Raw genomic sequence first — 55409 nt, 5'->3', positions numbered from 1 at the left:
GAGGCCTGATAGGCCAGGTCGACCGTGGTCTCGCCTTCGGCGGCCACGTGGCGCTGGCGGATGCCGGTACGGGTCCGGATCCATTCGTCGCTGGTCTCGACCCGCTGGGCGAGATCCTCGTTGGTCAGCACCTGAGCCGGCAGGTAGCTGCCGGTGCCCGCGATCCGGGCGTAAATCCGATCTGTCATCACCGCTCCGCGGAGTTGCCGGGGCGACCTGCGCGGGGACGAAGGCGCGAACGCGCGCGCACCCGCAGGCCACCGGAAAACAGGACCGCCAGCACAAAGCTGGCGGAAGACGAAACCGCGGAAGCCGCAGGTCTGTGGTCGCGCGGGACCGCCGCGGGGGCGGCCCGACCGGTGCCGACGCGATGCCCTCGGGCATCCTCCGCCGGCCCAGATCGCGGCGACGCGCGCCAACTCCAGCGCGCGCCGCGGCGGACCGGGAGGATTACTCCTCGTCGGCGACGCGCGACTTGGTGTCGATCACCTTCTTGCCGCGGTAGTAGCCGTCGGCGGTGACGTGGTGGCGGATGTGGGTCTCGCCGGTGGTCGGGTCGGTGGCCAGCTGCTTGCTGGACAGCGCATCGTGCGCACGGCGCTGGCCGCGACGGGACGGGGTGACGCGGGACTTCTGAACGGCCATGGTCTTGCTCCGGAAAAGCGGTGGAAACCTGAGGTGGATAGCGTAAGCCCGATTAGCAGGACTCGCTGGATGCCTGCAGGTCGGAGTGGAACTGGATATTTTGCAACAACCCAACGGGTTTGGGTCAGTTGTTCTTCTTCAGCGAGGACAGCGCGGCGAACGGGTTGGCGGCGTCCAGCTCGACCTGGGTGGCCGAGAAGTCGCGCTCGACCGCCTCGCTGCCCGGCGCCACCGGGACCACCGGGACGGCCAGGATCAACTCGTCCTCGACCAGCTCCGTGGGCCGCAGCATGCCGTCTTCGGGCATCAGCAGCGGCTCGTAGCCGGCCGGCAACGCCGCTTCGTCGGCCTCGTCGCGGATCAGGCCGAGGCGCTGCTCGATCCGGACCGGCATCACGAACCGCTCCAGCGAGCGCTGGCACAGCAGCGGCAGTCCGGCGTCGATCTTCAGCTCGGCGTAGGGCACCTGCAGCTCGTCGGTGTCGAAGTCCAGCGAGAACCGGACTTCGCCTTCGGCGTCGAGCAGCAGGCCTTGCAGACGCGTCAACGCCGACAACGGCAGACGGCCTTCCACACCGCGCCGTGCCGCCACCAGGCGCCAGGCATCCAGAACTTCGGGCACCCGCCCAGATGGCACTTCGGCTGACATAAGCCGCGAAATGGTAGAGACGGCGCGGGTCGGTGTCAAACCCGCGCTACGGCGCAAGTCCCGGGCCGGCCAGGAATTTGCCCGTGGCCGGCCCGCGCGTGCAGACTGCCGGGCCTCGAACCATGCCACGGGCCCGACCTTGGCCATCGCCCTGTTAATCTTCCTGACCGCGACCGTCCTGGCCGCCTTGGCCGCCGCCCTGCTGTACCGCCCGTTGCGCCGGCAGCGCGCGGTGCGCGAGGTGCTCGACGCCGCCGACGCCCTGGAAGAGCGCCTGCGCATCGCCCGCGCCGAGATCGCGGCGGTGGCCGGCGACGAGGGCCGCGACCCGGTCGGCGAGGCCATGCGCGAGATGCTGCGCCAGCGCCTGTGGCTGCGCGACCACGGCCGCCAGGCCAGCCTGAACCAGCTCGGCGAGGTCCGCGCCTCGATCGACGCCGCGCGCGGCCGGATCGAACAACAACTGGTGCAGATCGAACAAGCCCGGCTGAACTGAACCCATGACCCCGCTGATCCTCGCCTCCACCTCCGTCTACCGCCGCGAACTGCTCGGCCGCCTGCGCCTGGCGTTCGACGTCGCCCGCCCCGAGACCGACGAGACCCCGCAACCCGGCGAAGCGCCGGCGGCGCTGGCCTGGCGCCTGGCCGAAGCCAAGGCCGCCGCGGTCGCCGCGCAGCGTCCCGACGCGTGGGTGATCGGCTCCGACCAGGTCTGCGAATTCGACGGCCGGCCGATCGGCAAGCCCGGCGGACGCGCCGCGGCGATCGCGCAACTCAGCGCGATGTCCGGGCGCGAAGTGCGCTTCTGCACCGGCGTGTGCGTGCTGCGCGACGGCCAGGCGGCGTCGAGCGAACTCGACGTCACCGTGGTGCGCTTTCGCGAATTGGCGATGGCCGAGATCGAGCGCTACGTCGATGCCGAGCAACCCTTCGACTGCGCCGGCAGCTTCAAGTCCGAAGGCCTGGGCATCGCCTTGTTCGAGGCGATCGAATCGCGCGACCCGACCGCGCTGGTCGGCCTGCCGCTGATCGCCACGGCGCGGCTGCTGCGGCGCGCGGGCTACGCCCTGCCCTGAGCGGCGATCCGCCGCGTCGAGCGCGCGGCGGCGAGCATCGAGCCACACCATCGCGCCGAGCACGGCGCGCCAGCGCCCTGCCCCGCGTCCACTCAGGGCCGGCGCAGGTCGATCGGCTGTTCGGCCCAGTCTTCGACGCTGCCGTCGCGACCATGCAGGCGCAGGCCCAGCCAGTGGCGGCCGGGCGGCTCGGCGTCGAGTTGCACGGTGGCCTCGAAACCCACCTGCGGATGCTGCGGGTCGGTGGAGCGGCGGCCGTCGCGCAAGGTCCAGAACTCGCGCACGCCGCTGCGCTCGCGGCCGTAGTGCGCCTGCGCCACCACCCGCCCGTCGAGCATGACCTCGACCTTTTCCAGCCCGACCCCGTCCTTGAACGCCCAGCCGGTGACCGCGAACGCGCCCGGGCCGACCCGCACGCCGGCCGCGGGCTCATCGATCCAGGCCATCGCCGGGGTCGTGCATTCGCCGCTGCGCGGCGCGCCGTCGAAGGCGAACAACGCGAAGCGCTGGCGGCCGTGATCGACGTTGAGCACCCGCGGCGGCGGCAACGGGCCGACCATCGCGCACAGGTCGTGATAGCGCTGCAGCAGGTTCTTGTAGGCGACCTCGGTGACGCCGACCACCAGCAGCGCCGGACCCTCGCCCCAGTCGGCGCGGCCGTCGCGGTGCAGGCCCCACAGGCGCAGCTGCGGCGCGCGGCCGTGCTTGTGGTTGATCGGATGATCGAGCACCGCGATGCGCGGATCGTCGAGGGCGAAACCGAGCTCGGCGCCGACCTTGAAATTGTCGGCGACCAGGCGCGTGCCCGGCGGCATCGTCGCCAGTTTCGCCCGCACCGCGCGCGCCAGTTCGTCCCAGCCGGCGAAGTTGGCCGGGTACCACTTCTCGCCGGCGCTGCGCGCGCGCAACTCCGGCCGCGACACCGCGACGTAGTAGCCCAGCATCGCCAGCAGCGCCGCGCCGGCCAGGCCCGCGCACAGCCCGCGCGCCCATTCCGGCCAGCGCGCCAGCACCAGCGGCAGCAACGGCAGCAGCGCCATGAAGCCCGGCAGCGGCCAGTGAAAGCTGACCCGCTCGGTGTCGGCGAAGAAGCCGAGCACGAAGAAGCCGAGCACGATCAGGCTGCCGAGCAGGGCGAAGTAACGCGTCGCCGGCGAAGGATCGCGCGCGCCGCGCCAGCCGGCGGCGAGCAAGGCGACGAACAGGAACGGCGTCGCCAGCAGCGCCTGGATCGCGACGAACCACAGGCCGTCGACGTGGAACGCCCACGGATGCCGTTCGACCAGCTGGAAGCGCAGGCCGGCGTCGGCGTTGTCCAGGTTCCAGGCCACCAGCGGCGCCCACGCCGAGGCGCCGATCGCCACCGCGGTCAGCACGCGCACGTCGCGCAGCGCGCGGCGGCCTTCGGGCAACAGCATCAGCACGACGAAGCCCACGCCGATCACGGCGATGAAGCGGTAGTGGCTCAGCGCGCCCAGGGCCAGGCCCGCGGCGAGTTCGACCGCGCTGCGCGCATCGACCTGGCGCAGCAGGCGCGCGCCCGCGTCCAGGCACAGCAGCGTCGCCAGCGCCATCATCGCATCGGGCAAGGCGAGCAGGCCGAGCGTGCCCGACAGCGGCAGCAGCAAGGCGTAGCAGCCGGCGATCCAGCCGCTGCGCGCGCCGAACTCGCGCGCGGTCACCCGCGCCAGCAGCCACGGCACCAGCGCGGCGATGGCCAGGAACGGCGCGCGCAACGCCAGCGGGTGGTTGCCGCCCAGTTCCACGCCCAGCCGCGCCAGCCACGCGGTCAATCCGGGCAGGTCGGAATAGGCCGCGGCGGGATGGCGGCCTTCCTGCCAATAGAAGGCTTCGTCGACGAACAACGGCAGCTTGGCGGCGACGGCGAGCTTGAGCAGCAACACCAGCGTCCACAGCGCCCAGAACACATTGCGCATCGCGCTGGCTTCGTCCCTGTCCCGCATCGGCACCCGACCTCGCTACACTCTCGAATGTTTGGGGAACGTCTCGGCCGGCGACACCGCGATCGCGTCGCGATTTGTTGACGCGCATCGCATAAGCGCTTGCGCGCCGCGTCGCCGATCCTCACGAACCTGACAAAAACGACATCTCCGACTTCACGCTTCCCTACGACGGCAGGCCCGATGAGCGCAGGCAACACCACCGCAAGCAGCGCGACGCACGACTCGGCCATCCTAACCGATGGCCTGCGCAACGCCCTCGAACAAGCCCAGGCGCAGGTCAACGCGCTGGTGCTGGGCAAGGCGCAGGCGGTGCGCCTGGCCTTCGTCGCGCTGCTGTCCGACGGGCACCTGCTGATCGAGGACCTGCCCGGCCTGGGCAAGACCACGCTCGCGCATGCGCTGGCGGCGACGCTGGGCCTGGAGTTCCAGCGCGTGCAGTTCACCTCCGACCTGCTGCCGGCCGACGTGGTCGGCGTGTCGGTGTTCGATCCGACCTCGCGCCAGTTCCAGTTCCATCCCGGCCCGGTGTTCGCCCAGGTGCTGCTCGCCGACGAGATCAACCGCGCGCCGCCGCGCACCCAGAGCGCGTTGCTGGAAGCGATGGCCGAACACCAGGTGACCGTGGACGGGCGCAGCCACCGGCTGCCGGATCCGTTCTTCGTCATCGCCACCCAGAATCCGGTCGACCTGTCGGGCACCTATCCGCTGCCCGATTCGCAGCTCGACCGCTTCCTGTTGCGCCTGCAGCTGGGCTATCCCGACGAGGCCGCCGAGCGCGACCTGCTCGCCGGCGCCGACCGCCGCCACCTGATCGCGCAGGCGCGCGCGCTGCTGAGCGCGCCGGACGTGCAGGCGATCCGCCGCGCGGTCGATGCGGTCCACGCCAGCGAGGCCCTGATCGCCTACGTGCAGGCGCTGCTGGCGCGCAGCCGCAAGCATCCGGGCGTGCGCGTGGGCCTGTCGCCGCGCGCCGGCCTGGCGCTGCTGCGCGCCGCGCGCGCCTATGCGCTGCTGCTCGGCCGCGGCCACGTGGTGCCCGAGGACGTGCAGGCGCTGTTCGCCGCGGTCGCCACCCATCGCCTGGTCGCCGAAGCCGATGCGGCCGCCGACCTGGCCAAATCGATCCTCTACGCGGTGGCCGTGGATTGAGCGCGGCCCCGGCCCGCGCCGACGCCGCGCCCGCCCCCGCCGCGCGCAGCCTGTGGCGGCGCGGACGCGCGCGCATGCACGCCTGGACCCGGCCGCGCCAGCCCGAAGCGCTGCCGGCGCAGTTCGACCGCCGCCGCATCTACGTGCTGCCGACCGGCTTCGGCGCGTTCTACGGCGCGCTGCTGGCGGCGATGATCCTCGGCGCGCTGAACTACAACAACAACCCGGCGTTCCTGCTGGCGCTGCTGCTCGGCGGCGCCGGGCTGGCCAGCCTGATCGCGGCGCAGCTGCAGCTGGCCGGGCTGCGCATCGTCGCGGTCGATGCCGAACCGGTGCCGGCCGGCAGCGCGATACGCGTGCGGGTGCACGCGCGCGCCGCGCCGGACCGGCCGCGCCAGGGGCTGCAGGTCGACGACGGGCTCGACGGCGAGCTCGAGCCGGCGCGGCTGGACCTGGAGCAAGGCGCCGGCGAAGCCGAACTGCGCATCGCCACCCACCGCCGCGGCTGGCTCGACCTGCCCAAACTGCGGGTGTCCACCACCCGTCCGCTCGGGCTGGCCCGGGCCTGGTCGCACGTGTGGCCGGAAGCGCCGCTGCTGGTGTACCCGGCGCCGGAAGCGCACGGGCCGCCGCTGCCGGTCGGCGGCGGCGACCCGACCATGACCCGGCTGCATCCCAGCGGCGACGACGTCCACCATCTGCGCACCTATCGCCCCGGCGACGCGCGCCGCGCGATCGCCTGGAAGCACTCGGCGCGGCGCGACACGCTGCTGGTGCGCGAGTACGAACAGCCGCTCGGCGCCGACGTCGAACTGGACTGGCACCGCCTGCACGGCCTGCCGCAGGAGGTCCGGATCTCGCGCCTGGCGCGCTGGGTCGACGAGGCCGAGCGCGACGGCTGCCGCTACCGCCTGACCCTGCCCGGCCACAACGCGCTCGGCCCCGGCAACGGCGCCGCCCACCGCCACGCCTGCCTGCGCGCGCTGGCGCTGATGCCGCATGGCTGAGGCCCTGCCCGCCGCGGCGCTGGAACCCGGCGCGCGCCGCTGGGCGCTGCTGGCCGGCGCCAGCTGCCTGCTGCCGCTGCTGCTGCAGTTGCCGGCGAAGATCGCCGCGGTCGTCGCCGCGACCGGCCTGGTCGTCGGCGCGCTGTCGTGGCGGCGGCCGCTGCCGGCGCTGGTGCGGCTGATATTGGTGATCGCCTTGGTCGGCACGGTGCTGGTGCTGGCGCGCTTCGCCGTCGGCCGCGACACCGGCTGCGCGCTGCTGGCGGCGATGTTCGCGCTGAAGCCCTCGGAGACCCACACCCTGCGCGATGCGCGCAGCCTGATCGGCTTCGCCCTGTTCGGCCCGTTCGCGACCTTCCTGCTCGACCAGGGGCCGCTGTCGCTGACCCTGGGCCTGGCCGCCTCGGTGTTCGCCCTGGTCACCTTGCAGCGGCTGGCCCAGCTGGATGCGCGGGCGCTGCCCGGCCAGCCGCCCGAGCCCGCCGCGCCGGTGCGCCAGCAGCTGTGGTCGATCGCGCGCCTGGTCGGCATCGGCCTGCCGCTGGCGCTGGCGGTGTTCTGGCTGTTCCCGCGCCTGGCCGCGCCGCTGTGGGGCGTGCCCGACCGCGCCCTGGCCCGGCCCGGCCTGTCCGACCGGATGGCGCCGGGCGAGCTGGTCGAGCTGATGAACGACGAAACGGTGACCCTGCGCGCGCGCTTCCACGGCGCCGCGCCGCCGACCTCGCAGATGTACTGGCGCGGGCCGGTGCTGTGGGAGTTCGACGGCCGCACCTGGACCCAGCCGCGCTGGTTCCGCGGGTTGCCGCCGGCGTCGTTCCAGGCCTCGGCCACGGTCTGGGACTACGACCTGGAAGTCGAGCCGACCGACAACCGCCAGTTCGTCGCCCTCGACCTGCCGCTGGCCGCGCCGGCGCGCTCGCAGCTGAGCTACGACTACGGCCTGTACGCGGAGCGCTCGCTGACCTCGCTCAGCCGCTGGCGCCTGCGCTCCTCGCCGCCGCGCGCGTTCGAACCGCAGCTGCGGCCGCTGCTGCGCCGCGCCGCGCTGGAGCTGCCGTCGGGCTACAACCCGCGCACCCTGGCGCTGGCCGCGCAGTGGCGGCGCGAGGCCGGCGCCGACGATGCCGCCATCGCCGAGCGGGCGATGCGGCTGTTCCACCGCGAGTTCGCCTACACCCTGGAAACCCCGCTGCTGGGCCGGCACTCGGTGGACGAGTTCCTGTTCGAGCAGAAGGCCGGTTTCTGCGAACACTTCAGCTCCTCGTTCGTGGTGCTGATGCGCGCGGCCGGGGTCCCGGCGCGGGTGGTCACCGGTTATGCCGGCGGCTACTACAACCCGGTCGGCGGCTACTGGCTGGTGCGCCGCTCCGACGCCCACGCCTGGGCCGAGGTGTGGCTGCACGGGCGCGGCTGGGTGCGCATGGACCCGACCGCCGCGGTCGCGCCCGAACGCATCTACGACACCCTCGCCGACCGCACCCCGGGCGCCGGCGGCCTGTTCGGCGGCATCGGCGCGGCCACGCCCTTGTTCAACGTCGGCGACTGGCTGCGCCGCGGCTGGAACGACTTCGTGCTCGGCTTCGACGCCAGCCGCCAGGAGCGGCTGCTGCAGCCGTTCGGGGTGGACCGGCTCGACGGTCCGCGCCTGCTCGCGCTATTCGTGCTGATCGCCAGCCTCGCCGGCGCCTGGATGATCTGGCTCAGCAGCCGCGGCGAGCGCGAGCGCGACCCGGTGCTGCGCGCCTGGCACGCGCTGGGCCGCCGCTACCGCCGGCTGGGGCTGGAGCGCGAACCGCACGAGCCGGCCCTGGCCTGGGCTGAACGCGTCGCCAAGACCCGGCCGGACCTGGCCGCGCCGCTGCGCCGGCTCAGCCAAAGTTTCAACGATTGGCGGTACGCTGACAGCCAACCCGGGCGGCGCGAGGCCCGAGAACTGCGCAACGCACTGGTCCGGACGCTACGCGCGCACCGCCCGGCCCGCACTGGAGAACCTCGATGAAGCTCCTCCGTCTTGCCTTGTTAGCCGCAAGCGCCGCGCTGCTCGGCGCCTGCGCCACCGCGCCCCAACCGCTGCAGGGGGCGTTCACCCCGATCACCCCGTCCGACGCGGCCGCCCGCGACGCCACCGGTTCGGTGGTGCGCTGGGGCGGACGCATCGTCGGCGTCGAGCCGCAGGCCAACCGCACCTGTTTCGAGATGATCTCGACCCGGCTGAGCGACACCGGCCGCCCGTACTGGGCGACCGACGACACCGGCGGCCGCTTCCTGGCCTGCCGCACCGGGTTCTACGATCCGGCGCTGTTCGAGAAGAACCGCGAGGTGACCTTCACCGGCCGCATCGACGGCTTCGAATCGCGCCGCATCGGCGAGTACGACTACCGTTTGCCCAAGCTCGACGCCGAAGTGGTGTACCTGTGGCCGGTGCGCCAGCAGGTCGACGTGATCGAGCGTCCGTCGCCGTGGCCGTGGTGGGGCTGGTGGTGAATCCCGCGCGCGGCTGAGGCCGCGCCGGCCGGATGCGACGAAGGCGCCCGCGGGCGCCTTCGTTCGTTTTGCGGCGGCGGTTGCGCGCGCAGGCGACGCAGCCCGCGTCGCCGACGCTCCGCCGCGGCTCAGCGCGGCGTGCCGAAGCGGCCGAGATGGTCGCCGGCGAGCAGGTGCAGGTGCAGCTGGAACACGGTCTGGCCGCCGTGCTCGTTGCAGTTCATGACCACGCGGTAGCCGTCTTCGGCGAAGCCTTCGCGCTTGGCGTACTGGGCCGCGGCGTAGGCGAGCTTGCCGACCACCGCGGCCTGTTCGGGCTTGAGTTCGTTGAGCGTGGCGATCGGCGTCTTCGGCACGAACAGCACGTGCACCGGCGCTTGCGGAGCGATGTCGCGGAACGCGATCAGGTCGTCGTCTTCGTAGACGATGTCGGCCGGCAGTTCGCGGCGGATGATCTTGCCGAAGATGGTGGGGTCGGTCATGGCGGGCTCGTTGGGACTCGGGACCGGCGAAGCGTAACAGCCGCGCCGTTACCCCAACCGCGCCGGCCGCGGGCGGCGCCGCAACCGAGACCGAACCCCGAACATCGTCACACCTCGGTCCGGCTGCCGAACGCATGCGACAGCGTGCCGCGGTCCACGTATTCCAGCTCGCCGCCCAGCGGCACGCCGTGCGCCAGCCGGCTCGGCTTGACCGCGTGCTGGCGCGCCAGTTGCGCCAGGTAATGCGCAGTGGCCTCGCCTTCCACGGTGGGATTGGTGGCGATGATCAGCTCCTGCACCTCGCCCTCGGCCAGGCGCGCGGCCAGCGAGTCCAGGCCGAGTTCGCGCGGGCCGATGCCGTCGAGCGGGCTGAGCCGGCCCTGCAGCACGAAGTACAGGCCGCGGTAGCCGGTGGCCTGCTCGATCGCCAGCCGGTCGGCCGGCGATTCCACCGCGCACAGCAAGTGCGCGTCGCGCGCGGCGCTGGCGCAGGTCGGGCAGACCTCGGTTTCGCTGAAGTCGCGGCAGCGCACGCAGTGGCCGATCTTCTCGATCGCCTCGCTGAGCGCTTGCGACAGCCGCTGGCCGCCGGCGCGCTCGCGCTCGAGCAGGTGGTAGGCCATGCGCTGGGCCGATTTCTGGCCCACGCCGGGCAGCACCCGCAGCGCGTCGATCAGTTGTTCGAGCAGGGCGCTGCTCATGCGCGCGCGCCCGTCGCGGCGGCAGCGGCGTTCACTCGGAGGGAGTGAAGGTGCTGCGCGCGGTCGGCTCGCGGTTCATCGAGCGCACCACGTTGAGCACGACGATCGCGCCCAGCAGCGGCAGCAGCCAGACCATCGCCGACTGCAGGCCTTTCTGCGCGCCGGTGAGGTCCGGCTCGCGCCAGACCGCCCAGGTGGCGTACAGGTCCAGGCCGAGCAAGCCGGCGGCGACCAGCGCGGCGGTGATACCGATATGGAAACCCATGGGTGTCAGCTCCGCCCGCTCAGAACGGCAGCTTCATGCCGGGCGGCATCGGCATGCCGGCGGTGGCCGCCGACATCTTCGCCTGCGACTCGGCGTTGATCTTGTTGACCGCGTCGTTGAAGGCCGCGGCGATCAGGTCCTCGACCATTTCCTGGTCGCTCAGCACGCTCGGGTCGATGCGCACCTTGCGGCACTCCATGCGGCCGGTGACGGTGATGCTGACCATGCCGCCGCCGGCGCTGCCGGTGACTTCGATCTTGGCCAGTTCTTCCTGGGCGCGCTGCACGTTTTCCTGCATCTTCTGCGCCTGTTGCATGAGTTGGGCGATGTTGCCGCGCATGGTGGTGGTCCTGCTGTTTTCGTGAAGGGTTCGGTGATCGGGTCGGTGCGGCGCGGACGGCGAACCGGCCGCTCGGGCCGGCCGCATGCGGCGCCGGCCCGTCGGGCGGTCCGGGCGGCCGCCGCGGCGGATCGCGCGCGGCGAGTGTGGCACGCCGCGCCGACGCTACAGGTGTTGGGCCGGCGGCGGCCGCGCGCAAGGGCGGCCGCGCCGGTCCGTCAGGCTTCGTCGAACGGGCGGATCGAGTCGGGCACGAGCCGGGCGCCGTACTGCTCGATCAGCCGGCGCACGTCCGGATCGTTCATGAACACGTCCTCGGCGCGCGCCTGGCGCTCGTCGCGCGCGCGCAGGTTGCGCGCGTGCACCGACTCGCCGTTGCCGGGGCCGCCGGCCGCGGACTCGAAGCGGATCTGCGGCGGCGCGCCCAGTCGCGCGGCCAGCGCGTCGGCGACCAGCTTGATCAGCGCCGGCGCCTTGAGGTGTTCGTCGTTCGGGCCCAGCGCCAGGGTCAGCACGCCGTCGGCGTAGCCGAGGAAGGCGGCGTGCTCGGCCAGGATCCGGGCCGGCCCGCGCAGGCCGCTGCCGTCGATCAGCGCGTGCCAGGCGCCGTCGTCGGCGATGCCGGCGCCGCCGGCCGGCGCGGCGGCGCGCGCGGGCATGGTGATCGGCTCGGCCGCGGCGAGGAGGTCCTCGCGCGCGGCGGGCGCCGGGCGCACGGGTGCGCCCGCGCGCGGCGGCGGCGCGTCGCGCGGGTCGTCCTCGAACATCGGGCCGGGCGCGGACGAGGCGGCGGCGAGCTGGTCGGCATCGCGCGGATCGTCCTCGAACGGATTGGCGCGGGCCGCCGGCGCGGGCTTCGCTGCGGCGACCGGTGCGGCTTCGCGCGCAGCGTCCTCGAACGGGTTGGTGCGGGCCAGCGGCGCGGGCTTCGGCGCGGCGGCCGGGGCCGCATCGCGCGGATCGTCCTCGAACGGATTGACGCGGGCCGGCGGCGCGGGCTTCGCTGCGGCGACCGGTGCGGCTTCGCGCGCAGCGCCCTCGAACGGGTTGGTACGGGCCGGCGGCGCGGGCGTCGGCGCAGCGGCCGGGGCCGCGTCGCGCGGATCGTCCTCGAACGGGTTGGCGCGGGCCGGCGGCGCAGGCGTCGGCGCAGCGACCGGCGCCGCGTCGCGCGGATCGTCCTCGAACGGGTTGGCGCGGGCCGGCGACGCGGGCGTCGGCGCAGCGACCGGCGCCGCGTCGCGCGAATCGTCCTCGAACGGATTGGCGCGCGCCGGCGGCGCAGGTTTCGGCGCGGCGGCAGGCGTCGGATCGCGCGCAGCGTCCTCGAACGGATTCGACATCGCCGGCAACGCGCGTCCAGGCGCGGCGTCGCGCAGCGGATTCGGCGGCGGCGCGGCCGCAGGCTTCAGCGCGGCCTCGGTCTTGGCCGGCGTCGCCACCGGCGCCCACGGCGGCGCATCGTCGCCGTCGCCCTCGCCGGCCACATAGGCCGGGCGCGCTTCGCGCACCGCCAGCGCGGGCGGTGCCGCCTCGACAGCGGCAGCGGCAGCGGCGCGCGGCCCGCCGCCCATCTCGCGCATCGCCGCGGCCGCCTGCGCCGCGGCATTGGCCGCGCGCGCCGGTTCGCCGCGACCGCCCGCTCCCGACGGCGGCGCGGCATCGCCGCCCGCGCCGGGCCGGAACGCGAGCATGCGCAGCACGCTCATCTCGAAACCCGCGCGCGGGCTCGGCGCCAGCGGCAGGTCACGGCGGCCGCCCAGGCTCATCTGGTACCACAGCTGCACCAACTCGGGCCGCAGCTGCGCGGCCAGCGCGTCGACGTCGACGCCGTCGGCCTCGACCGCCGCCTCCGGCACCAGCTGCCGCACCTGGATCCGGTGCAGCGCGTCGCCGAGCGATTCCAGCACGTTGCCCCAGTCGGGCGAGAACTCGGCCAGCGTCGCGACCTCGTCGAGCAGGCGGCGGCCGTCGCCCTGCGCCAGCGCCGACAGCACCGCGCCGACGCGGGTGCGGTCGACCGAGCCGAGCATCGCCGCCACCGCCGCGCCCTGCAGCGCCTGCTCGGCGCCGGCGCCGCCGTAGGCGATGGCCTGGTCGAGCAGCGACAGACCGTCGCGCAGGCTGCCGTCGGCGGCCTTGGCCAGCTGGCGGATTGCCGCGTCCTCGGCCGGAATCTCCTCCGCCGCCAGGATCCGGGTCATCTGCCCGGCGATCTGCTGCTCGTCCAGGCGCTTGAGGTTGAACTGCAGGCAGCGCGAGAGCACCGTCACCGGCAGCTTCTGCGGGTCGGTGGTGGCGAGCAGGAACTTCACGTGCCCCGGCGGCTCCTCCAGCGTCTTGAGCAACGCGTTGAAGGCCGACTTGGACAGCATGTGGACTTCGTCGATCAGGTAGACCTTGACCCGTCCGCGGCTGGGCATGTACTGCGCGTTGTCGATCACCTCGCGCACGTCGTCCACGCCGGTGTTGCTGGCGGCGTCGATTTCCAGCAGGTCGATGAAGCGGCCGGCGTCGATGTCGCGGCAGGCGTTGCACTCGCCGCACGGATCGGCCGAGGTGCCCTGCTCGCAGTTCAGCGACTTGGCGAAGATGCGCGCGATCGTGGTTTTGCCCACGCCGCGGGTGCCGGTGAACAGGAAGGCGTGGTGCACGCGTCCGGTGCTCAGCGCGTTGGTCAGCGCGCGCACCACGTGCTCCTGCCCGACCAGTTCGGCGAAACGCTTGGGGCGCCATTTGCGGGCGAGGACGAGATAGGACATCGGATCCTTGGACACGGTGGTGGCGGGAGACGGTCCGCGGGCGCCTGGCGACCGCGACGGGAGGCCGGCGACGCCGCCGCGGCGGGGTCGGGCCGGCCGGCGGCGCAGCGCGCGCGGACCGGTCCGGCATTGTGCCATGCCCCACCCTCGCTCCCCAGGCGCGATCGGTCCCGGAGCGGGCCGCATCGGCACAACTTGTCCCCCGGCGCGGCGCCGGCTAGAATTCCCGGCCCTGCACGGCCCGCCTCGGCGGCCCGTCAGGCTCCGGAGAGGTGTCCGAGTGGTTGAAGGAGCACGCCTGGAAAGTGTGTAAGCGTCTAAACCGCGCTTCGGGGGTTCGAATCCCCCTCTCTCCGCCAGATCCGCGCAAAAGCCCCCGAGCGATCGGGGGCTTTTCGTTTTCCGGCGCGCGCATTCGCGGACGGCCGCCTGCGCGATCGCGCAGCCACCGGCACGCACGCGGGCTGCGATTCTCGACGTTGTCCGCAGACCGCGGCGATGCGCTCGCGCGGTCTTGAGCGTCGGCGGCCGCGCGCTGCGCGCATCGGGACGGCCCGCGCCGCAAAGCGAGGCATCGGTCCGCAAGCCCCCGCCGCTGCGCTCGCCGCGCGCGTTTGCGCCGCACTGCCGCTTGGTGCAGAATGCCGCCCCTCCGGTAGCGTTCCGGCCCGCCCCGCGCGAGCCCCGCCGCCGACGCAAGATCCTATGGTGGCCCCGTTGGCGCCTCCGCGACGATAGATCGAAAATCCCGCCAGGGCCGGAAGGCAGCAACGGTATCGGTTGATTCGGGCGCCGGAGTCACGCTTGCGGGGCCGCCGCCTTTTTGCAGGGCCGGATTCGCCGGTTCGAGCGCAGGCGGGCCCTCGCCCCAGCCCTCTCCCGCCAGCGGGAGAGGCAGCGGATCGCGAAGCGCGCACGGCTTGCGAACCGGAACGCGCCGGGCCCGGCGGGCGGACGCATCGGGCCGCGCCCGCCGCGCCGCACTCAATCCGCGACCACCGCCACCGCATCGGGCTCGCGCCCGGTCTTCCAGTACGCCACCGGCTTCCAAGTCTTGCGGTCGATCACCGCGACCTCGTCGCCGCCGCTGATCGCCACGTACACCCGCGACCCGGCCGGGTCGGCGACCACGCCGATCGGCAGCGCGGCGCGCCCGAGCATGGTGTCGCGGTACTGCGCGCCGTCGCGGCTCAGCGCCACCGTCGCCAGCGGCCGTTTGCGCTGCGCGTCGAACACCGACAGCGTCGCCGCGCGCGCGTTGCTGACCAGGGCGTGGCGGCCGTCGGCGGTGAACGCGACCCGGATCGGGAAGCCGGGGCTGGGCAAGGTGCGCAGGACCGCCAGCGTCTGCGGCTGGTGCACGCTGACCGTGCCGGCCTCGCGGTTGCTGACCCAGACCTCGCCGCTGCCCGGCCGCACTGCGACGCCCTCGGCGCCCGCGCCGGCGTCGACTTCCGCGACTTTGCGGTTGTCGGCGAGATCGATGCGGCTGAGCGTGCCGCGATCGACCTTGGTGACATACGCGCTCTTGCCGTCGGCGGCGACCGCGACCATGTGGCCCTTGCCTTCGCCGAGCGCGATCTCGGCGACGATCCGGCCGCTCGCCACGTCGATGCGCAACAGATGCTGCGAGGCCTCGGCGGTCGCCAGCGCCTCGCGCCCGCCGGGCAGGAAGCGCAGGCCGTGCGGGCGGCCGTGGCGGCCGAGTTCGACGATCCGCGGCGGCGCCTTGCCGCGCAGGTCGAGCACGCTGAGGGTGTTTCCGGCGGCGTCGCTGGCGCCGTAGTTGGCGACCAGCGCGGTCTTGCCGTCGGGCGCGACGACGATCTCGTGCGGCGCCTTGCGCGTCGGGAATTCGCCGAGCTTGCGGCCGTCTTCGAGCGACAGCCGCCAGACGGTGTCGGCGGATTTGTTGCCGACCAACAACTCGCCGGACATCGCGGGACACGCGGCGAGCAACAGCCAGGACAGGCACAGTGAGCGCAGGGGCATGGCGGCTCCTCGATGCGGATGCGGGGCTTTCGACGCTAACCCATCGCGCCGGCGCGGGCATGTGCCGGCGCAAGCGCGGTGCGCACGGCCTCGCCTGGGACAAAAGCGTCGGGGCTGAAGCCCCTCCCACAAGTACGCAGCGCCGCGGCGGCTGGTGTGGGAGGGGCTTCAGCCCCGATGCCTTGCGACCCGATCCTTACGAACCCGCCCCGGGCGGCGGCGGATGCAACCAATCCGCCTCGCCGTCGGCATAGCGCTCGCGCTTCCAGATCGGCACCCGCGCCTTGGTCTCGTCGATGATGTAGCGGCACGCCGCGAACGCCGCGTCGCGATGCGCCGCGCTGACGCCGACCCACACCGCCAGCTCTCCGATGCCCAGCTCGCCGACCCGGTGCACGCAGCGCGCCTCGACGATGGCGAAGCGCTCCAGCGCCTCGACGATGATCTTCGCGCCTTCGCTCGACGCCAGCTCGGCGTAGCTTTCATAACGCAGGCCCAGCACCGCGCGGCTGCCGTGGTGGTCGCGCACCCAGCCTTCGAAGCTGGCGTAGGCGCCGGCCTGGGCGCTGAGCAGGGCCTCGCGCAGCGGCGCGATCTCGAACGCGGTTTCGGACAAGGCGAACCGCGCCGGGGAGCAGGCCGCGGGCGTCGCGGACGAATCGGGTCGCGCCATCGCTCAGCCTCCCGACACCGGCGGGATGAAGGCGACCTCGCTGCCCGCGCGCGGCGCCTCGTCCCAGCGCGCGAACGCGCCGTCCACCGCCACCCGCAGGCGTTCGACCGGCAGCACGAAGCCGTGGCGCGCGCGCAGCGCCTCGTACAGGCCGCGCAGGTCGCGCGCCGCGGCCGCCTCGACGGTTTCGCTGGCGGCGCCGGCGGCGTCGCGCAGGCTGGCGAAATACAGCACGGTCAGCGTGCTCATGCGCCCTTCCCCGCGATCGCGCCGAAATCGCGCTTGCCGCCGCGCTTGCCGGCCAGTTTCGCCGGGCCGATGACGATGGCGTGGGACAGGGCCTTGCACATGTCGTAGACGGTCAGCGCGGCGACGGTGGCGCCGGTCAGCGCTTCCATCTCCACGCCGGTGCGGTGGGTGGTGCGCACCTCGCATTCGATCGACAGCGCGTTTTCGCTTTCCCAATCCACGGCGAAACGGCAGCCGTCAATCGGCAGCGGGTGGCAGAACGGAATCAGCTCGTGGGTGCGCTTGACCGCCATCGTGCCGGCGACGATGGCGGTGTCGATCACCGCGCCCTTCTTGCTGCTCATGCCGCTGGCGCGCAATTGCGCGGCCACCGCGGCGGGAAAGCGCACCCGGCAGCGCGCCACCGCGGCGCGCGCGGTGACCGGCTTGGCGCCGACGTCGACCATCGCCGGGCGGCCGGCGCGATCGAGATGGGTCAGGGTCGGTTTGGCGTTCAAATCGCGGTGCTCCAGTGCAGCGAGTAGCCGATCTCGCGCGGGCCGAACAGGAAATGCAGGACGCGCCGCCGCCCCTCGGGCCGGGTCGCCTTGGACGAGGCGTGCAGCAGCAACGGCCGCATGATAAGCAGATCGCCGCGCGCTGCGGTGCACGCCGTCTCGCCGTGGGCCGCGCGCAGCGCCTGCGCCGCGGCCGCATCGAGCCGGCCGTGGCGGTGCGAGCCGGCCACCACCCGCAGCGGGCCGTCGCCGGCGCCGCAGTCGTCCAGGTGCAGGCGCACCGCCAGCAGGCGCTGCAGCAACTCCGCCGGCGGCTGGACGAAATGCCGGCCGCGCTTGCGCGACCAGGCCTGCAGCCGCGGATCGTCCGCCGGCGCCGCCACCGGGATCGACAGATCCTGGTGCAGCGTCACTTTCCAGTTGCGCGACGCGCTCTTGCGGAACAAGGTGCACTGCGCCGCCACCGCGTCCGCCGCCAGCAGGCCCGCCGCCGCCAGCCGCGCGCGCAGCAGCGCGGCCAGTTCGCCGCACCAGCGCTCGCGCAGCAGTTCGCGGTCGCCGGCGTCCGCGTCCGCCGCCGCGGCCACCGCCGGCTGCGCGCACAGCGCGTCGAGTTGCGCCGGCCCGATCGCGCCGGGCCATTGCGCGAAGCCGCGCCGGTCCAATGAGTCGCCCAGTTCCGCCGTCGCCACGCCGCTCAACCGCCGATCAGGAACATTTCCACATGCCGCTTCGGCCGCGGCGCATCGGCCGCGCGCAGTTCGCTGTAGCGGTCGTTGCGGCCGCGCCACAGCGCCGCCACGCGCTCGGCCAGCGCGGTCTCGCCGCCGGCCAGCGCCTCGCGCAGGTCGCTGCCTTCGGCGGCGAACAGGCAGGTGTACAGGCGGCCGTCGGCGGACACCCGCGCGCGGTGGCAGTCGCCGCAGAACGGCGCGCTGATCGAGGACACGAAGCCGATCTCGCCGGCGCCGTCGCGATAGGCGTAGCGCGAAGCGACCTCGCCGCGGTACTGCGCATCCAGCGCGCGCAGCGGCCAGCGCGCGTCGATGGCGTCGCGCAGCTGCTGCGAACTCACCACCCCGCGCACGTCCCAGCCGTTGCAGTTGCCCACGTCCATGTACTCGATGAAGCGCAGCACGTCGCCGCTGCCGCGGAAATGCGCGGCCAGCGGCAGCACTTGATCCTCATTGACGCCGCGCTGGACCACGCAATTGATCTTCAGCGGCCCGAACCCTGCCGCGCGCGCGGCCTCGATCCCGGCCAGCACCTGCGCGACCTCGCCGCGGCCGCCGGACAGGCGCCGGAACGCGTCGGCGTCGAGCGCGTCCAGGCTCACCGTCAACCGGCGCAGCCCGGCCTCGCGCAATGCGCGCGCCTGTCGCGCCAGCAGCGAGCCGTTGGTGGTCAGGGCCAGGTCGTCGAGGCCGTCGATCCGGGCCAGGCGCGCGATCAGTTCCGGCAGGCCCTTGCGCAGCAGCGGCTCGCCGCCGGTCAGGCGCAGCTTGCGCACGCCGACGCGGACGAAGCCGCGCACCAGGGTCTCGATCTGGTCGAAGCTCAGCCGCGAGGCCGCGTCCAGGCCGTAGTCGTCGGCCACGCGCTCGGCCGGCATGCAGTAGGGGCAACGGAAATTGCAGGCCTCGATCAGCGACAGCCTCAGGTCCCGCAACGGCCGGCCGCGGCGATCGCGCGGATCGGGCGCGGCGAGCGGGACGAGGCGGTCGGCAGCGGCATTCACGAAGGCGGCACCTGTGCGGCAGTGGGGTCGGCCAGGTCGATGGCCTCGCCGGGCCTGCCGACACGATACCCCCGCGCGGCCAGCGCGTCGCCTTCCCCGGCGCTGGCGTAGTGATAGAGCACACAGCGGTTCAGCAGCGCCGGCGGGTATTCGCGTTCCAGGTCCTCGATGCCGCTGTGGGACGGATTGCCGTGCAGGGCGCAATCGTGCGCGATCAGTTCGCCTTCGTCGGCGAACCGGGCCAGCATCTCCGGGATCGGCCGGGTGTCGCCGGTCCACACCGCGCTGCCGCGCAGGCGCAGGCCGAACGCGCTGTCGGGCCAGTGGTGGCGCACCGGGAACACCTCCATGCGCAGGCCCCGGTGCCAGAAGTGGCCGCTGACCGGCACCAACTGGAACGCATCCCAGAAGTTCACCCCGCCCTCGGCGAGCACGTTGGGGTAGTCGGCCACGCGCTGCTGCAGCAGCGGCACCAGCGGCGCGGGAAGGTACAGCCGGACCTTGCCGCGCCGGTCCGGATCGAAGTAATGGGCCACGAACAGGCGCTCGAAGCCGGCGATGTGGTCCATGTGCGCATGGGTGAGGAACACCGCCTCGGGCATGCGCCCGTAGTGGCGCAGGAACGCGGTCAGGCCTTCGCCGCCGCAGTCGATGGTCAGCCACGGCTCGCCGTCGCGTTCCAGCGTCGCCATCGCCGATCCCAGTTCCACCGCCGACGCATTGCCGACACCGTGCAGACGCAGCCGCCAAGTCATTGAGCCCCCCTTCCAGCATCCGATCGCCCGGCGCGCGCCGGTTCGTGTTGATTGTGCCGCTGCGCAGCAGCGGCGACGCCTACTCAGTAACCACGTTCCCAGGCGCGGTCATAGGCCGCGCGCAATCGGGCGAAATCGCGTTCGACCTCGGCCGGCGGCCGCTGCCCGCGCAATTTCAGCAGCGAACGCTTGAGCCGGGCGAGGTTGCGCTCGCGCCAGCCGGTCGCGGGAATGCGGAACTGGCCGCGGTCCAGGTCGATCACCCAGCCGCGGCCGGCGGCGTCGAACAGCAGGTTGGTGGCGTTGAGGTCGGCGTGGTCGAGCCCGGCGCGGTGGCAGCGGGCGACCAGCCGGCCGGTTTCCTCCCACGGCGCGCCGTCGCCGGCGACCGCGGCGCGGTCGGCCAGCGAGCGCACGTCGTCGAGCCGCGCGACCAGGATCGCGGCGCGGTAGTGCAGGCCTTCGCGCCGGTACAGCGCGGCGATCGGCGCCGGCACCGGCAGGCCGCGGCGGGCGGCCTCGCGGGTCAGGCGGAATTCGGCGAAGCTGCGGGTGCGGTCGCCGCCGCGCCACCAGTAGCGGTCGCGGTTGAAGCGCGCGACCAGGCCGCCGCGCAGGTAGCGGCGCAGCACCGCGCGGCCGAACGGCGCGTCCACGAACCAGGCCCCGCCGCGGCCGCCGCTGTCCACCGGCCGCGCCTGCGCGCCCCAGTGTCCGGGCGCGAACCATTCCGGCGCGGCTTGCTGCACCCGTGCGCGGTCGAACAGAATCGCTCCGTAGCCGCTGTCGTCGCGGTACGGCGTCAGTCCCTCGGCGGCGTCATAACCCGTCATCCGTCCGAGTCTAACAAGTCACGTGAACCAATCGACCCTGCCCGCTTCGACTTTGCGACCCGCCCCCACGCTGTGCCTGCTGCGCCTGTCGGCGCTGGGCGACGTCACCCACGTGGTCCCGCTGGTGCGCACCCTGCGCAAGGCCCGGCCGCAGGCGTCGATCGCCTGGATCATCGGCAAGGGCGAACGCCGCCTGCTCGAAGGCCTGGACGGCGTGGACTTCATCGAATACGACAAGAAAAGCGGCTGGGCCGGCATGCGCGCGCTGCGCCGCGGCCTGCGCGAGCGCGGCCTGCCGGACGGGCGCTTCGACGCGCTGCTGCAGATGCAGGTCGCCGCGCGCGCCAACCTGCTGTCGGCGTTCGTCCCGGCGACCCGGCGGATCGGCTACGACCGCTCGCGCTCCAAGGACCTGCACGGCCTGTTCGTCAACGAGCGCATCCCCGACCGGCCCGGCATCCACGTGCTCGACGCGATCGGCAGCTTCTGCGAACCGCTGGGCCTGCGCCAGACCGAGGTGGTGTGGGACCTGCCGGTGCCCGACGAGGCCCGCGAGTGGGCGCGCGCGCAGTGGCCGCAGGACGGCGCCCCGACCCTGCTGGTCTCGCCGTGCTCCAGCCACACCCTGCGCAACTGGCGCCCCGAGCGCTACGCCGCGGTCGCCGACCACGCCGCCGGGCTCGGCTGGCGGGTGGTGATGTGCGGCGGCCGCAGCCAGCTCGAACGCGACACCACCGACGCCATCCTCGCGGCGATGCGCCACGGCGCGCTCGACCTGGTCGGCAAGGACACGCTCAAGCAACTGCCGGCGCTGCTCGAACGCGGCCAGTTGCTGATGACCCCGGATTCCGGCCCGATGCACATCGCCAACGCCATGGGCACCAAGGTGCTGGGCCTGCACGCGGCCAGCAACCCGGCGCGCAGCGGCCCCTACAGCGACCTGCGCTACTGCGCCGACCGCTACGACGACGCCGCGCGCAAGTACCTGGGCAAACCGGCCGCGCAGGTCGCCTGGGGCACCAAGATCGAGCACGACGGGGTCATGGACCTGATCGCGGTCGAGGACGGCATCGCCGCGTTCGAGCGCTACCGCGCCGACCATCCCGGACGCTGAGCCGCCGCCCCCGCGCCCTGGCCAGGGCGATCGACAGGAATCCCGCCCCATGCTCCCGCTTTCGCTCGACCCGCTCGTCGCCGCCGCAAGCGCCGGCGCCCGCTTCGACTACCTGTGCTTCTGGGGCCACCGCGCCCGGCCCGGCGAGGTCGGCAAAAGCTGCTTCAGCCAGTGGTACCCGGCCGCATTCGAGATCGACGGCGAGCGCTACGCCAGCGCCGAGCACTGGATGATGGCGGGCAAGGCGCGCTTGTTCGGCGACCAGGCCATCGCCGCGCGCATCCGCGCCAGCGACGACCCGGCCGCGGCCAAGGCGCTGGGACGCAAGATCGCCGGCTTCGACGAGAACCGCTGGCGGGAGCATCGCTACGGCCTGGTGGTCGCCGGCAATCTCGCCAAGTTCGGCCAGCACCCGCCGCTGGGCGAGTTCCTGCAGGCCACCGCCGGCAAGGTGCTGGTCGAGGCCAGCCCGGTCGATGCGGTCTGGGGCATCGGCCTGGCCGCCGACCACGCCGACGCGACCCGGCCGGAACGCTGGCGCGGGCTCAACCTGCTCGGCTTCGCGCTGATGGACGTGCGCGCGCGCCTGTCGGCGCGCGGCTGAGGCTCAGGCCGGCGGCGCGGGCCCGCGGCCGTCGCCGTCGGCCACGGCCTCAGACCGGGCCGGTGCCGTAGTCCTGGTAGGACTTCTCTTCCACGTAGGTCGAGCCCAGGGCCAGGTTGATCTCCTTCTTGACCCGCGCGCGCACGTCGTTCTCGACATAGACCGAGCGCGCCAGGCGGATGAATTCGTCGTCGAACTCCTGGCGCTTTTCCTTGACCCGGATGTCGTCCTCGATCACCCACAGCCGCTCGTTGACCGCCTTGAGCTCGGCGCGCAGGCGCACGATGTCGCCGCCGGCGGCCGGGTGCGCCATCCAGGTGCGCTCCAGCGCGGTCAGTTCGGCGCGCACGTTGGCCAGCTTGGCCTCGTCGCTCATGCGCTCGGACTTGATCTGCAGGATGGCGATCTTGTCCAGCAGTTCGCCGAAGGACACCGGGACCAGGATTTCGGACATGGGCGCGACCGTCTCGATAACGTGAGGGGACGCTAGTGTAGCCCTGCGCCGCAGCGGCGGCTTTGCCCTCGCAGCCGGGGCGCCGCGGCCGGGGGCGGCGCGCAGGGAGCGCGAACGCGAACGCGCTGCTTGCTCCCGCACGCGGCAACCCGTAACATACGCGGCTCGACTGCACCCGGAGAGGTGGCAGAGCGGTTGATTGTACCTGACTCGAAATCAGGCGTACGTTTATAGCGTACCGGGGGTTCGAATCCCCCCCTCTCCGCCAGATACAGACGCAACGGGCCCCTCGCGGGCCCGTTTCGTTTTCCGGCGTCCTGCGCGCCGCCCGCCCGATCCATCGCCTTCGGTGTTCGTCCATGCGTCCATGCCACCGCCGCGCCCGACATCGCCGCAGCGGGACCTGGACACAGGCCGCGCGGGCGCATCGCTTCATCGCCGGTTTTGCCGCAACAGGCGAATCTCGCTGCGGCGAGTGCGACACCGGGCGCGCGAGAACCGGCTGCAGCGCACACGCGGCCTTCATCGCCGCTCATGCATGAAGCGCAGCAGGGATCACGCTTTCCTTGCCACTAGGCCGCTCGCTCGCGATGATTCCGTATACCCCTTCAGTGGCGATCCCGACGACGCGAATGGCATGACCGGCAGATGATCGAATTCGGACACCTCACGCACGTCGGCCTGCGCCGCGAACTCAACGAAGACACCTATTACGGCGACAGCGAGCTGGGCTTGTGGCTGGTCGCCGACGGCATGGGCGGCCACGAGTACGGCGAGGTCGCCAGCGCGCTGGCGCGCGAGGTGATCGTGCGCGAAGTGCGCGGCGGCGCGGCGCTGGCCCAGGCGATCCGCATCGCCGACGAGGAGATCATCCGCACCTCGCGCCGGCGCAACGACACCTTGCCGATGGGCACCACCGTGGTCGCCGCGCGCATCAACGGCAACCGCTTCGAGGTGGCCTGGGTCGGCGACAGCCGGGTCTACCTGTGGCGCGACGGCCACCTGGCCCAGCTCTCGCAGGACCACAGCTACGTGCAGGAACTCATCGCCAACGGCGTGATCACCCACGAGCAGGCGCGCAGCCACCCGCACCGCAGCGTGGTGACCCAGGCCCTGGGCGTGACCGACCCGCGCAACCTCAACGTCGAGACCATGACCGGCGAACTGCGCCCGGGCATACAGCTGCTGCTGTGCAGCGACGGCCTGACCGAGGAAGTCGACGACCGCGCGATCGCGCGGGTGCTGGCGCACAACGACTGCAGCGCGCAGGAGTGCGTGGATTCGCTGGTGGCCGCGGCGCTGGACGGCGGCGGCTCGGACAACATCACCGTGGTGCTGGTGCGCAGCCACTGACGCCGCGCAGCCGCATGGACTACCTGTAGGAGCGGCGCAAGCCGCGACCGCGCCGCTGCGAACGCCGTCGCAAGCTTGATTGCGCGGCGATCGGACCGAAAAGCATCGGGCCTGAAGGCCCTCCCACAACAGCCGCCCTCGACGGGGCTGCGGCCTTTGTGGGAGGGCCTTCATGCCCGACGCTTTTGTTTCAGGCGCAGCGAACGCCCTCTAAACCAAGATCGAAGCGGCCCGCAGCTTACACCGCAACCACGACACCGAAGGCGGCAAAACCCGCCCTCGCCCGCCTCAAGCCTCCGCAGCCACCGCGACCGGCGGATCGACCAGGTCCCATACGCACTTGCCGGCCTTCTTGCGCAGCTTCTCCAGCCGCGCCTGGTGCGCGGCCAGTTCCGCCGCCGGCACCACCACCCGCGGACGCGGCGCGCTCAGGTCGACCTGCACGCTGACCCGCCCGTCCTGCGCCGCCAGCGCGGCCGGATCGCCGAAGCCGATCTCCTCCTGGCCCGAGGTCAGCGCGATGTAGACCTCGCCCAGGATCTGGGCGTCGAGCAGCGCGCCGTGCAGCTGGCGGTGCGAGTTGTCCACGCCCAGGCGCTTGCACAGCGCGTCGAGCGAGTTGCGCTGGCCGGGGAAGCGCTGGCGCGCCATCAGCAGCGAGTCTTCGATGCCGGTGACGTGGTCGGCGAGCTTGCCGTACTGCGCGCCGCAGATCGACAGCTCGTTGTTGAGGAAGCCGACGTCGAAGGCCGCGTTGTGGATGATCAGCTCGGCGCCGCGGATGAACTCCAGGAACGCCTCGACCACCCGCTCCATCGGCGGCTCGCCGGCGAGCCGCTCCAGCGACAGGCCGGTGACTTCCTGCGCGCCGGCCTCGAAGTCGCAATCGGGCTTGATGTACTGGTGGTAGGTGCGGCCGGTGGGGCGGCGCTCGACGAACTCGACGCAGCCGATTTCGACCACGCGGTTGCCGCGCTCCCAGCTCAGGCCGGTGGTTTCGGTATCCAGGATGATCTGACGCATGGGGCGATTCTAGCCGGAGGCGGTGGGGCGGTCGTCGCCGCGCGGGCGAACGCGCCGGTCGCGCACAGCCGCGCGACGCGACGCGCAGGCCGGGCGCGGCGCAGGACTCAGGGGCGGTACGGACGCAGGCGTTCGGCCTGCAGGCGCGCCAGCGTATCCACGCGCTCGTTCTCCGGATGCCCGGAATGCCCCTTCACCCACTTCCAGTCGATCGAATGGCGCTGGCTGGCCGAATGCAGGCGCTCCCACAGGTCGCGGTTCTTGACCGGGTCGCCGCCGGCGGTCTTCCAGCCGCGCCGCGCCCAGTTGCCGATCCACTCGGTGATGCCCTTGCGCACGTACTGCGAGTCGGTGGTCAGCACCACCTGGCACGGTTCGGTCAGCGCTTCCAGGGCCATGATCGCGCCCATCAGCTCCATCCGGTTGTTGGTGGTGTCCGGCTCGCCGCCGGACAGCTCGCGCTCGTGGCCCTTGTAGCGCATCAGCGCGGCCCAGCCGCCGGGGCCGGGGTTGCCGAGGCAGGCACCGTCGGTATGGATGGACACGATCTTGTCGGCGCCCGGGTCGGTTTGGCTCACGCAGCGTCACTCATGAAAAACGGCGACGCATTATCGCTGTTTCGGCGCCGGACGTTGCGGCGGCGGTTTCCGGGCGGGCGGGACTGCCGGCGGCGGTGGCCGGCCGGACCGACCGCGCGCCCTAGCCCGCGCCGTCCTCGCGCTTGCGCGCAGCCGCGCCGCGCTGGGCGGCGGCGTCGCGCGGGACCAGCCCGGTCTGCCAGCGCAGCTGCTGCAGCCGCGTCGGCGGGATCGCCGCGTGCACGCGCTTGGTCAGGCTCAGCGCCAGCCCTGCGCGCAGCACGTCGGCGGCGCCGATGCCGCCGGCCTCGCCGTGGGCGGCGCGCCAGCGCGGGCCCAGCCATTGCAGGCTGACCGGGTCGGCGGCGAAGCCCGAACTGCGCAGCGCCGCCTGCCAATGGCCGGCATCGCGCGCGTGCAGGCCGCTGCGCGCCCAGCGCAGGCGGTACGGGCTCCAGGGATTGAGCGTGGCCAGCCACAGCCGCCCGCCCGGGGCGAGGATGCGCGCGCATTCGCCCAGCAACGGCAGAGGATCGGCGCCGTCGTCGAACACGTGCTGCAGCAGCACCGCGCCGAAGGCCTCGCTGGCCAGCGGCAGCGGCAGGCGGCAGCGCACTGCGCCGTCGAAGCCCTCGACGCTGCGGCGCAGGGCCACGCCGCGCCCGTGCGGCGGCTGCGCGGCGGCCACTCCGAACCAGGCCCAGGGCAGCGGCGGGCTGGCGCCGAGCACCCGCGCCATCGCCCCGGCTTCGACCTCCAGCAGGCCGTGCCCGGAGACCTCGCCGAACCAGCGCAAGGCCGCGCCCTGGCCCGGCGCGGGGCCGGGTCCGGGACCGGGGTCGGGTTGACGTCCGTGGGACAGGGCGGGCATGGTCGCGTCTCGGTAGGGGGCCGGGACCGTGGTGGCGGGTCCGGAGCCGAGCGATGGATATAGCAAAAACACCGCGGCGCCGGCGCGACAGCCCCGGCGCTGCCCAGCCTACTGCGACGGCGTCCCCGCCGCGCGTGCGCCAGGAGATCCGGTTCGATGCGGCTGACCGCCCTGCCCGCCCTCAACGACAACTACATCTGGGTCCTGGCCGGCGACGACGGCCGCGCCCTGGTCGTGGATCCCGGCGAACCCGGCCCGGTGCTGGCCGCAGCGGCGCAGGGCCTGGTCCCGGCGGCGATCCTGCTGACCCACCACCATAACGACCACATCGGCGGAACTGCGGCGTTGCTGCAACGTTGGCCGCAGATCCCGGTGTATTCGCCGCGCGACGAACGCATCGCCGAGGCCACCGAGCGGCTCGGCGAGGGCGCCCGGTTCGACGCGGCCGGGCACGCAGTGCGCGTCCTGGAAGTGCCTGGCCACACCCTCAGCCATATCGCCTACGTGCTCGACGACGGCCCGGACGGCGCCCCGCTGGCGTTCACCGGCGACACCTTGTTCAGCCTGGGCTGTGGCCGCCTGTTCGAAGGTACGCCCGCCCAGATGCTGGCCTCGCTGGATCGGCTGGCCGCCCTGCCCGGCCCGACCCAGGTCTGCTGCGGCCACGAATACACCCTGTCCAACGCCGCCTTCGCGCGCGTGGTCGACCCCGACAACCCGGCGCTGCAGCGCCGCATCGAACAGGCCCAGGCCATGCGCAACGCCGGACTAGCGACCCTGCCCGTCACCCTCGCCGAGGAACGCGCGACCAACCCGTTCCTGCGCAGCCGCGCGCCGGCGGTGATCGCCGCGCTGGCCGCGCGGCTGGGCCGCGCGCCGGCCGATGAGGTCGAAGCCTTCGCCGAGTTGCGGCGCTGGAAGGATGGGTTCCGCGCGTGAGCGGGCCGCACGATCGGCGGACCCCGGCCCGCCCGGGGCGGGACCATCGGCCCCCGGCCGCCGCCGCGCGAACCGCGCCCCGGCGCCGCGCGCTGCTCGCCGCGCTCGCCGCCGGCCTGTGCTGGCTGGCGGCGCTGCCCGCCGCGGCCGCCGAAGCCGCGACCGCGGCGCCCGACGACGCCGGCCCGACCCGCAACGGCCGCGAGATCTACCGCAGCTTCCGCGACGGCCTCGCCGACCAGACCTGCGAGCCCGGGGTCAGCACCCGCTGGCGCCAGCATTTCGCCAACGCGCCGCGACGCCTGGCGGCCAGCGACGACGACCTGCTGCCGCTGTTCGGTTACGTGGTCGACGCCCTGCGCGCGAACCACCTGCCGACCGAATACGCGCTGATCCCCTTCGTCGAGAGCGGCTACCGCCCCGGCGCGCGCAGCGCCGCCGGCCCGGCCGGGCTGTGGCAGATGATCGCGATCACCGCGCGCAACCACCGCGTGCCGATGCGCGAGGGCTACGACGGCCGCCTGTCGCCGGTCGAATCGACCCAGGCCGCGGTGCGTTACCTCAAGACCCTGCACGGCATGTTCGGCGGCGACTGGCGCCTGGCGGTGATGGCCTACAACGCCGGCGAGTACCGCGTGTTCAACGCGATCAAGCGCGCCGGGGTCAACATCGCCGACGCCCGCCACGACCAGCTGACCGGCCTGTCCGACATCACCACCGCCTACGTGCGCAAGCTGCACGCGCTGTCGTGCCTGATGGAGCAGGCCGACGACCGCGAGGAATGGCTGTCCGCGCTCGACCGGCCGGTGCCGCGGCTGGCCGCGGTGACCGTGCCCGACGGCGTCGACAGCATCGGCGAATGGGCCGCGCGCACCGATCAGGACGTGGCCTGGCTGCAGCGGCTGAACCCGGTGTTCGGCGACGGCCGCATCGGCCGCCCCGGCGGACGCCGCGCACCGCTGCTGGCGGTGGCCGCGACCGCGGTCGGCGCACCGGCCGCGGCCACGCCGCAACTGGCCACCGCCTCGGGCGAGCTGCCGGCCAGCGAAGGCCGCGGGAAAACCGCCGCGCCGGCCAAGCCGGGCGAGAGCGCCGGCAACGAATCGCGGCCGCTCGCCGCGCTCAAGCCGGGCGAGGCGACCGCGAACGCAGCCACCGCGCTGGTCGCGCCCAAGTCGGCCGAGTCGGCCCGGGGCGACGCCAAACTCGTCGCCGCCGCCGCGCGCGACGCCGAACCCAGGACCCTGGGCTCGGCCGAAGACGCCCCCGCCGAACCGCTCGCGCGCCCGGCCAAGCCGCAGCGCGCCCAGGCGGCCGCGCCGCGCAAGCACACCGTCGGCCGCGGCGAGAATCCCTGGACCATCGCCAAGCGCTACGGCGTGCGCGCCGCGGATCTGCTCAAGCTCAACGGATTGGATGCCAAAGCCGTGCTCAAACCGGGCCAAGCGCTGCTGATCGACGCACCGGCGCCGCGCCGCAAGTAACGGCCGAGCGCGATCGGCGACGCGGGCGCGCGAACCGCCGCGCCCGGCAAACCCGACGCGGCCGGCCGGCGGCCGCCTGCTCTACACTCCCCGCCGGCTTCAGGCAAAGGACGTCGGCAACGTGGGATTCGCAAACGCATCCGCCGCGCCGCTCGCGGCGCCCGCCGCCAAGCCGGTGTTTTCCTCGATCCAGACGCTGCGCGGCATCGCCGCGCTGCTGATCGTGCTGATGCATCTGGCGAGCATGGAACGCGCGGCCGGCGCGGGCCACGTCCTGCTGCCGGACTTCTTCCGCCACGCTTACGGCGGCGTGGATCTGTTCTTCGTCATTTCCGGCTTCGTCATGGTCACCGTGGCGCGCGGGCGCTATCGCTCGCCGACCGAAGCGCGGCGCTTCCTGGCGCGCCGCGCCTGGCGCATCTATCCGACTTACTGGGTCTACACCAGCGTGCTGGTCGCGGCGATCGCGCTGAGCCGCGGCGTGTCGGGCTTCCCGTACGACGCCGCGCAGATCGCGAAGTCGTACCTGCTGCTGCCGCAGGAGAAGGGGCCGATGCTCGCGGTCGGCTGGACGCTCGTGCACGAGTTGTATTTCTATCTGGTCGGCGCGCTCGCCATCGCGTTCGTGCCCGAGCGCCGGGTGGCGTGGTTCCTGCTGGGCTGGGGCGCGCTGACCAGCGTGGCGTACGCGCTCGCGCCGGTGGACTTCTCGCCGTGGCTGACCGTGATCGCCAGCCCGCTGACCTGGGAGTTCATCGCCGGCGCGATGATCGCGCTGTACGCGCAGCGCCTGCCGCGCGCGCTGGCGCCGTGGTGCGCAGCGCTGGGCGCGGCGGGATTGTTCGCCAGCTTCCTGGTCGCGCGCGAGCTGACGTCGGTGCATGCGGCCGGCGCGCTGCGCGCGGCCTTGTATGGTCCGGTCAGCGCCTTGCTCGTGCTCGGCATGGCGGCGTGGGAGGGGCGTCCCGGCGGATTGCGGCTGCCGGCGCTGCCGGTGGCCTTGGGCGACGCGTCCTACTCGCTGTATCTGTCGCACCCACTGATCATCTTCGCCCTGGTCCGGGTCTGGCGGCACGGGCTGACGCCGTGGATGCACGACGCCTCGGTGATCGCCTGCATCGTCGCCTGCATCGTCTTCAGCCTCGCCTCGTACCGCTGGCTGGAAAAACCGCTGCTGGCCTTCGGCCAGCGGCGCTTGTTTCCGCGCCTGCCACCGGCCCCGGCATTGCAACCGGCCTGAGCGGCCGCCGCGCCCGCGACGCAAAGCCGCGGGCGACCCGCGATCAGGTCGCGGCGGCTTCGGCGACCTTGGCTTTGCGCGACGGCCACAGCATCGCCACGATCGTCACCGCGCCGAGCAACCAGCTGTAATGCACGTTGCCGACCAGCTGCAGCGGCGAGACCTTGCTCAGCGACGCCGCCAGCAGGATCTGCGCGCCGTACGGCAGCACGCCCTGGGTCACGCAGGCGAAGATGTCGAGCACGCTGGCCGCGCGCGCCGGCGGCACGCCGTGCTGCTGGGCCACGTCGCGCGCCAGCCCGCCGCTGATCAGGATCGCCACCGTGTTGTTGGCGGTGAACACGTCGGTGGTCGCCGACAGCGCGGCGATGCTGACCTCGCCGGCGCGGCGGCTGCGATGGCCGCGGGCGAACTTGCCGATCGTCTGCGCCAGCCAGGCCAGGCCGCCGGCCGCCTTCATCAGCGCGCCCAGGCCGCCGACCAGCAGCGACAGCAGGGTGATCTCGATCATGCTCTCGAAGCCGTCCCAGATATGCGTGGTGTAGGCGGCGAAGCCGAAGTCCTCGGCGAAGAACACCCCGAACAGCCCCGCGATCACCAGCCCCAGGCTCAGCACGATGATCACGTCGACGCCGGCGATGGCCAGGCCGAGCACGATCAGGTACGGCAGGATCAGCCACGGCGAGACCGGGTCGGGCGTCTGCACCGGCGCGGTTTCGCCGAGGAAACCCAGCAGCACCAGGGTCGCCAGCGCCGCCGGCAGGGCCAGCTTGAGGTTCTCGCGGAACTTCTCGCGCATCGTGCAGCCCTGGGTGCGGCTGGCGACGATGGCGGTGTCGGAGATCACCGACAGGTTGTCGCCGAAGGTCGCCCCGCCGATGACCGCGCCGAGCACCAGCGCGCGATCCAGGCCGGAGGCGTCGGACACGCCCAAGGCGATCGGCGCGACCGCGGCGATGGTGCCCATCGAGGTGCCCAGCGACAGCGAGATGAAGCCGGCGACCACGAACAGCGCCGGCAGCAGCAGCGCCGGATGCACGTTGCCGACGCCGAGCGCGACGATGGCGTCGACCGCGCCGATCGCCTTGGACACTTCGACGAAACCGCCGGCGAGCAGGAAGATCAAGCACATCAGCACCACGTTGTGGTCGCCCATGCCCTCCAGCAGCGTCTCCAGCGGCTTGATTCCGCGCCGCCAGGCGATGAACGCCGCCAGCGCCAGCGCCGGCAGGATCGCCACCGGCGCGTGCAGTTGGTAGAAGCCCATCGCATCGCCGTGCGCGGTGAAGTACAGCCCGGCGCCGAAGAACAGCGCCAGGAACAGCAGCAGCGGGGTCAGGGCCAGGGCGCTGGGGACGATCGGCGCGCCCGGACGCAGCGGTTCATTCATCGCTTCATCCAGATGGATTTGAAAACCGTGCGATTTTGCAGTGCAGCACACACTCCTGTCGAGTGCCCGGGGTGGAATGCTGTGGCGGGATAAATGCTGACTGGGGCGATCCCGGGCCTGCCGCCCCCTGTAGGAGCGGCGCGAGCCGCGACCGCGCCAATACAGCTGCGAGGAAACCGCAACGAGCCGGCGCTCAGCGGTCTGGCGGCTTGGAAAGACGGGGCCTGCCGGGCTTGCGCCGTGAACGCGATGACGCGGTCGCGGCTCGCGCCGCTGCTAGAGGGGGCGGCCGGGGCAGCCTGGGCATCGGGCGCGAACGAAACGGGGCGCCCGAAGGCGCCCCGTCGAACGGCCGCGGCCCGCGCCGGCGCCGAGGCCGCTCGGATCGCCGCGGCCCAGATCACCACGGCTCAGGTCACCACGGCCCAGATCAGCGCGGCTCAGATGATCACGATGCAGCGGCCGTACTTGTCGCAGATCGCATAGGTCTGCCAGACGCCTTCGTCGCACATGTAGATGCGCGAGCTGTTGTCGGAGTTGTACTCGCGCACGCGCTGGCCCTGGTTGGCCGCGGTGCAGGTGCCCGGCGCCGGATAGGCCACCACGGTGCCGGCGGCACCCAGCAGCGCCAGCGCCAGCAGACCCAGCGCCTTGCTCTTCATCTTCCTGATCTTCATGACATTCCTCGATGCGAACGTAACCGTCGGGTGCGGGGTCGCCGCCGCTCTCCCCGGCGGTGGCGGACATCGATGCGCGCGGCCCCTTCGGACAGTCGACGGCGACCTGCCCGATCTCGCCGCGCGAGCCTAGCGCTCCGCGATCCGCACGGGCGTGCGGTACAGCGCAAAACGCGGCGCCGCAAACACGAAAGGGCGCCCAAAGGCGCCCTTTCGCGGGTCGATCGTCGCGGCGGCGGTCCGGCTTACGCGGTGGCGCGGCTGGCGATGGCCTTGGCGAACGCCATCGTGTTGGCTTCGCCGCCCAGGTCCGGGGTCAGCGAGTCCTTGGCTTCGAGCGTGGCGATGATGGCTTCGCGCAGCTTGGTCGCCTTGTCCGGCTGGCCGAGGTGGTCGAGCATCTGCGCCGCGCCCAGCAGCAGCGCGCAGGGGTTGGCGATGCCCTTGCCGGCGATGTCCGGGGCCGAGCCGTGCACGGCTTCGAAGATCGCCGCGTCGGTGCCGATGTTGGCGCCCGGCGCCAGGCCCAGGCCACCGACGAGGCCGGCGCACAGGTCGGAGATGATGTCGCCGAACAGGTTGGTGGTGACGATGATGTCGAACTGCTCCGGACGCATCACCAGCTGCATGCAGGTGTTGTCCACGATCATCTCGTTGCACTGGATGTCGGGGTACTGCTGCGCCACTTCGCGCGCGGTCTTCAGGAACAGGCCCGAGGTCGACTTCAGGATGTTGGCCTTGTGCACCACGGTGACCTTCTTGCGGCCGGTCTTGCGGGCCAGGTCGAAGGCGTAGCGCACGATGCGCTCGGAGCCGCGGCGGGTGATCTTCTGGGTCAGCATCGCGGTCTCGCCGTCTTCCGACAGCGTCTGGCCTTCGCCGATGTACGCGCCTTCGGTGTTCTCGCGCACCGTGATCAGGTCCACGCCCGAGGGGAAGCGCGACTTGGTGTTCGGGAACGACTTGGCCGGACGCACGTTGGCGTACAGGTCGAAGCGCTTGCGCAGCTCGACGTTGATCGAGCTGAAGCCCTCGCCGACCGGGGTGGTCAGCGGGCTCTTCAGGGCGATGCGGTTCTTGCGGATCGAATCCATGGTCGCCGCGGGCAGCAGCTCGCCGTGCTTTTCCAGGGCGACGAGGCCGGCGTCGGCGAACTCGTAGCTCAGGCCGACGTTCATCGCGTCGAGCACGTGCAGGGTGGCGTCCATGATCTCCGGGCCGATGCCGTCGCCACGGATGACCGTAATCGTTTGCGTCATGAGGGAATTCTTCCAGCAGTAGGGCGGGCGCCGGCTGAGGCGCGGCGCACGAATCGAACGGTGTTAACCGCACAATTATGCCGGAAGCGGCCCCGGCCTGCATTCGCGGGCGTACTGGACCTAAGTCGGATGGCGGTGAACGGGGCCAACCCGCCCGATTGGGTGAAGCCCGGCCGCCCCCTGTAGGAGCGGCGCAAGCCGCGACCGCGCCACCGCGGCCACGACGCGGGCCGCGGGGCCCTGCGTCTTTCCGAACCGCGAGACCGGCAGTGCGCCGGCTCGCTGGAGTGTCATCGTAGGTGTCCTGGCGCGGTCGCGGCTCGCGCCGCTCCTACAGGGGCTACGGGTCGATCAGCCGTGGTCGTGGGCCGCGGGCGCCGCCGATTCGCCGGCTTCGAGCTGGTCGAGGAAATCGACCGCGCGGCGCAGGTGCGGGATCACGATCGAGCCGCCGACCACCAGGCCGACCGAGAAGGTCTCGAACATCTCGTCGCGGTTCACGCCGGCTTCCTTGCACTGGGCGACGTGGTAGCTGATGCAGTCGTCGCAGCGCAGCACCAGCGACGCGACCAGGCCCAGCAACTCCTTGGTCTTAACGTCCAGCGCGCCGGCCTGGTAGGTCTGGGTGTCCAGGGCGAAGAAGCGGCGCACGACCTGGTTGGGCTCGGCCAGGATGCGTTCGTTCATGCGCTTGCGGAACGCGGTGAACTCGGCGACACGGTCCTTTTGCGCCTGCTCGTCGGCGCCGCTCATGCCGCGCCGTCCAGCAACGGCTGCAGGCCGCCGGCGCGGTGCAGCGCCATCATGTCGTCGTAGCCGCCGACGTGGGTGTCGCCGATGAAGATCTGCGGCACGCTGGTGCGCTTGGTGCGCGCGACCATCTTCTCGCGCTCGGCCGGGTCCAGGTCGATGCGCACCTCGCTCCAGGTCTGGCCCTTGCTCTTGAGGAAGTTCTTGGCGGCGACGCAATACGGGCAGATCGCGGTGGTGTAGATCACGATGGCCGGCGCCGGGGTCTGGGAGGCGGTGTCGCTCAAAACGGTTCTCCGGAAACTTCGGGATGGGCTTGCGGTCGATATATGGACGCGCACCGGCGCAGTTTAAAGCGTGCCGGTGGAACGCAGTCCGTCGCGGCGCAGTACGCTTGCGTCGGGTCGTGCCGGCGCGGCAGGGTGGCGTGGCCGGGCGGTCGTCCGGGCCGCGGCTGGATTAACGGCAGGTTCACGCCCCCGTCGCAGCGCGGCGGCATCCTGCCGGCAACCCCGTCCGCCCGCGTCGCCCGTATTTGCTGATCTCGCGTCTCCCGATCCGCCCGCACCGCCACCGAGGAATCCCGCTTGCGCCGCATCGCCCTGCTCACCGCCGCCGTCACCCTCGCCCTGGGCAGCGTCTGCGCCGGGGCGCAGGAGAACAAGCTGCCCGACATCGGCTCCTCGGCCGCGGAGCTGCTGACCCCGGCCAAGCAGCGCGAGTACGGCTCGATGATGCTGGCGCAGCTGCGCCACTACGACTACCTGCTCGAAGACCCGCTGATCGACAGCTGGCTCGACACCCTCGGCACGCGCCTGGCCGCCAACAGCGACAAGCCGCGCCAGCCGTTCAATTTCTTCATGCTGCGCGAGCGCCAGATCAACGCCTTCGCCACCCTGGGCGGCTACATCGGGGTCAACTCCGGGCTGGTGCTGACCGCCGAGCGCGAGGACGAAGTCGCCGCGGTGCTCTCGCACGAAATCGCCCACGTCACCCAGCAGCACGTGCTGCGCGGGGTCGAGCGCGCCCAGCGCGACCAGTTGCCGATCCTGCTGGCGATGCTCGGCGCGGTGATCGCCGCGCAAAGCGCCGGCACCAACTCCCAGGACGACGCGACCATGGCCGCGATCACCTCGGGCCTGGGCCTGATGCAGCAGCGCCAGATCAACTACACCCGCTCCAACGAGTCCGAGGCCGACCGCATCGGCATCCAGACCCTGTACCGCAGCAACTACGACACCGAGGCCATGGCCGGCTTCTTCCAGCGCATGCAGCTGGCCTCGCGCAGCAACAAGGCCAACTGGTACGGCGAGGCGCCGGACTACCTGATGACCCACCCGGTCACCACCACCCGCATCAGCGAGGCCAAGGAGCGCGCCGAGCAGATCGCGGCCAGGAACAGCCTCACCGCGGTCACCGCCACGCCCAACGCGACCCGGGTCGAACGCATCCCGAAGGCGCCGATCAGCCTGCCGCCGAACGCGGCCGGCACCGACAATCCGCTGCTGCCCAGCGGGATCAAGCTCAGCGACGTGGGGCTCAGCTCCGGCGGCACCGGCGTGTTCGACTACGCCCGCGAGCGGGTGCGGGTGCTCAGCGCCGACTCGGCGCGCGATGCGGTGCGCGAGTACGAGAAGCTCGGCAAGGACAGCGACGCCAAGCGCTACGGGCTGGCCCTGGCGCAACTGCGCGCCAACCAGACCGCCGCCGCGGCCGAGGCGCTGACCGCGCTGCTGGACAAGCACCCCGGCCAGCTGTGGCTGAGCCTGGCGATGGGCGAGGCCGAGGCCCAGGCCGGCAAGTACGCCGCCGCCGACGCCCGCTTCGAGACCCTGCTGCGGCACAGCCCGAACAACCGCGCGGTCGCCCTGACCTACGCCAAGGTCCTCAACGACCGCGCCACCGCCGCGGCCGGCCAGCGCGCCCAGGCGGTGCTGCGGCCGCTGCTGGGCGCCTACGCCGACGATCCGCTGCTGCAGCAGAGCTTCGCCCGCGCCTGCGAGATCGCCGGCGACTCGATCCGCGCCGGCGAGGCCTACGCCGAGGCCGCCTACCTGCGCGGCCGGCCGGAGCAGGCCCTGGTCCAGCTCAACAACCTCAAGCGCAAGCCGGACCTGGACTACTACGCCCGCGCCCGGATCGAGGCGCGCATCGCCGCGATCACGCCGACGGTGCTGGAGCTCAAGCGCCAGGGCGTGCGCGACGAGGACCTGCGGCGGCAGTAGGCGCCGCTGCGGCGCCCCGCGGCCGCGACCGGCCGGCGGGCGCCCTCCACGGCCGGACGACCGCCCCGCTTCGCGCCGGGGCCGGGGCCGGGCCGACCACGCGCCCGTCCCACTCGCTGCCGCATGCCCGGGACGGGACCACGCCCCATCCCGCCCGCCAGCTACCTGAACGAATTCACTTCCCGGATCACCCAATCGAGGGGATCGGCGTCGCCGTTGCGTCTATACCCAGGACGCCCCTGTTCCGCTCGCCGCGCCGGCGGCGAAACCGGCGCGTCGCCATCGCCCGACCGATCGCCCAGCCCGCAGGACCGGCCCCGCCGGACGGCGCCGAACCGTCGTCCGGACGCCGCCGCATTGCCATCGCGATGTAACCTGCCCGCCAAACTAGGCGATCGCGCCGACGGCGCCGATCGCGCGCGCAACGCCGCCGAAATCGCAGCGCGCGTCGCAAGTTACCGTCCCGATTGGAGCATTCCGGCCGACCGTGCACATCCGGCCGACAACGCCGGGTCCACAATGCCGCCCGTCCCGTGTCATGGACGCGTCATAAAACGGTAGTGTACTGGCGCGGTTTCAGGGAAGAACCCCTACCCCGCCTCCCCTCGGTGACCGTGTGCAGAAGCGCATCCTGATAGTCGAAGACGAACCCGCCATCCGCGACATGGTGTCCTTTGCCCTGCGCAAGGGCGAATACGATCCCGTCCACGCCGGCGACGCCCGCGAAGCCCAGGCCGCGATCGCCGATCGCGTGCCGGACCTGATCCTGCTGGACTGGATGCTCCCGGGCACCAGCGGTCTGGAGCTGGCCCGGCGCTGGCGCAAGGAATCGCTGACGCGTGAGATTCCGATCATCATGCTGACCGCGCGCGGCGAAGAGAACGACCGCGTCGGCGGCCTGGAAGCCGGCGTCGACGACTACGTCGTCAAGCCGTTCTCGGCGCGCGAGCTGCTGGCCCGCATCCGCGCCGTGCTGCGCCGTTCGCGCGAGGACGACGAAGACGGCAGCGTCGGCGTCGGCCCGCTGCGCATCGACGGCGCCGCCCACCGGGTGTTCGCCCAGGTCGACGGCGGCGACCAGCCGGTCCAGATCGGCCCGACCGAATACCGCCTGCTGCACTTCTTCATGACCCACCCCGAACGCGTGTATTCGCGCACCCAGCTGCTCGACCATGTCTGGGGCGGCAGCGTGTACGTGGAGGAGCGCACCGTCGACGTGCACATCCGCCGCCTGCGCAAGACGCTGGAGCCGCACCGGCTCGACGGCATGGTCCAGACCGTGCGCGGAGCGGGCTACCGCTTCTCCGCCTCGCTCGCCGCGTAAGCTGGAGGTATGCCGCCCCGCGCGCGCTCCGCCTGGTTCCGCACCCTCGGTCAGCTCGCGCTGATCCTGGTCGGCGCCGCCGTACTCGGCATCCTGGTCGGCTATCCCTGGCCGATCGTCACCGCCGCCGCGATCGGCGTGGTCGCCTGGCACTACTGGCGGCTGCGCCGGGTGCTGATCCGGCTGACCGCGCGCCAACGCCTGACCCCGCCGCTGGGCGAAGGCATCTGGAACGAACTCGACCGGCTGCTGCACCGCAGCCAGGCCGAGATGCGCGGGCGCAAGCGCCGGCTGATCGAAATGCTGCGCGCCTACCGCGCCGCCGCGGCGGCGATGCCCGACGCGATCGTGGTGGTGGAGCGCAACAGCCAGCGCATCCAGTGGTTCAACGAAGCCGCCACCGGCCTGTTCGGGCTGCGTTACCCGCGCGACATCGGCGCGCCGGTGGTCGACCGCCTGCAACCGCTGCAGCTCTCGCACTGGCTCGCCTCCGGCCGCAACGCCGAGCCGCTGGAAGCGGCCTCGCCGTGGAATCCGGCGGTGACCCTGAGCCTGCGCCTGATCCCGTACTCGGAAAACCTGTGGCTGCTGGTCGCCCGCGACGTCAGCCGCGTGCTCCAGCTCGAACAGATGCGCCGCGACTTCGTCGCCAACGTCTCGCACGAGCTGCGCACGCCGCTGACCGTGGTCCACGGCTACCTGGACATGCTCGACCCGGAGGAACACCCGGACTGGGCGCCGATGCTGGCCGAGATGCAGCGCCAGTCGCAGCGCATGACCCAACTGGTCGAGGACCTGCTGACGCTGTCGCGGCTGGAATCGCAGGACAGCCTGCCGGCCGAGGAGACCGTGTCGATGTCCTCGATGATGGCCACGCTCAAGCGCGAGGCCAATGCGCTGAGCCAGGGGCGGCACGAGATCGCGATGGACGACCTCGCCGGGGTCGACCTGTTCGGCTCGAATAAGGAACTGCACAGCGCGTTCTCGAACCTGGTCAGCAACGCGATCCGCTACACCCCGGCCGGCGGCACCATCCGCATCCGCTTCCGCCCCGAAAGCGCCGGCATCGCCCGCGGCTGCGTGCTGGAAGTCGTCGACAGCGGCTACGGCATCCCGGCCGCCCACCTGCCGCGCATCACCGAACGCTTCTACCGCGTCTCCACCAGCCGTTCGCGCGAGAGCGGCGGCACGGGCCTCGGGCTGTCGATCGTCAAGCACGTGCTGCACCTGCACCAGGCGCGGCTGGAGATCGCCAGCGAAGTCGGCCGCGGCAGCACCTTCGCCTGCCACTTCATCCCCGAACGCATGCGCCGCCGCGACCAGTACGGCGCCGATACCCTTCTTCCCGACGCATTGCCCTGACCGGGCGAAGCGCAACCCAGGATGCAACGCAGCGCCATGAACGCGATGACCGAACCCTCGCTCGACACCGATCCGCTGCGCGACGCCTCGCTGTACTTCAACCGCGAACTGTCGCAGCTGGACTTCAACTTCCGGGTCCTGGCCCAGGCCCAGGACCCGCAGGTGCCGCTGCTGGAACGGCTGAAGTACCTGTGCATCTCCTGCACCAACCTCGACGAGTTCTTCGAGATCCGCGCCGGCACCCTGCGCCACGCCCAGGACCTGGGCTTGGCCCCCGGCCCGGACGGGCTGGCGCCGCAGACCGTGCTGTCGCGCATCCACGACCGCGCCGCCGAGCTGGTCAAGGCCCAGTACGAGTGCTGGAACGACGTCCTGCGCCCGGCGCTGCAGGAAAACGGCGTGCGCGTGCTCGGCCGCAATTCCTGGAACGCGCGCCAGACCCGCTGGCTGCGCGCCTACTTCCGCGACGAGATCATGCCGGTGCTGTCGCCGTTGGGCCTGGACCCGGCGCACCCGTTCCCGAAGATCCTCAACAAGTCGCTCAACATCGTGGTCGTGCTCAAGGGCAAGGACGCGTTCGGCCGCGCCGGCAACCTCGCCATCGTGCGCGCGCCGCGCTCGCTGCCGCGCATCATCCAGATGCCGGAGAACGTCTCCGGCGGCCAGCACGACTTCGTGTTCCTGTCCTCGGTGCTGTCGGCCTTCGTCGACGAGCTGTTCCCGGGCATGGAGGTCAAGGGCGCGTACCAGTTCCGCGTCACCCGCAACTCCGAGCTGTTGGTCGACGAGGAAGAGGTCGACAACATCGCCCTGGCCCTGCGCGACGAGCTGGTCGGCCGCGGCTACCTGCGCGCGGTGCGGCTGGAGATCGCCGAACAGTGCCCCAAGCCGATCGTGCGCACCTTGCTGGAGAACTTCGACCTGCCGGAGAACGCGGTCTACCGCATCAACGGCCCGGTCAACCTCAACCGCGTCATCCAGGTGTACGACCTGGTCCAGCGCCCGGAACTGAAGTTCCCGCCGTATCAGCAGCGCGTGGCGCCGGGCGTGGAGACCATCTTCGACACCGTCGCCGACGGCGACATGCTGCTGCACCACCCCTTCGACTCGTTCGCGCCGGTGCTGGAGCTGATCCGCCAGGCCGCCGAAGACCCGAACGTGCTGGCGATCAAGCAGACCCTGTACCGCGCCGGCAAGGACTCGCCGATCGTCGAGCAGCTGATCCAGGCCGCGCGCAACGGCAAGGACGTGACCGTGGTGGTCGAGCTGCGCGCGCGTTTCGACGAGGAGGCCAACCTGGGCCTGGCCGACCGCCTGCAGGAGGCCGGCGTGCAGGTGGTGTACGGCGTGGTCGGCTACAAGACCCACGCCAAGATGCTGCTGATCGTCCGCCGCGAGGGCCGCAAGCTCAAGCGCTACGTGCACCTGGGCACCGGCAACTACCACAGCGGCACCGCCCGCGCCTACACCGACTTCGGCCTGATCACCGCCGACCCGGACATCGGCAACGACGTCCACCTGATCTTCCAGCAGCTCTCGGGCCTGGCGCCGTCGCTGAAGCTCAAGTGCCTGCTGCAGTCGCCGTTCACCCTGCACGCCGGCGTGCTCAAGCGCATCGACCGCGAGACCAAGCACGCGAAGGCCGGCAAGCCCGCGCGCATCGTCGCCAAGATGAACGCCTTGAACGAGCCGCAGGTGATCCGCGCGCTGTACCAGGCCTCGCAGGCCGGGGTGCAGATCGACCTGATCGTGCGCGGCGCCTGCACCCTGCGCCCGGGCGTGGACGGCGTGTCCGACAACATCCGGGTGCGCTCGATCGTCGGCCGCTTCCTGGAGCACCACCGCGTCTACTGGTTCGCCAACGACGGCGCCCCGGACCTGTTCTGCTCCAGCGCCGACTGGCTGGAACGCAACCTGCTGCGCCGGGTCGAGACCGGCTTCCCGATCCTGGATTCGGACCTGCGCGGCCGGGTCTACGAGGAGGCGCTGGCCAACTACCTGGCCGACAACCTCAACGCCTGGGCCCTGCAGGCCGACGGCAGCTACCAGCGCGTGCTGCCGGCCGACGGCGCCATGCCGCACTCGGCCCAGGCGACTTTGTTGGCTAAGTTGTGCGGATGACCCAAACTCCCGCGCATGGATAACGTATTCCCGACCAGCCGCCTGCCGCTGGAAGACGGCGACCTGCTCGCCGCGGTCGACATGGGCTCCAACAGCTTCCACATGGTGGTGGCGCGCTACGTGCTCGGGCAGCTGCGCACCGTCGACCGGCTGCGCGAGACCGTGCGCATGGCCGAGGGCCTGGACCGCAAGGGCGGGCTCGCCCCCGAGGTGCGCCAGCGCGCGCTGGAGTGCCTGTCGCGTTTCGGCCAGCGCATCCGCGACGTGCCGCCGCAGAGGGTGCGCGCGATCGCCACCAACACCGTGCGCCGGCTGGCCGCGCCGCAGGCGTTCCTGATGCCGGCCGAATCGGCCCTGGGCCACGCCATCGAAGTGGTCTCCGGCCGCGAAGAGGCGCGCCTGATCTACCTCGGCGTCGCCCACGCCCAGCCGTCCAAGCCCGACGAACGCCGGCTGGTGATCGACATCGGCGGCGGCTCGACCGAGTGCATCGTCGGTTCCGGCTTCGAGGCGATCGAGCGCGAGAGCCTGCAGGTCGGCTGCATCGCCACCACCCGCCGCTTCTTCGACAACGGCAAGCTGTCGAAGAAGAAATGGCGCGACGCGCTCAACGAGGTCTCGGCCGAGTTCCAGCAGTTCGCCGGCACCTACCGCAGCCTGGGCTGGCACGAGGCGCTGGGGTCGTCGGGCACCAACAAGGCCATCGGCGAGATCTGCGCGGCGATGAAGCTGACCAAGGGCGCGGTCACCGCCGAGGCCCTGCCGGCGCTGCGCGACAAGCTGCTGCAGGCCGACCGGATCGAGGCCATCGACCTGCCCGGCCTGTCCTCCGACCGCCGCCCGGTGATCGCCGGCGGCATCTTGATCCTGGAAGCCGCCTTCAACGTGCTCGGCCTGCAGCGCATGGCCATCAGCAAGGCGGCGATGCGCGAAGGCGTGCTCTACGACATGCTCGGCCGCGGCGGCGCCGACGACCCGCGCGATGCCGCCGTCGCCTCGCTGGTCAAGCGCTACGGCATCGACGAGCCGCAGTCGCGGCGGGTCGAGGCGACCTTGCTGCGCCTGTTCGACCAGGTCGCCAAGGCCTGGAACCTCGACGCCGACGACCGCCTGATGCTGCTGCGCGCCGCGCGCCTGCACGAGCTGGGCCTGGCGATCGCGCACAGCCAGTACCACGTGCACAGCTCCTACGTGATCGAGAACTCGGACATCTCCGGCTTCTCGCGCCAGCAGCAGCAGTTCCTCGCCGCGCTGGTGCGCACCCACCGCCGCAGCATCCCCAAGACCGCCTTCGACGCCCTGCCCGACCGCCTGCTGTCGGCGGTGCGGCGCAGCTCGGCGCTGCTGCGCCTGGCGGTGCTGCTGCACCGCGCGCACGAATCCGACCCGATCCCGCAGCTCGACGCCCACGCCGACGGCAACACCCTCACCCTGACCGTATCGCGGCGCTGGCTGGACTCGCGCCCGCTGGTGCGCGCGGACCTGGAGGGCGAGCCGCAGGACATGGCGGGGCTGGGGATTTCGCTGAAACTGCTGGCGGCCTGATCGCGGCCCGCTGCGCCGGCGCGGCGCTCAGCCGTCGCCGCGCGCCGCCAGCAGTTCGACCATCTTCTCGCGCATCAGGTACTTCTGCGGCTTGCCGCTGATGGTCATCGGCAGCGCGTCGACGAACTCGATGTAGCGCGGGATCTTGTAGTGGGCGATGCGGCCCTGGCAGAACCCGCGCACCGCGTCGGCATCGAGCGCGGCGCCGTCGGCCAGGCGGATCCAGGCGCAGACTTCCTCGCCGAATTTCTCGTCCGGCACGCCGAACACCTGCACGTCGGCGATGGCCGGGTGGACGTAGAGGAATTCCTCGATCTCGCGCGGGTACACGTTCTCGCCGCCGCGGATCAGCATGTCCTTCAGCCGGCCGACGATGCGGCAATAGCCCTCGGCGTCGATCGTGGCCTGGTCGCCGGTGTGCATCCAGCCGTCGGCGTCGACGGCTTCGGCGCTGCGCCCGGGATCGCCCCAGTAGCCCTGCATCACCGAATAGCCGCGGGTCAGCAGTTCGCCGATGCCGCCGCGCGGCACGGTGTCGCCGTCCTCGTCGACGATGCGCACTTCCACGTGCGGGTGGACCCGGCCGACCGAATCCACGCGCCGCTCCAGCGGGTCGTCCGGCACCGTCTGGAAGCTGACCGGGCTGGTCTCGGTCATGCCGTAGGCGATGGTCACCTGCTGCATGTGCATGCGCCCGACCACCTGTTTCATCACCTCGACCGGGCAGTTGGCGCCGGCCATGATGCCGGTGCGCAGGCTGGACAGGTCGAACTCGCCGAACTGCGGGTGCTGCAGTTGCGCGATGAACATGGTCGGCACGCCGTGCAGGCCGGTGCAGCGCTCGGCGGCGACCGTGCGCAGGGTCGCCAGCGGGTCGAAGCCTTCGCCGGGAATCACCATGCACGCGCCGTGGGTGACGCAGGCCAGGTTGCCCAGGACCATGCCGAAGCAGTGGTAGAACGGCACCGGGATGCACAGCCGGTCGTGCTCGCTCAGGCGCATCGCCTCGCCGACGAAGAAGCCGTTGTTGACGATGTTGCGGTGGGTCAGGGTCGCGCCCTTGGGCGCGCCGGTGGTGCCGGAGGTGAACTGGATGTTGATCGCGTCGTCCGGCGACAGCTGCGCGCTCACCTCGGCCAGGCGCGCGTGCGCGGCCGGGTCGGCGCAGGCGGCGACCGCATCGAAGGCGTGCGCGCCGGCGGGCGGCGCGTCCGCGCCCATGACCAGCACGTGGCGCAGGTCCGGCAGGCGCCGCGCGCGCAGCAGGCCGGGCGCGTGGCGGCCCAGTTCCGGCGCCAGTTCACGCAGCATCGCCAGGTAGTGCGAGGTCTTGAACGCGGGCACGATCGCCAGCGCGCGGCAGCCGACCAGGTTGAGCGCGAATTCCAGTTCGTGGGTGCGGTAGGCCGGGTTGATGTTGACCAAGACCAGCCCGGCGCGGGCGCTGGCGAACTGCAGCAGCACCCATTCGGCGCGGTTGAGCGACCACACGCCGATGCGGTCGCCGGGCGCCAGGCCGAGTTGGAGCAGGCCGGCGCCGAGCCGGCTCACCGCGGCGTCGAACGCGCGCCAGTCCAGGCGCACGCCCTGCGGCGGCACCACCAGCGCCTCGCGTTCGGGCCACTGCGCGGCGATGCGCGCGAGCATCGCGCCGATGGTCTCGTCGAGCAGCGCCGGCGCCTGAGCGCCGACGACATGGCTGAGGGCGGGATCGGGGGCGATGCGGTTCGGGCTCATGCGCCGAGCATAGCCGCTGGCGTCGCCGCGCCGGCGCGGCGGCGTCCGCGCGCGAACGGCGAATCCGTGACCGCGACGGCGAACGCGCACGAGGTTGCGGCAGCTCGGGTTCGCGCAGGCGTGGGCCAGGACGCCGGCTCTGGCGAGGTCCGACGCGGCGCCTGGCCCCGGCGAAAACACCGATCCAGCGCGCGACTGCGCGATGCGATGGCGTGGCCGGCCGCCCTCCACGTCCGCATGCGTCCCGGCGCGTCGGTCTCGCCCGGACGCCGGGCCTCGTGGCGGCTTACTCAAAGCAAGCTCCACACCCCTCTATTGATGTATTAAACATCTATTGATATGTTCAGAACATCCAACTCATCGCCCCATTGGCACCGCCGCCGGCCCACTCCGCGAGGCCGGGGCCAGGCGCGCCGACGGCCATGCAACGACAAGAACGAGGGCAACGGTGGGCATACAACTGCCGCGGTGGGTGTGGGTCGGCGGCGGCGTGCTGGCCTGCGTGGCCGGCATGGTCAACGTCGCCGGCGTGCTCGGCTTCGAACACCAGGCGCTGACCCACCTCACCGGGACCGCCACGCTGCTCGGCGCCGCGGCCTCCGCGGGCCGGCCGCGGGCGGCGCTGCAACTGTTCGGCGTGATCGCCGCCTATGTCGCCGGCGCGATGCTGAGCGGGGCCATCGTCCAGGGCCGTTCCCTGCGCCTGGGCCGACGCTACGGCGTAGTGCTGTCGATCGAGTCGGCGCTGCTGTTCGCGGCCGTGCCGCTGCTGCGCCACCAGCCGATGCTCGGCGGCTGCGTGGCGGCGATGGCGATGGGGCTGCAGAACGCGATGGCCACGACCTTCAGCGGCTCGGTCCTGCGCACCACCCACCTGACCGGCATGTTCACCGACCTGGGCATCGGCCTGGGCCATGCGCTGCGCGGCCAGGACGTGCCGCGCCGGCGGATCCTGCTGAGCGCGCTGGTGATCTGCGGGTTCCTGGCCGGGGCGCTGCTGGGCGCGCTGCTGTACCGGCATTGGGGCAGCGCCATGCTGTACCTGCCGGCCGCGCTGACCGGCGCGGCCGGCGGTGGCTACGCGCTCTACCGCCAGTTGCGCCCGTTTTCCGACTGAGCGGCCGCGCGCAACGCAGCGGCACGGCTCACTCCGGCGCGCCGGGCGGCGACTTCAGGCGCACGCCGCGGCCGGTGCCGTAACTGGGCATGTTCTCGCCGATCAGCTCCACGCCCGCCGCGTCGAGCGCGTTGATGATCTTGGTCAGGGTGTCGACCACGCCGCGCACGTTGCCCTGGCTGGCTTCCATGCGCTGGATCGTCGGCAGCGACACGCCGGCCTTCTCGGCCAGGGTCTTCTGGTCCATGCCGACCAAGGCGCGGGCGGCGCGCAGCTGGCTGGCCGTGATCACGATCGCGGCTCCGTGGCCGGTGGGGAAACGACGCAGGCGGCGCGAGCGCAGGAACAGGAGGTCATCGGGGTGTGCGGCAGCGGCGGTAGGCGGGGCTGCGCATCATCGCCAATTGCGTAGCGTTCGGCACCCGCCCCTGTTGCGCTTGTTTTTACTACATCCATATTGATGTGTAAAACATCTGTTGCTAGGCTTTTTCGATCCACAACGGCCGCTCCCGTCGCTCGCGACGGGGCCGCCGTGTCGCCCGCGTCCGCGCACGCCGGCGCCGCTTCCCGTCCAGGAGTTCGAGATGATCGTGAAAGACAGCAATGGCATCCCGCTCGCCGACGGCGACTCGGTGTTGGTGATCAAGGACCTCAAGGTCAAGGGCACCTCGGTGACGCTCAAGCGCGGCACCTTGTGCAAGAACATCCGCCTGACCGACGACGAGGAACTGATCGAGTGCAACGTCGAGAAGGTCAAGGGCCTGGTCCTGCGCACCGAGTTCTTGAAGAAAGCCTGAGTGCTTGAGAAGCCGCCGCCGGCCGCAGACAATCCGCGCGCCGCGACCGCGGCCGCGAGGGAGCACCGATGACGCGCGACGACCCGGAACTGGCAGCGCTGCGCGCGCGCATTCCTTCGTTCGGCTGCCGGCCGGGCTGCCACGACTGCTGCGGGCCGGTGACGGCCTCGGCGCAGGAAATGGCGCGGCTGCCGTTCAAGCCCGAGGCCGAGCGCGACGCCGCGCTGGCCGCCTGGAGTTGCCCGCACCTGGGCCCGCAGGGTTGCCAGGCCTACGAGGAGCGGCCGCTGATCTGCCGGTTGTTCGGCACCACCCCGCGGCTGCGCTGCCCCAACGGCTGCGGGCCCGAGGCGATGATCGACGAAGCGGCCGAGAACGCGGTCCACGCCTATCTGCGGCGGACCCGGCAAGTGCTGGTCTGAATCCTCCGGTTCGCCGCGCCCGCGGCGGGCGCGCGAACGCGCCTCAGCCCGCCGGCTCGGCGGCCGCGGCGCTGCGCTTGGCCGCCTCGGCGCGCAGCTGGGTCGCCCGCACCAGCACCGGCGGCGGGCTGATCTCCTCGGGAATGCGGAAGATGCCGATCCGGCGCAGGAACTGCCCCGGCCCGCGCGCGGAGGTGAAGGCCACCACCGGGATCGACACGATCAAGCCCAGGATCACCGGCGACATCCACGCCGCCAGCGGCGGCGAGATCGCATAGGCCATCGCGCCGATCAACACGCCGAACAAGGTCAGCCCGCCGTAGCTGCGGATCAGGCCCGACAGCGGCAGGCTGCCGTCGTCGCGGCGCTGCGATTCCCAGCCCGAGTCCTTGCCCGACAGCACTTCGGCCACGCCGCGCGATTGCAGGTACATGGTCACCGGCGCCATCAGCGCGGCCAGCAGGGTCTCGAAGATCATGCTGAAGAAGGCGCGGATCGCGCCGCCGCAGCCGCGCCGGGTCTCGCGATCGGTCAGCAGCGCCAGGTAGGCCATGAACTTGGGCGCCAGCAGCACCGCCATGGTCGCGACGAACACCCACAGCACCCGGTCCGGGTCCTGGTCGCGCCAGTAGGCGCTGGGCGAGAAGCCCGGCAGGCGGATGCTCTGCCAGCTGAAGTAATCGACCTTGTCGAGCGGGATCACCAGGCCGATCAGCATCAGCATCGCCCACATCGGCGCGGTGAAGTAATGGCCGATGCCGATCATCAGGTGCATGCGGCTGATCCAATGCAGGCCGCGCGCCGGCAGCACCGCGGTGTGCTGCAGGTTGCCCTGGCACCAGCGGCGGTCGCGCACCAGCATGTCGGTCAACGACGGCGGGCCTTCCTCGTAGCTGCCGACCAGGCCCGGGACCATGTGCAGCGCCCAGCCGCCGCGGCGCATCAGCGCGGCCTCGACGAAGTCGTGGCTGAGCACGGTGCCGCCGAAGGGCTTGCGCCCGCGCAGCTCCGGCAGGCCGGCGTGCTCGGCGAAGGCGCGGGTGCGGATGATCGCGTTGTGGCCCCAGTAGTTGCTCTCCGCGCCGTGCCACCAGGCGATGCCGTAGGCGATCACCGGGCCGTACACGCGGCCGGCGAACTGCTGCATGCGCGCGAACAGGGTCTGGCCGTTGACGATCATCGGCAGGGTCTGGATCAGCGCTACGTCCGGATGGCGCTGCATCGCCCCGGACAGCTTCACGATCACCTCGCCGGTCATCAGGCTGTCGGCGTCGAGGATCAGCATCTGCGGATAGGCGGCGCCGAAGCGGCGCACCCATTCGGCGATGTTGCCGGCCTTGCGCTCGGCGTTGTTCTTGCGCCGGCGGTAGAAGATCCGCGCATGCCCGCCGGTGCGTTCGCGCAAGGCGTTGAACGCGCGGATCTCGGCCTGGCGGATCGGTTCCTTGGTGGTGTCGCTGAGGATGAAGAAGTCGAACTTGTCGAGCTGGCCGGTGGCCGCGACCGATTCGTAGATCGCCTGCAGGCCGGCCATCAGCCGCTCGGGGTCTTCGTTGTAGGTCGGCGCCAGCAGCGCGGTGCGCTCGTCCAGCGACGGCAGCTCGCCGCCCTGCTTCAGGCCCAGCCGCCAGCGCCGCCGCGACAGGATCAGCACGAAGCCGGCCAGCGAACTGGTGAAGGCCAGCGCGATCCACGCGAACAGGAACAGGAACAGCCCCAGCAAGGCGCCTTCCAGGATGTTGAGCCCGCCGACGTAGAGCACGCGCAGGATGTGGTACGCCGCGACCAGGGTCAGCAGCGCGGCGCCGCCGATCACGTACAGGCGGCGCAGGGCCATGCCGCGCGGCGCGGTCGGCAGCGGTTTGGGCGACAGCCCGCCGGTCTTGAGCGACTGCACCGGCATCGCCATCGGCGATTCGGGCGGCAGGGCTTCGTAGGGCACGGAGGCGGCGGGACGGTGCGGCGGTGCGGCAGTTGCGTTCATGCGGTCCAACGATAAAGCCAGGTTTCGGAAACGGGGCCGGACGCGTCCTCCATGACCGCGCGCAGTTCGACCGCGCGCGCGTCCCCGGGTTGAAGTTCGAACGACAGGCGCCAGGCGCCGCTGCCGTCGATGGCGCGCGCGCTGGCGTTGGCGATCTGGCCGGCCGAGGCCCAGACCACCGCGCGCATCGCGGTGTCGCGCGCGAGCGTGGGCAGGCGGCCGCCGTCGAAGTCGAGCACGATCAGGCGCGCGCCGCGGCCGCCGGCGCCGATGCGGGTGCGCGACACCGTAGCCAGTCCGGGCGTCCAGGCATGTTTCGCGCACCAGTGCAGGCGGTAGTCGAAGCGGTGCTCGCGCCCGGCCGCCAGCGGCGCGCGCGGACGCCAGAACGCGACGATGTTGTCGTGGTATTCGTCGCCGGTCGGGATCTCGATCAGGTGCACCGCGCCCTCGCCCCAGTCGCCGGTCGGCTCCACCCACAGGCTCGGGCGGCGCTCGTAATGGGCTTCGCTGTCGGCGTAGTCGGCGAACGCGCGCTTGCGCTGCATCAGCCCGAACGCGCGCGGGCGGCGGTCCTGGAACGCGCTTTCCTGCACGCGCTTGGGGTTGTGCAGCGGCCGCCAGATCTGCTCGCCGGCGCCGTTGAACAGGGCCAGGCCGTCGGAGTCGTGCACGGCCGGGCGGAAGTCGTCGACGCCGCGGCGGTCGGTGTCGTCGAAGTGGTACATGCTGGTCAGCGGCGCGATGCCGGCGCGCTCCAGGGTCGTGCGCGGATACAGGCGCAGCGTGGTGTCGAACACGGTGTCGGCGCCCGGGGTGATGACGAAACGCATCGCGCCGGCGGTGCTGGCGCTGTCGAGCAGCGCGTGCACGACGATGGATGGCGCGTCCTTCGCCGGCCGCTCGATCCAGAACGACACGAACGCCGGGAACTCTTCGCGGTCGCCGACGCCGGTGTCGAGCGCCAGCCCGCGCGCGGACAGGCCGTACAGCAGGTCGCGCGCGACGGCGCGGAAATAGCTGGCGCCGAGAAACGCGCAGACCTCGTCGAAATAATCCTTGCGGTTGATCGGCGCGTGCACGCGGAAACCGGCGAAACCCACATCGGCGCCCTGGGGCGGGCGCGGCGCCTGGCCGAAGTCGAACAGCTCGCTGCGGTATGCCACCGCGGTGGCGAGGCCGGCGTCGACCAGGTTCAGTTCGACCCGCTGCTTGAACAGGAACGCGCGGTGGAACAGCTGCAGCTCGAACGGCAGGCCGTCGTTCTTCCACACCGCCTGCGCCGGATCGAAGCGGATGTCGCGCCAGCGGTCGTAGTCGACCTGGGCCAGGCCGGCCGGCAGATCGGCCGAGGGCGCGCGATACGGCTTGGCCGCGAGCGCGCGCGCCAGCGCCGGCACGGTGTCGGCGTCGAAGGCCTGCGCCGGTCCTGCCGCCGCGGCCCAGGCCGGCCACGCGCCGCCCGCGGCCCAGGCCGCCAGCGGCAGGCCCAGTCCGGCCTTGATCAATTCGCGTCGGTGCAAGCAGCGCTCCCCTGGAAGTGGCGGCGGCGGATCAGATAAACGGGGCGATTGTAGGGACAGGCTTGTTAACGATCCGGAAGGCGCGCGTTCGCGCAAACGATTGACGGATCGGGACAAAACCGGTGCCTACGCGATGTTTCGTGACGCCGCCCGGATGAAAACGGTTCCGGAAAACGGTTACCCAGGTGCGGTCACGCACGCGTCATGCCCCGGCAACCGCAGGGACACGGCGCACGCCCAGGCTTGCGCAAACCGGAGCCTGCGCCATGCGCTACGCGATCGTCACCGAGACCTATCCGCCGGAGATCAACGGCGTCGCCCTGACCGTGCAAGGTCTGGAGCGGGGTCTGCGCGCCCGCGGCCATGAGGTCGAGGTGGTGCGCCCGCGCCAGGCCGCCGACGGCGGCGGCGGCGACGGCGCCGATCACGAACTGCTGGTGCGCGGCCTGCCGTTGCCGCGCTACCCCGGCCTGCGCTTCGGCCTGCCCTGCGCCGCGCGCCTGCGCCGGGCTTGGAGCGGCCGCCGACCCGATGCGATCTACGTCGCCACCGAAGGCCCGCTCGGCGGCTCGGCGCTGAAGGCCGCGCGCGCGCTCGGCATCCCCGCCGCGACCGGCTTCCACACCCGCTTCGACGAATACATGCGCGACTACGGCGCGCCGTTCCTGGTCGGCGCCGCGCTGGCGTGGATGCGCCGCTTCCACAACGGCGCCGACGCCACCCTGGTGCCGACCCGCGAACTGGCCGAGTTCCTGCGCGCGCGCGGCTTCGAGGACGTGGTGCGGCTGCCGCGCGCGGTCGATACCGCGCTGTTCGATCCCTCGCGGCGCATGCAGTCGCTGCGCGACGCCTGGGGCGCGCAGGCCGATACGCTGGTGGCGATCTACGTCGGCCGGATCGCGCCGGAGAAGAACCTCGACCTGGCCGTGCGCGCGTTCCGCGCGCTGCAGCAGCGCCGGCCGCAGGCGCGCTTCGTCTGGGTCGGCGACGGCCCGGCGCGCGAGAAGCTGCAGCGCGACAACCCCGATTTCGTGTTCTGCGGCATCCAGCGCGGCGAGACCCTGGCCGCACACTTCGCCAGCGGCGACTTGTTCCTGTTCCCCAGCCTCAGCGAAACCTTCGGCAACGTCACCCTGGAAGCGATGGCCAGCGGCGTGCCGACGGTGGCCTTCGACTACGGCGCCGCGCACGAGCACCTGCGCGACGGCGAGCACGGCGCGGCGGTGGCCAACGGCGACGACGCCGGCTTCATCGACGCGGCCGTGCGCATCGCCGGCGACGACGCCGCGCGCGCGCGCATGGCCCGCGCCGGCCGCGAAGCCATCGGCGGCCTGCGCCCGCAGCAGGTCGCCGCCGATTTCGACGCGGTGCTGCACGGCCTGGCCGAACGCAACACCCGCGGCACGCGCAAGCGGCTGCCGCACGATGCCCGATCCGACAACAAGCCCGAGCAGGAGGTCGTATGAACCGGTTGCCTTTGCGCAAACGTCTGATCGCCGGCGAATCCGGCTGGTGCCTGCGCGCCAATCGCCTCGGCCAGCGCAGCGGCTCGCGCGCGTACTTCGCCGCGATCAGCCGGCTCGGCGACGGCGTGTTCTGGTATGTGCTGATGGCGGTGCTGGTGCTCGCCGACGGCTACGACGGCCTGCGCGCGTCCGTGCACCTGGCCGCGACCGGCGTGATCGCGCTGGCGCTGTACAAGGCGCTCAAGCGCTGGACCCGGCGCCCGCGCCCGTTCGCCTCCGACCAGCGCATCCATGCCTGGGTCGCGCCGCTGGACGAGTTCAGCTTCCCGTCCGGGCACACCCTGCACGCGGTCGCCTTCAGCCTGGTGGCGATGGCGCACTACCCGGCGCTGGGCTGGATTCTGGTGCCGTTCACCGCCTCGGTGGCGGCGTCGCGGGTGGTGCTGGGCCTGCACTATCCCAGCGATGTGCTGGCGGCGACGGTGATCGGCTCGACCCTGGCGGGGATCTCGCTGTGGCTGGTGCCCGGGGTGACGTTGTTCGGTTGAGGCCGGGCGGGCGGCGGTTGCGCCGCCGTCGGGATGTCGCGGTTTGCGCCGTGCGCGCAGGCGGGCCTTGGCGGTTGCGTCGTGGATGAAACTTCGCGGTCGCGGCTTGCGCCGCTCCTGCAGGTAGGCCATGGCGGTTGCGTCGTGGCTGAAAATTCGCGGTCGCGGCTTGCGCCGCTCCTACAGGTAGGCCTTGGCGGTTGCGTCGTGGGTGAAACTCGCGGTGGCGGTTTGCGCCGCTCCTGCATGGGCTACCTGTAGGAGCGGCGCGAGCCGCGACCGCCATCGCGCGGGCTCGCCGCGCCGCTTAGGTTTGCGTGCCCCACTCGGCCCGCTGGGCGCGCGCGATCGCCGGTTTCCACTGCCCCGCCCAGTCGCGGTCGTTGGCGACCTGGGCGCGTTCGCGGCTGGCGTCGAGCGCGGCGAAGTCGAGGTCGGCGAAGGCCCAGCGCTGGGCGCCGCGGGTTGCCGCCAGCACGCCGTCGGCCGGCAGGCCCGCATCCATCGGCGCGTACACCGCGGCTTCGCCGGTGTTGGTGTCCAGCGCCGGGCTCCACAGCGCTTCGCCGGCGGTCACCGCCTGGGCGACGAAGGCGCGGTTCTCCAGCGCGCGCGCCAGGCAGCCCACGCGCACGCGGGTGGCGCCGGCTTGGGTGTCGGTGCAGCTCGGCGCGAGCAGCAGCCGCGCGCCGGCCTCGCATTGCGCGCGCACCGGCAGCGGGAATTCGATGTCGTAGCAGACCGCGATGGCGGCGCGCTGGCCGGCCACGTCGAAGGTCTTGAGTGCATCGCCCGGCTCGATCACCCCGGCCTGTTTCTCGAACCCGGTCAGTTGCAGCTTGTCCTGCCACAGCCGCCCGCCGTCGGGCGCGAAGGCGTAGCTGCGGTTGCGGTACCGCCCGCGGCCGTCGCAGTCGTACAGGAAGCTGCCGGCGACGACGTGCAGGCGCAGCTCGCGCGCGAGCAGGCCGAACAGCGCCAGCCAGGCGCCGTGGTACTGCTGGATCGCCACCAGCGAGGCGTGCAGGTCGCCCTGGGTGGCCGCGCCGAAGGTCGCGCCCAGTTCCAGCGCCAGGTATTCGGGCAGCACCGCCAGCTGCGCGCCGCCGGCGCGGGCCTGGTTCAGCCACTGCGCCTGTTTGTCGGCGAATTCGGCGAAGTCGCGCGGCGCGCCGATGGCGTACTTGGCCACCGCGATCCGGATCGTCGAGTCGCTCATCGCGCGCGCTCCAGCGGCCGCAGCCAGAAACTCAGGGAATGCTCGCGTTCGCCGCGGCCGACTTCGTTCCACGGCAGTTTCGCCACCAGCTCGGGCCGATGGGTGTAGCCGCGTTTCTTCCAGAAGGCCTCGTTGCCGCGATGGAACGGCGGCCGGCGCGGGTCGCCGGGCTCGCGCTCGACCGCGCATAAGCTGGTCCAGCGGAAATCGCCGAGCGAGCGCGCATGCGCCTCGCGCGCGTCGAAGAATCGATGGCCGACGCCGAGGCCGCGGTATTCGGGCAACAGCACCGATTCGCCGCAATAGAACACGTGTCCGGGCTGGACCAGGTGGCCGTCGAAGGCGGCGCGGATCTCGGCCATCTCGTCGTTCAGCGGCAGGCCGGTGGAGGCGCCGACGATGCGGTCGCCGTCGAAGGCCAGCACCGCCACGCCGCGCCAGGAATCGCGGTAGACCTGCAGGTACTTGGCCTCGTAGGCGGCGTCGCCGTCGTAGAGGTAGGGCCACTCGCGGAACACCGCGATGCGCAGCGCGGCGATCGCGTTCAGGTACGGCGCGATCTCGGCGCCGGTGTAGCTGCGGATCGTGGGCATGGCCTTCTTCATCCGGGCATCTTAGTGAAAGCGCGGGCCGGGCGCGGCCAGGGCCGCGGGGTCCGCAAAAAAACGGCGGCGGGCCCGCGGGCCCCACCGCCGTCGTCGCCGTCCCTGGCGCTGCCGTCCTTGGTGCCGCCTTCCGTGGCGCCGCCGTCCTTGGCATCGCCCTCCCTGCCATCGCCGTCCCTGGCGTCGCCATCCTCGGCACTACCCTGCTTGGCGTCGCCTTTCCCAGGCGTCGTCTTCCTTGATCCTGCCTTCCTTGACCCAGCCTTCCTCGACGTTGCTTTGCCTGCATCGCCTTGCATGGCGCGCAGCGGCCGTCAGCGTCGCCGCGTCACGGCGCCGCGTCGCGCTGCGGCAGCGGCGGCGGCGCGGCGGCCTCGCGGCGCTTGGGCGCGCTGGCGCCGAGCTGGTACCAGTCAACCTTGCGGGTGATCACCATGATCGCGGCCAGGATCGCGAACAGCAGGCCGGCGCCGAGCACCAGTGCGTTGTCCTCGGAGATCAGCAGGCCGTACAGCGCGCCGTACAGGGTCACCAGCATCGCGCCGAAGCCCAGCGCGCGCGGCAGGCTGCGCAGCACCGCGCTCAGGTAGAACACCAGCAGGCCGATGCAGGCGACGCTGGCGATCAGGTACGACAGGCCGAACTCGATGTGCTCGCTCAGGCTCACCAGCAGCAGGAAGAAGATCGCCAGCGCCAGGCCGACCAGGCCGTACTGGATCGGGTGGATGCGCAGTTGCTTGATCAGCTCGAACATGAAGAAGCCGACGAAGGTCAGCAGCACGAACAACAGGCCGTACTTGGTCGCGCGGTCGGCCTGCGAGTAGACGTTGACCGGGTCCTTGAGGGTGACCTGGATCGCGTTGATCTCGCTGCCGATCTCCGCCGCCGCCTCGGGGCCTTCGTCGCCGCGGCCGGACAGGCCGACCGTCGGCAGCGCCGCGCCGGCCAGGTACTGGCGCTGGGCGTTGGTCGCCACCGACGAGACCCGCCAGTCGGCGCGGAAACCGTCGTTGCCGATGCTGTCCGAGCTCGGCGGGAAGCTGCCGCCGTAGTTCGGGTGCGGCCACTTGGAATGCAGCGAGAAGCGGTTGTCCTTGCCCAGCGGCACCAGCGCCAGCGATTCGGTGCCGCCCAGGGTGAACTCCAGTTCGGTCTGCACCTTCAGCTGGGTCGCCGCCGCCGGCGCGCCGAGCCGGGCGTGGATGCCGCCGCCGTCGCGCGCGCCGAGCCCGTCCTCGACCGCCGCGTCCAGCCCGTCCAGGCGCAGCTTGGGATCGCGCAGGCCGCGCACGTCGGCGAAGGCGTAGCTGATCCAGGGCTTGCCGATGGTGCGGGCGATGCCGTTGACGGTCATGCCCGGCTCGGCCACCGGATTGGCCGGGATGTTGGCGACGAAACCGGCCTTGGCCTTGCCCTG

Annotated in this window: 53 protein-coding genes, 2 tRNA genes, 1 other RNA gene and 2 pseudogenes (2 of these 58 running past the window's edge); 25 read left to right on the top strand and 33 right to left on the bottom strand. The window is 72.1% G+C overall.

Going from position 1 to position 55409, the window contains the following annotated elements; translation table 11 throughout:
* The 3 genes from BLV01_RS06665 to BLV01_RS06655 all read right to left on the bottom strand — a co-directional run.
* Positions 1-188, bottom strand: the 5' end (the start) of a protein-coding gene (locus BLV01_RS06665; RefSeq protein ID WP_091795667.1) for a beta-ketoacyl-ACP synthase III. Its footprint begins 793 nt before the window's first position; the window shows 188 of its 981 coding nt (coding positions 1-188); the start codon lies at positions 186-188; the stop codon falls past the left edge of the window.
* 262 nt (positions 189-450) lie between these two features.
* Positions 451-645: a 50S ribosomal protein L32 gene (gene rpmF / locus BLV01_RS06660; protein WP_057946979.1), complete on the bottom strand. Its 195-nt coding sequence runs from the start codon at positions 643-645 to the stop codon at positions 451-453.
* A 124-nt stretch (positions 646-769) separates the two neighbouring features.
* On the bottom strand, positions 770-1294 hold the full coding sequence (locus tag BLV01_RS06655) for a YceD family protein (RefSeq protein WP_091795665.1): 525 nt from the start codon (positions 1292-1294) through the stop codon (positions 770-772).
* Between the two features lie 139 nt (positions 1295-1433).
* Here BLV01_RS06655 and BLV01_RS06650 point away from each other — a divergent pair, with 139 nt between their 5' ends.
* A complete protein-coding gene (locus BLV01_RS06650) occupies positions 1434-1790 on the top strand; it encodes a hypothetical protein (protein WP_091795662.1) in 357 nt (118 codons plus the stop codon).
* A gap of 4 nt (positions 1791-1794) precedes the next feature.
* Positions 1795-2370 carry a Maf family protein gene (locus BLV01_RS06645; RefSeq protein WP_091795659.1) on the top strand — a complete coding sequence of 192 codons (576 nt, stop codon included), beginning with the start codon at positions 1795-1797 and terminating at the stop codon, positions 2368-2370.
* Between the two features lie 92 nt (positions 2371-2462).
* On the opposite strand, the gene BLV01_RS06640 is transcribed toward BLV01_RS06645, so the two are convergent.
* Positions 2463-4307: a glycosyltransferase family 39 protein gene (locus BLV01_RS06640; RefSeq protein WP_091795915.1), complete on the bottom strand. Its 1845-nt coding sequence runs from the start codon at positions 4305-4307 to the stop codon at positions 2463-2465.
* Between the two features lie 207 nt (positions 4308-4514).
* Between BLV01_RS06640 and BLV01_RS06635 the strand changes: the two genes are divergently transcribed.
* The 4 genes from BLV01_RS06635 to BLV01_RS06620 all read left to right on the top strand — a co-directional run bounded on the left by BLV01_RS06635 (position 4515) and on the right by BLV01_RS06620 (position 8974).
* Complete coding sequence (locus BLV01_RS06635) at positions 4515-5483, top strand: AAA family ATPase (RefSeq protein ID WP_091795656.1); 969 nt, start codon at positions 4515-4517, stop codon at positions 5481-5483.
* Between the two features lie 74 nt (positions 5484-5557).
* Positions 5558-6490, top strand: a complete 933-nt coding sequence (locus BLV01_RS06630) for a DUF58 domain-containing protein (protein ID WP_091795912.1) — start codon at positions 5558-5560, stop codon at positions 6488-6490.
* Positions 6483-8489, top strand: coding sequence for a transglutaminase TgpA family protein (locus tag BLV01_RS06625; protein WP_091795653.1), 2007 nt, complete (start codon positions 6483-6485; stop codon positions 8487-8489). The genes BLV01_RS06630 and BLV01_RS06625 overlap by 8 nt, the downstream gene beginning before the upstream one ends.
* Positions 8486-8974: a Slp family lipoprotein gene (locus BLV01_RS06620; RefSeq protein ID WP_091795650.1), complete on the top strand. Its 489-nt coding sequence runs from the start codon at positions 8486-8488 to the stop codon at positions 8972-8974. The genes BLV01_RS06625 and BLV01_RS06620 overlap by 4 nt, the downstream gene beginning before the upstream one ends.
* A 128-nt stretch (positions 8975-9102) precedes the next feature.
* Here BLV01_RS06620 and BLV01_RS06615 read toward each other — a convergent pair whose 3' ends face one another.
* From BLV01_RS06615 to dnaX, 5 genes and pseudogenes are all read right to left on the bottom strand, one after another.
* Positions 9103-9456: a histidine triad nucleotide-binding protein gene (locus BLV01_RS06615; RefSeq protein WP_078996450.1), complete on the bottom strand. Its 354-nt coding sequence runs from the start codon at positions 9454-9456 to the stop codon at positions 9103-9105.
* A gap of 107 nt (positions 9457-9563) precedes the next feature.
* On the bottom strand, positions 9564-10157 hold the full coding sequence (recR, locus tag BLV01_RS06610) for a recombination mediator RecR (RefSeq protein WP_091795647.1): 594 nt from the start codon (positions 10155-10157) through the stop codon (positions 9564-9566).
* A gap of 31 nt (positions 10158-10188) precedes the next feature.
* Positions 10189-10422, bottom strand: a complete 234-nt coding sequence (locus BLV01_RS06605) for a hypothetical protein (protein WP_091795643.1) — start codon at positions 10420-10422, stop codon at positions 10189-10191.
* Between the two features lie 19 nt (positions 10423-10441).
* Positions 10442-10762, bottom strand: coding sequence for a YbaB/EbfC family nucleoid-associated protein (locus BLV01_RS06600; RefSeq protein ID WP_057946968.1), 321 nt, complete (start codon positions 10760-10762; stop codon positions 10442-10444).
* A 1409-nt stretch (positions 10763-12171) separates the two neighbouring features.
* A pseudogene (gene dnaX, locus BLV01_RS06595) lies at positions 12172-13524 on the bottom strand (DNA polymerase III subunit gamma/tau); the annotation flags it as partial.
* Between the two features lie 266 nt (positions 13525-13790).
* On the opposite strand from dnaX, the gene BLV01_RS06590 reads away from it, so the two are divergent.
* A tRNA-Ser gene (locus BLV01_RS06590) sits at positions 13791-13883 on the top strand.
* A 356-nt stretch (positions 13884-14239) separates the two neighbouring features.
* Positions 14240-14336: signal recognition particle sRNA small type (gene ffs / locus BLV01_RS06585), an RNA gene on the top strand.
* A gap of 172 nt (positions 14337-14508) precedes the next feature.
* Here ffs and BLV01_RS06580 read toward each other — a convergent pair.
* The 8 genes from BLV01_RS06580 to BLV01_RS06545 all read right to left on the bottom strand — a co-directional run bounded on the left by BLV01_RS06580 (position 14509) and on the right by BLV01_RS06545 (position 20261).
* On the bottom strand, positions 14509-15516 hold the full coding sequence (locus BLV01_RS06580) for a YncE family protein (RefSeq protein ID WP_091795641.1): 1008 nt from the start codon (positions 15514-15516) through the stop codon (positions 14509-14511).
* 196 nt (positions 15517-15712) lie between these two features.
* The gene (locus BLV01_RS06575) at positions 15713-16189 is read right to left on the bottom strand and encodes a molybdenum cofactor biosynthesis protein MoaE (RefSeq protein ID WP_091795638.1); all 477 of its coding nucleotides are present in this window, start codon (positions 16187-16189) and stop codon (positions 15713-15715) included.
* Positions 16190-16192: 3 nt separating this feature from the next.
* Positions 16193-16438, bottom strand: coding sequence for a MoaD/ThiS family protein (locus BLV01_RS06570; protein WP_091795635.1), 246 nt, complete (start codon positions 16436-16438; stop codon positions 16193-16195).
* Entirely contained in the window at positions 16435-16935 is a 501-nt protein-coding gene (moaC, locus tag BLV01_RS06565) for a cyclic pyranopterin monophosphate synthase MoaC (RefSeq protein WP_256375580.1), read from the bottom strand. Before moaC ends, BLV01_RS06570 begins: the two co-directional genes overlap by 4 nt.
* Entirely contained in the window at positions 16932-17627 is a 696-nt protein-coding gene (locus BLV01_RS06560; protein ID WP_217633456.1) for a phytanoyl-CoA dioxygenase family protein, read from the bottom strand. Before BLV01_RS06560 ends, moaC begins: the two co-directional genes overlap by 4 nt.
* A gap of 5 nt (positions 17628-17632) precedes the next feature.
* Positions 17633-18673: a GTP 3',8-cyclase MoaA gene (gene moaA / locus BLV01_RS06555; protein ID WP_091795632.1), complete on the bottom strand. Its 1041-nt coding sequence runs from the start codon at positions 18671-18673 to the stop codon at positions 17633-17635.
* Entirely contained in the window at positions 18670-19428 is a 759-nt protein-coding gene (locus tag BLV01_RS06550; protein ID WP_091795629.1) for an MBL fold metallo-hydrolase, read from the bottom strand. Before BLV01_RS06550 ends, moaA begins: the two co-directional genes overlap by 4 nt.
* An 83-nt stretch (positions 19429-19511) precedes the next feature.
* Positions 19512-20261 carry a 3-deoxy-D-manno-octulosonic acid kinase gene (locus tag BLV01_RS06545; protein WP_091795626.1) on the bottom strand — a complete coding sequence of 250 codons (750 nt, stop codon included), beginning with the start codon at positions 20259-20261 and terminating at the stop codon, positions 19512-19514.
* A gap of 52 nt (positions 20262-20313) precedes the next feature.
* On the opposite strand from BLV01_RS06545, the gene BLV01_RS06540 reads away from it, so the two are divergent.
* Both BLV01_RS06540 and BLV01_RS06535 read left to right on the top strand, forming a co-directional pair.
* Positions 20314-21375 carry a glycosyltransferase family 9 protein gene (locus BLV01_RS06540; RefSeq protein ID WP_254782540.1) on the top strand — a complete coding sequence of 354 codons (1062 nt, stop codon included), beginning with the start codon at positions 20314-20316 and terminating at the stop codon, positions 21373-21375.
* Between the two features lie 49 nt (positions 21376-21424).
* Complete coding sequence (locus BLV01_RS06535) at positions 21425-21979, top strand: NADAR family protein (protein WP_091795623.1); 555 nt, start codon at positions 21425-21427, stop codon at positions 21977-21979.
* A 49-nt stretch (positions 21980-22028) separates the two neighbouring features.
* Here the strand turns inward: BLV01_RS06535 and BLV01_RS06530 are convergent, their stop codons facing one another.
* The gene (locus tag BLV01_RS06530) at positions 22029-22433 is read right to left on the bottom strand and encodes a DUF6165 family protein (RefSeq protein ID WP_091795619.1); all 405 of its coding nucleotides are present in this window, start codon (positions 22431-22433) and stop codon (positions 22029-22031) included.
* Between the two features lie 177 nt (positions 22434-22610).
* On the opposite strand from BLV01_RS06530, the gene BLV01_RS06525 reads away from it, so the two are divergent.
* Positions 22611-22701, top strand: a tRNA-Ser gene (locus BLV01_RS06525).
* Positions 22702-23081: 380 nt separating this feature from the next.
* Entirely contained in the window at positions 23082-23786 is a 705-nt protein-coding gene (locus BLV01_RS06520; protein ID WP_091795616.1) for a PP2C family protein-serine/threonine phosphatase, read from the top strand.
* A 288-nt stretch (positions 23787-24074) separates the two neighbouring features.
* Here the strand turns inward: BLV01_RS06520 and dnaQ are convergent, their stop codons facing one another.
* The 3 genes from dnaQ to BLV01_RS06505 form a co-directional block, all read right to left on the bottom strand.
* Positions 24075-24809 carry a DNA polymerase III subunit epsilon gene (dnaQ, locus tag BLV01_RS06515; protein ID WP_091795613.1) on the bottom strand — a complete coding sequence of 245 codons (735 nt, stop codon included), beginning with the start codon at positions 24807-24809 and terminating at the stop codon, positions 24075-24077.
* A gap of 107 nt (positions 24810-24916) precedes the next feature.
* The gene (rnhA, locus tag BLV01_RS06510) at positions 24917-25357 is read right to left on the bottom strand and encodes a ribonuclease HI (RefSeq protein WP_091795904.1); all 441 of its coding nucleotides are present in this window, start codon (positions 25355-25357) and stop codon (positions 24917-24919) included.
* A gap of 151 nt (positions 25358-25508) precedes the next feature.
* Entirely contained in the window at positions 25509-26258 is a 750-nt protein-coding gene (locus BLV01_RS06505; RefSeq protein WP_091795610.1) for a methyltransferase domain-containing protein, read from the bottom strand.
* A 156-nt stretch (positions 26259-26414) separates the two neighbouring features.
* Here BLV01_RS06505 and gloB point away from each other — a divergent pair, with 156 nt between their 5' ends.
* From gloB to BLV01_RS06490, 3 genes are all read left to right on the top strand, one after another.
* Positions 26415-27197, top strand: coding sequence for a hydroxyacylglutathione hydrolase (gene gloB, locus BLV01_RS06500; RefSeq protein ID WP_091795607.1), 783 nt, complete (start codon positions 26415-26417; stop codon positions 27195-27197).
* Positions 27194-28681, top strand: a complete 1488-nt coding sequence (locus tag BLV01_RS26165; protein ID WP_091795604.1) for a LysM peptidoglycan-binding domain-containing protein — start codon at positions 27194-27196, stop codon at positions 28679-28681. The genes gloB and BLV01_RS26165 overlap by 4 nt, the downstream gene beginning before the upstream one ends.
* 121 nt (positions 28682-28802) lie before the next feature.
* Positions 28803-29921, top strand: a complete 1119-nt coding sequence (locus BLV01_RS06490; RefSeq protein ID WP_091795601.1) for an acyltransferase family protein — start codon at positions 28803-28805, stop codon at positions 29919-29921.
* Between the two features lie 43 nt (positions 29922-29964).
* Here BLV01_RS06490 and BLV01_RS06485 read toward each other — a convergent pair whose 3' ends face one another.
* The 5 genes from BLV01_RS06485 to grxC all read right to left on the bottom strand — a co-directional run bounded on the left by BLV01_RS06485 (position 29965) and on the right by grxC (position 34284).
* Positions 29965-31311 (bottom strand): Na+/H+ antiporter NhaC family protein, encoded by a 1347-nt coding sequence (locus BLV01_RS06485; RefSeq protein WP_091795598.1) that lies wholly within the window; start codon positions 31309-31311, stop codon positions 29965-29967.
* Positions 31312-31751: 440 nt separating this feature from the next.
* Positions 31752-31988, bottom strand: a complete 237-nt coding sequence (locus BLV01_RS06480) for a hypothetical protein (protein ID WP_091795595.1) — start codon at positions 31986-31988, stop codon at positions 31752-31754.
* Positions 31989-32233: 245 nt separating this feature from the next.
* Positions 32234-33247, bottom strand: a complete 1014-nt coding sequence (locus tag BLV01_RS06475) for an isocitrate dehydrogenase (protein ID WP_091795592.1) — start codon at positions 33245-33247, stop codon at positions 32234-32236.
* Positions 33248-33598: 351 nt separating this feature from the next.
* Complete coding sequence (locus BLV01_RS06470; RefSeq protein ID WP_074863356.1) at positions 33599-34000, bottom strand: carboxymuconolactone decarboxylase family protein; 402 nt, start codon at positions 33998-34000, stop codon at positions 33599-33601.
* On the bottom strand, positions 33997-34284 hold the full coding sequence (gene grxC, locus BLV01_RS06465; RefSeq protein ID WP_091795589.1) for a glutaredoxin 3: 288 nt from the start codon (positions 34282-34284) through the stop codon (positions 33997-33999). The genes BLV01_RS06470 and grxC overlap by 4 nt, the downstream gene beginning before the upstream one ends.
* 300 nt (positions 34285-34584) lie before the next feature.
* On the opposite strand from grxC, the gene BLV01_RS06460 reads away from it, so the two are divergent.
* The 5 genes from BLV01_RS06460 to ppx all read left to right on the top strand — a co-directional run bounded on the left by BLV01_RS06460 (position 34585) and on the right by ppx (position 42574).
* Entirely contained in the window at positions 34585-36222 is a 1638-nt protein-coding gene (locus BLV01_RS06460) for a M48 family metalloprotease (RefSeq protein ID WP_175485801.1), read from the top strand.
* 616 nt (positions 36223-36838) lie between these two features.
* Entirely contained in the window at positions 36839-37546 is a 708-nt protein-coding gene (phoB, locus tag BLV01_RS06455; protein ID WP_057946945.1) for a phosphate regulon transcriptional regulator PhoB, read from the top strand.
* Positions 37547-37555: 9 nt separating this feature from the next.
* A complete protein-coding gene (gene phoR / locus BLV01_RS06450; RefSeq protein WP_091795586.1) occupies positions 37556-38908 on the top strand; it encodes a phosphate regulon sensor histidine kinase PhoR in 1353 nt (450 codons plus the stop codon).
* 21 nt (positions 38909-38929) lie between these two features.
* Positions 38930-41029, top strand: a complete 2100-nt coding sequence (gene ppk1, locus BLV01_RS06445) for a polyphosphate kinase 1 (protein ID WP_091795584.1) — start codon at positions 38930-38932, stop codon at positions 41027-41029.
* Between the two features lie 15 nt (positions 41030-41044).
* Positions 41045-42574, top strand: coding sequence for an exopolyphosphatase (gene ppx, locus BLV01_RS06440; RefSeq protein ID WP_091795582.1), 1530 nt, complete (start codon positions 41045-41047; stop codon positions 42572-42574).
* A gap of 27 nt (positions 42575-42601) precedes the next feature.
* Here ppx and BLV01_RS06435 read toward each other — a convergent pair whose 3' ends face one another.
* On the bottom strand, positions 42602-44311 hold the full coding sequence (locus BLV01_RS06435) for an AMP-binding protein (RefSeq protein ID WP_091795579.1): 1710 nt from the start codon (positions 44309-44311) through the stop codon (positions 42602-42604).
* A gap of 448 nt (positions 44312-44759) precedes the next feature.
* Here BLV01_RS06435 and BLV01_RS06430 point away from each other — a divergent pair, with 448 nt between their 5' ends.
* Positions 44760-45428: a YoaK family protein gene (locus BLV01_RS06430; protein ID WP_091795576.1), complete on the top strand. Its 669-nt coding sequence runs from the start codon at positions 44760-44762 to the stop codon at positions 45426-45428.
* A gap of 28 nt (positions 45429-45456) precedes the next feature.
* Here BLV01_RS06430 and BLV01_RS06425 read toward each other — a convergent pair whose 3' ends face one another.
* Positions 45457-45720 carry a helix-turn-helix domain-containing protein gene (locus BLV01_RS06425; protein ID WP_091795573.1) on the bottom strand — a complete coding sequence of 88 codons (264 nt, stop codon included), beginning with the start codon at positions 45718-45720 and terminating at the stop codon, positions 45457-45459.
* 295 nt (positions 45721-46015) lie between these two features.
* Here BLV01_RS06425 and BLV01_RS06420 point away from each other — a divergent pair.
* Positions 46016-46225: pseudogene (locus tag BLV01_RS06420) on the top strand (alkylphosphonate utilization protein); the annotation flags it as partial.
* Between the two features lie 68 nt (positions 46226-46293).
* Positions 46294-46647: a YkgJ family cysteine cluster protein gene (locus BLV01_RS06415; protein WP_091795567.1), complete on the top strand. Its 354-nt coding sequence runs from the start codon at positions 46294-46296 to the stop codon at positions 46645-46647.
* A 43-nt stretch (positions 46648-46690) separates the two neighbouring features.
* On the opposite strand, the gene mdoH is transcribed toward BLV01_RS06415, so the two are convergent.
* Positions 46691-48631, bottom strand: a complete 1941-nt coding sequence (gene mdoH / locus BLV01_RS06410) for a glucans biosynthesis glucosyltransferase MdoH (protein ID WP_091795564.1) — start codon at positions 48629-48631, stop codon at positions 46691-46693.
* Positions 48628-50154, bottom strand: coding sequence for an OpgD/OpgG family glucan biosynthesis protein (locus BLV01_RS06405; RefSeq protein WP_091795561.1), 1527 nt, complete (start codon positions 50152-50154; stop codon positions 48628-48630). The genes mdoH and BLV01_RS06405 overlap by 4 nt, the downstream gene beginning before the upstream one ends.
* A gap of 266 nt (positions 50155-50420) precedes the next feature.
* On the opposite strand from BLV01_RS06405, the gene BLV01_RS06400 reads away from it, so the two are divergent.
* Together BLV01_RS06400 and BLV01_RS06395 are read left to right on the top strand one after the other, a co-directional pair.
* Positions 50421-51620, top strand: coding sequence for a glycosyltransferase family 4 protein (locus tag BLV01_RS06400; RefSeq protein WP_091795558.1), 1200 nt, complete (start codon positions 50421-50423; stop codon positions 51618-51620).
* Entirely contained in the window at positions 51617-52168 is a 552-nt protein-coding gene (locus tag BLV01_RS06395) for a phosphatase PAP2 family protein (protein WP_091795555.1), read from the top strand. Before BLV01_RS06400 ends, BLV01_RS06395 begins: the two co-directional genes overlap by 4 nt.
* A 307-nt stretch (positions 52169-52475) precedes the next feature.
* Here BLV01_RS06395 and BLV01_RS06390 read toward each other — a convergent pair whose 3' ends face one another.
* The 3 genes from BLV01_RS06390 to creD all read right to left on the bottom strand — a co-directional run.
* On the bottom strand, positions 52476-53372 hold the full coding sequence (locus BLV01_RS06390) for a carbon-nitrogen hydrolase family protein (RefSeq protein ID WP_091795901.1): 897 nt from the start codon (positions 53370-53372) through the stop codon (positions 52476-52478).
* Positions 53373-53383: 11 nt separating this feature from the next.
* Positions 53384-53980, bottom strand: a complete 597-nt coding sequence (locus BLV01_RS06385) for a GNAT family N-acetyltransferase (protein WP_091795899.1) — start codon at positions 53978-53980, stop codon at positions 53384-53386.
* Between the two features lie 340 nt (positions 53981-54320).
* On the bottom strand, positions 54321-55409 hold the 3' portion of the coding sequence (gene creD / locus BLV01_RS06380) for a cell envelope integrity protein CreD (protein ID WP_091795552.1). 351 nt of this gene lie beyond the right edge of the window; 1089 of the gene's 1440 nt are visible here — the last part of the coding sequence; its start codon lies beyond the right edge, outside the window; it ends in the stop codon at positions 54321-54323.

Origin of the sequence: Lysobacter sp. yr284 (assembly GCF_900107375.1) — a bacterium.
In the GTDB taxonomy this organism is placed as follows: domain Bacteria; phylum Pseudomonadota; class Gammaproteobacteria; order Xanthomonadales; family Xanthomonadaceae; genus Lysobacter.
Note: the sequence above shows the minus strand (reverse complement) of the source record. Positions and strands in the feature narration are given on the sequence as shown.

Bases quoted from the DNA above. Each gene is read 5' to 3' on its own strand.
- ppk1 (WP_091795584.1), top strand. From the start codon at position 38,930: ATGCAACGCAGCGCCATGAACGCGATGACCGAACCCTCGCTCGACACC.
- BLV01_RS06645 (WP_091795659.1), top strand. From the start codon at position 1,795: ATGACCCCGCTGATCCTCGCCTCCACCTCCGTCTACCGCCGCGAACTG.
- BLV01_RS06480 (WP_091795595.1), bottom strand. From the start codon at position 31,988: ATGAAGATCAGGAAGATGAAGAGCAAGGCGCTGGGTCTGCTGGCGCTG.
- BLV01_RS06505 (WP_091795610.1), bottom strand. From the start codon at position 26,258: ATGCCCGCCCTGTCCCACGGACGTCAACCCGACCCCGGTCCCGGACCC.
- BLV01_RS06530 (WP_091795619.1), bottom strand. From the start codon at position 22,433: ATGTCCGAAATCCTGGTCCCGGTGTCCTTCGGCGAACTGCTGGACAAG.
- gloB (WP_091795607.1), top strand. From the start codon at position 26,415: ATGCGGCTGACCGCCCTGCCCGCCCTCAACGACAACTACATCTGGGTC.
- BLV01_RS06575 (WP_091795638.1), bottom strand. From the start codon at position 16,189: ATGGCGCGACCCGATTCGTCCGCGACGCCCGCGGCCTGCTCCCCGGCG.
- BLV01_RS06395 (WP_091795555.1), top strand. From the start codon at position 51,617: ATGAACCGGTTGCCTTTGCGCAAACGTCTGATCGCCGGCGAATCCGGC.
- BLV01_RS06435 (WP_091795579.1), bottom strand. From the start codon at position 44,311: ATGAGCCCGAACCGCATCGCCCCCGATCCCGCCCTCAGCCATGTCGTC.
- BLV01_RS06550 (WP_091795629.1), bottom strand. From the start codon at position 19,428: ATGACTTGGCGGCTGCGTCTGCACGGTGTCGGCAATGCGTCGGCGGTG.
- BLV01_RS06400 (WP_091795558.1), top strand. From the start codon at position 50,421: ATGCGCTACGCGATCGTCACCGAGACCTATCCGCCGGAGATCAACGGC.
- ppx (WP_091795582.1), top strand. From the start codon at position 41,045: ATGGATAACGTATTCCCGACCAGCCGCCTGCCGCTGGAAGACGGCGAC.
- BLV01_RS06630 (WP_091795912.1), top strand. From the start codon at position 5,558: ATGCACGCCTGGACCCGGCCGCGCCAGCCCGAAGCGCTGCCGGCGCAG.
- BLV01_RS06655 (WP_091795665.1), bottom strand. From the start codon at position 1,294: ATGTCAGCCGAAGTGCCATCTGGGCGGGTGCCCGAAGTTCTGGATGCC.
- BLV01_RS06620 (WP_091795650.1), top strand. From the start codon at position 8,486: ATGAAGCTCCTCCGTCTTGCCTTGTTAGCCGCAAGCGCCGCGCTGCTC.
- rpmF (WP_057946979.1), bottom strand. From the start codon at position 645: ATGGCCGTTCAGAAGTCCCGCGTCACCCCGTCCCGTCGCGGCCAGCGC.
- dnaQ (WP_091795613.1), bottom strand. From the start codon at position 24,809: ATGCGTCAGATCATCCTGGATACCGAAACCACCGGCCTGAGCTGGGAG.
- phoR (WP_091795586.1), top strand. From the start codon at position 37,556: ATGCCGCCCCGCGCGCGCTCCGCCTGGTTCCGCACCCTCGGTCAGCTC.
- BLV01_RS06385 (WP_091795899.1), bottom strand. From the start codon at position 53,980: ATGCCCACGATCCGCAGCTACACCGGCGCCGAGATCGCGCCGTACCTG.
- BLV01_RS06600 (WP_057946968.1), bottom strand. From the start codon at position 10,762: ATGCGCGGCAACATCGCCCAACTCATGCAACAGGCGCAGAAGATGCAG.
- BLV01_RS06615 (WP_078996450.1), bottom strand. From the start codon at position 9,456: ATGACCGACCCCACCATCTTCGGCAAGATCATCCGCCGCGAACTGCCG.
- BLV01_RS06485 (WP_091795598.1), bottom strand. From the start codon at position 31,311: ATGAATGAACCGCTGCGTCCGGGCGCGCCGATCGTCCCCAGCGCCCTG.
- mdoH (WP_091795564.1), bottom strand. From the start codon at position 48,631: ATGAACGCAACTGCCGCACCGCCGCACCGTCCCGCCGCCTCCGTGCCC.
- recR (WP_091795647.1), bottom strand. From the start codon at position 10,157: ATGAGCAGCGCCCTGCTCGAACAACTGATCGACGCGCTGCGGGTGCTG.
- BLV01_RS06415 (WP_091795567.1), top strand. From the start codon at position 46,294: ATGACGCGCGACGACCCGGAACTGGCAGCGCTGCGCGCGCGCATTCCT.
- BLV01_RS06580 (WP_091795641.1), bottom strand. From the start codon at position 15,516: ATGCCCCTGCGCTCACTGTGCCTGTCCTGGCTGTTGCTCGCCGCGTGT.
- BLV01_RS06605 (WP_091795643.1), bottom strand. From the start codon at position 10,422: ATGGGTTTCCATATCGGTATCACCGCCGCGCTGGTCGCCGCCGGCTTG.
- BLV01_RS06470 (WP_074863356.1), bottom strand. From the start codon at position 34,000: ATGAGCGGCGCCGACGAGCAGGCGCAAAAGGACCGTGTCGCCGAGTTC.
- BLV01_RS06520 (WP_091795616.1), top strand. From the start codon at position 23,082: ATGATCGAATTCGGACACCTCACGCACGTCGGCCTGCGCCGCGAACTC.
- BLV01_RS06570 (WP_091795635.1), bottom strand. From the start codon at position 16,438: ATGAGCACGCTGACCGTGCTGTATTTCGCCAGCCTGCGCGACGCCGCC.
- BLV01_RS06635 (WP_091795656.1), top strand. From the start codon at position 4,515: ATGAGCGCAGGCAACACCACCGCAAGCAGCGCGACGCACGACTCGGCC.
- BLV01_RS06640 (WP_091795915.1), bottom strand. From the start codon at position 4,307: ATGCGCAATGTGTTCTGGGCGCTGTGGACGCTGGTGTTGCTGCTCAAG.
- BLV01_RS06545 (WP_091795626.1), bottom strand. From the start codon at position 20,261: ATGACGGGTTATGACGCCGCCGAGGGACTGACGCCGTACCGCGACGAC.
- BLV01_RS06535 (WP_091795623.1), top strand. From the start codon at position 21,425: ATGCTCCCGCTTTCGCTCGACCCGCTCGTCGCCGCCGCAAGCGCCGGC.
- BLV01_RS06475 (WP_091795592.1), bottom strand. From the start codon at position 33,247: ATGACGCAAACGATTACGGTCATCCGTGGCGACGGCATCGGCCCGGAG.
- BLV01_RS06625 (WP_091795653.1), top strand. From the start codon at position 6,483: ATGGCTGAGGCCCTGCCCGCCGCGGCGCTGGAACCCGGCGCGCGCCGC.